The organism is Vibrio sp. QJM3NY_15 (genome assembly GCF_057785995.1).
In genome coordinates, this window is record NZ_CM173518.1 from 980,415 (window position 1) to 1,038,085 (window position 57,671).

Annotated in this window: 43 protein-coding genes and 1 pseudogene (2 of these 44 cut by a window edge); 14 read left to right on the forward strand and 30 right to left on the reverse strand. The window is 45.0% G+C overall.

From position 1 onward, the window contains the following. The 9 genes from AC3CKG_RS20800 to yiaK all read right to left on the reverse strand — a co-directional run. On the reverse strand, positions 1 to 264 hold the beginning of the coding sequence (locus AC3CKG_RS20800) for a 3-keto-L-gulonate-6-phosphate decarboxylase UlaD (protein WP_102279851.1). The gene continues 423 nt to the left of window position 1, outside the view; only the first 264 of its 687 coding nucleotides appear in the window; it begins with the start codon at positions 262 to 264; the stop codon falls past the left edge of the window. Continuing rightward, positions 257 to 1,750, reverse strand: coding sequence for an FGGY-family carbohydrate kinase (locus tag AC3CKG_RS20805; protein ID WP_488529262.1), 1,494 nt, complete (start codon positions 1,748 to 1,750; stop codon positions 257 to 259). Before AC3CKG_RS20805 ends, AC3CKG_RS20800 begins: the two co-directional genes overlap by 8 nt. Next, a complete protein-coding gene (locus tag AC3CKG_RS20810; protein ID WP_009845885.1) occupies positions 1,750 to 2,238 on the reverse strand; it encodes a NanQ anomerase/TabA/YiaL family protein in 489 nt (162 codons plus the stop codon). Before AC3CKG_RS20810 ends, AC3CKG_RS20805 begins: the two co-directional genes overlap by 1 nt. A gap of 48 nt (positions 2,239 to 2,286) precedes the next feature. Continuing rightward, positions 2,287 to 3,135, reverse strand: coding sequence for a Cof-type HAD-IIB family hydrolase (locus tag AC3CKG_RS20815; protein WP_488529263.1), 849 nt, complete (start codon positions 3,133 to 3,135; stop codon positions 2,287 to 2,289). A 10-nt stretch (positions 3,136 to 3,145) separates the two neighbouring features. Beyond that, entirely contained in the window at positions 3,146 to 3,856 is a 711-nt protein-coding gene (locus AC3CKG_RS20820) for an L-ribulose-5-phosphate 4-epimerase (RefSeq protein WP_017108909.1), read from the reverse strand. A 95-nt stretch (positions 3,857 to 3,951) separates the two neighbouring features. Beyond that, complete coding sequence (locus AC3CKG_RS20825) at positions 3,952 to 4,926, reverse strand: DctP family TRAP transporter solute-binding subunit (protein WP_488529264.1); 975 nt, start codon at positions 4,924 to 4,926, stop codon at positions 3,952 to 3,954. 21 nt (positions 4,927 to 4,947) lie between these two features. Further along, positions 4,948 to 6,228 (reverse strand): TRAP transporter large permease subunit, encoded by a 1,281-nt coding sequence (locus AC3CKG_RS20830; protein WP_017108910.1) that lies wholly within the window; start codon positions 6,226 to 6,228, stop codon positions 4,948 to 4,950. Next, on the reverse strand, positions 6,228 to 6,716 hold the full coding sequence (locus tag AC3CKG_RS20835; RefSeq protein ID WP_102299233.1) for a TRAP transporter small permease: 489 nt from the start codon (positions 6,714 to 6,716) through the stop codon (positions 6,228 to 6,230). The genes AC3CKG_RS20830 and AC3CKG_RS20835 overlap by 1 nt, the downstream gene beginning before the upstream one ends. A gap of 24 nt (positions 6,717 to 6,740) precedes the next feature. Continuing rightward, on the reverse strand, positions 6,741 to 7,742 hold the full coding sequence (gene yiaK / locus AC3CKG_RS20840; RefSeq protein WP_017108911.1) for a 3-dehydro-L-gulonate 2-dehydrogenase: 1,002 nt from the start codon (positions 7,740 to 7,742) through the stop codon (positions 6,741 to 6,743). A gap of 422 nt (positions 7,743 to 8,164) precedes the next feature. Between yiaK and AC3CKG_RS20845 the strand changes: the two genes are divergently transcribed. The 3 genes from AC3CKG_RS20845 to AC3CKG_RS20855 all read left to right on the forward strand — a co-directional run bounded on the left by AC3CKG_RS20845 (position 8,165) and on the right by AC3CKG_RS20855 (position 12,088). Beyond that, positions 8,165 to 9,334, forward strand: coding sequence for a glycerate kinase (locus AC3CKG_RS20845; RefSeq protein WP_488529265.1), 1,170 nt, complete (start codon positions 8,165 to 8,167; stop codon positions 9,332 to 9,334). Positions 9,335 to 9,534: 200 nt separating this feature from the next. After that, entirely contained in the window at positions 9,535 to 10,986 is a 1,452-nt protein-coding gene (gene katE2, locus AC3CKG_RS20850) for a catalase KatE2 (RefSeq protein ID WP_061022260.1), read from the forward strand. Positions 10,987 to 11,215: 229 nt separating this feature from the next. Further along, entirely contained in the window at positions 11,216 to 12,088 is an 873-nt protein-coding gene (locus AC3CKG_RS20855) for a patatin-like phospholipase family protein (protein ID WP_488529266.1), read from the forward strand. Positions 12,089 to 12,207: 119 nt separating this feature from the next. Here AC3CKG_RS20855 and AC3CKG_RS20860 read toward each other — a convergent pair whose 3' ends face one another. The 3 genes from AC3CKG_RS20860 to AC3CKG_RS20870 all read right to left on the reverse strand — a co-directional run bounded on the left by AC3CKG_RS20860 (position 12,208) and on the right by AC3CKG_RS20870 (position 14,618). Continuing rightward, positions 12,208 to 13,200 carry a 2-hydroxyacid dehydrogenase gene (locus AC3CKG_RS20860; RefSeq protein ID WP_017081793.1) on the reverse strand — a complete coding sequence of 331 codons (993 nt, stop codon included), beginning with the start codon at positions 13,198 to 13,200 and terminating at the stop codon, positions 12,208 to 12,210. Between the two features lie 225 nt (positions 13,201 to 13,425). Beyond that, positions 13,426 to 13,758, reverse strand: coding sequence for a TehB family protein (locus AC3CKG_RS20865; protein WP_102339970.1), 333 nt, complete (start codon positions 13,756 to 13,758; stop codon positions 13,426 to 13,428). A 56-nt stretch (positions 13,759 to 13,814) separates the two neighbouring features. Next, positions 13,815 to 14,618 carry a ferredoxin--NADP reductase gene (locus AC3CKG_RS20870; protein ID WP_032500333.1) on the reverse strand — a complete coding sequence of 268 codons (804 nt, stop codon included), beginning with the start codon at positions 14,616 to 14,618 and terminating at the stop codon, positions 13,815 to 13,817. Between the two features lie 355 nt (positions 14,619 to 14,973). Between AC3CKG_RS20870 and yihG the strand changes: the two genes are divergently transcribed. Beyond that, positions 14,974 to 15,918: a 1-acylglycerol-3-phosphate O-acyltransferase, YihG family gene (yihG, locus tag AC3CKG_RS20875; RefSeq protein WP_488529267.1), complete on the forward strand. Its 945-nt coding sequence runs from the start codon at positions 14,974 to 14,976 to the stop codon at positions 15,916 to 15,918. Positions 15,919 to 16,072: 154 nt separating this feature from the next. On the opposite strand, the gene AC3CKG_RS20880 is transcribed toward yihG, so the two are convergent. From AC3CKG_RS20880 to glgX, 3 genes are all read right to left on the reverse strand, one after another. Continuing rightward, on the reverse strand, positions 16,073 to 16,795 hold the full coding sequence (locus tag AC3CKG_RS20880) for a tRNA (adenine(22)-N(1))-methyltransferase (RefSeq protein WP_488529965.1): 723 nt from the start codon (positions 16,793 to 16,795) through the stop codon (positions 16,073 to 16,075). Between the two features lie 132 nt (positions 16,796 to 16,927). Then, complete coding sequence (locus AC3CKG_RS20885; RefSeq protein WP_488529966.1) at positions 16,928 to 18,670, reverse strand: diguanylate cyclase domain-containing protein; 1,743 nt, start codon at positions 18,668 to 18,670, stop codon at positions 16,928 to 16,930. A gap of 264 nt (positions 18,671 to 18,934) precedes the next feature. After that, the gene (glgX, locus tag AC3CKG_RS20890; protein WP_488529268.1) at positions 18,935 to 20,908 is read right to left on the reverse strand and encodes a glycogen debranching protein GlgX; all 1,974 of its coding nucleotides are present in this window, start codon (positions 20,906 to 20,908) and stop codon (positions 18,935 to 18,937) included. A gap of 434 nt (positions 20,909 to 21,342) precedes the next feature. Here glgX and lamB point away from each other — a divergent pair, with 434 nt between their 5' ends. Both lamB and AC3CKG_RS20900 read left to right on the forward strand, forming a co-directional pair. After that, the gene (gene lamB, locus AC3CKG_RS20895; RefSeq protein WP_102478861.1) at positions 21,343 to 22,551 is read left to right on the forward strand and encodes a maltoporin LamB; all 1,209 of its coding nucleotides are present in this window, start codon (positions 21,343 to 21,345) and stop codon (positions 22,549 to 22,551) included. Between the two features lie 163 nt (positions 22,552 to 22,714). After that, positions 22,715 to 23,542, forward strand: a complete 828-nt coding sequence (locus tag AC3CKG_RS20900; RefSeq protein WP_192853656.1) for a MalM family protein — start codon at positions 22,715 to 22,717, stop codon at positions 23,540 to 23,542. Positions 23,543 to 24,118: 576 nt separating this feature from the next. On the opposite strand, the gene pulA is transcribed toward AC3CKG_RS20900, so the two are convergent. Both pulA and AC3CKG_RS20910 read right to left on the reverse strand, forming a co-directional pair. Continuing rightward, positions 24,119 to 27,817, reverse strand: a complete 3,699-nt coding sequence (gene pulA / locus AC3CKG_RS20905; protein ID WP_488529269.1) for a pullulanase-type alpha-1,6-glucosidase — start codon at positions 27,815 to 27,817, stop codon at positions 24,119 to 24,121. Positions 27,818 to 28,169: 352 nt separating this feature from the next. Beyond that, positions 28,170 to 29,942 carry an alpha-amylase family protein gene (locus AC3CKG_RS20910; RefSeq protein ID WP_488529270.1) on the reverse strand — a complete coding sequence of 591 codons (1,773 nt, stop codon included), beginning with the start codon at positions 29,940 to 29,942 and terminating at the stop codon, positions 28,170 to 28,172. Between the two features lie 156 nt (positions 29,943 to 30,098). Between AC3CKG_RS20910 and AC3CKG_RS20915 the strand changes: the two genes are divergently transcribed. Beyond that, on the forward strand, positions 30,099 to 30,488 hold the full coding sequence (locus AC3CKG_RS20915) for a DUF1294 domain-containing protein (RefSeq protein ID WP_372247028.1): 390 nt from the start codon (positions 30,099 to 30,101) through the stop codon (positions 30,486 to 30,488). 52 nt (positions 30,489 to 30,540) lie between these two features. Here AC3CKG_RS20915 and AC3CKG_RS20920 read toward each other — a convergent pair whose 3' ends face one another. Beyond that, positions 30,541 to 31,125, reverse strand: a complete 585-nt coding sequence (locus AC3CKG_RS20920; RefSeq protein WP_102339964.1) for a LysE family translocator — start codon at positions 31,123 to 31,125, stop codon at positions 30,541 to 30,543. Between the two features lie 141 nt (positions 31,126 to 31,266). Between AC3CKG_RS20920 and AC3CKG_RS20925 the strand changes: the two genes are divergently transcribed. Then, a complete protein-coding gene (locus AC3CKG_RS20925; protein ID WP_102382803.1) occupies positions 31,267 to 31,707 on the forward strand; it encodes an Lrp/AsnC family transcriptional regulator in 441 nt (146 codons plus the stop codon). A gap of 26 nt (positions 31,708 to 31,733) precedes the next feature. Then, on the forward strand, positions 31,734 to 32,663 hold the full coding sequence (locus AC3CKG_RS20930; RefSeq protein ID WP_004732134.1) for a LysR family transcriptional regulator: 930 nt from the start codon (positions 31,734 to 31,736) through the stop codon (positions 32,661 to 32,663). 158 nt (positions 32,664 to 32,821) lie between these two features. Here AC3CKG_RS20930 and AC3CKG_RS20935 read toward each other — a convergent pair whose 3' ends face one another. The 5 genes from AC3CKG_RS20935 to dsrO all read right to left on the reverse strand — a co-directional run bounded on the left by AC3CKG_RS20935 (position 32,822) and on the right by dsrO (position 40,080). Further along, positions 32,822 to 33,883: a c-type cytochrome gene (locus AC3CKG_RS20935; RefSeq protein ID WP_372247030.1), complete on the reverse strand. Its 1,062-nt coding sequence runs from the start codon at positions 33,881 to 33,883 to the stop codon at positions 32,822 to 32,824. 9 nt (positions 33,884 to 33,892) lie between these two features. Beyond that, on the reverse strand, positions 33,893 to 34,534 hold the full coding sequence (locus tag AC3CKG_RS20940) for a c-type cytochrome (RefSeq protein ID WP_017106530.1): 642 nt from the start codon (positions 34,532 to 34,534) through the stop codon (positions 33,893 to 33,895). 457 nt (positions 34,535 to 34,991) lie between these two features. Then, positions 34,992 to 38,084 carry a molybdopterin-dependent oxidoreductase gene (locus AC3CKG_RS20945; RefSeq protein WP_372247031.1) on the reverse strand — a complete coding sequence of 1,031 codons (3,093 nt, stop codon included), beginning with the start codon at positions 38,082 to 38,084 and terminating at the stop codon, positions 34,992 to 34,994. Positions 38,085 to 38,098: 14 nt separating this feature from the next. Then, on the reverse strand, positions 38,099 to 39,247 hold the full coding sequence (gene nrfD, locus AC3CKG_RS20950) for an NrfD/PsrC family molybdoenzyme membrane anchor subunit (RefSeq protein WP_488529271.1): 1,149 nt from the start codon (positions 39,245 to 39,247) through the stop codon (positions 38,099 to 38,101). Next, positions 39,244 to 40,080 carry a sulfate reduction electron transfer complex DsrMKJOP subunit DsrO gene (gene dsrO / locus AC3CKG_RS20955; RefSeq protein ID WP_102279811.1) on the reverse strand — a complete coding sequence of 279 codons (837 nt, stop codon included), beginning with the start codon at positions 40,078 to 40,080 and terminating at the stop codon, positions 39,244 to 39,246. Before dsrO ends, nrfD begins: the two co-directional genes overlap by 4 nt. A gap of 270 nt (positions 40,081 to 40,350) precedes the next feature. Here dsrO and AC3CKG_RS20960 point away from each other — a divergent pair, with 270 nt between their 5' ends. The 3 genes from AC3CKG_RS20960 to AC3CKG_RS20970 all read left to right on the forward strand — a co-directional run bounded on the left by AC3CKG_RS20960 (position 40,351) and on the right by AC3CKG_RS20970 (position 44,451). Continuing rightward, the gene (locus tag AC3CKG_RS20960) at positions 40,351 to 42,246 is read left to right on the forward strand and encodes a sensor histidine kinase (protein WP_488529272.1); all 1,896 of its coding nucleotides are present in this window, start codon (positions 40,351 to 40,353) and stop codon (positions 42,244 to 42,246) included. Positions 42,247 to 42,257: 11 nt separating this feature from the next. After that, a complete protein-coding gene (locus AC3CKG_RS20965; RefSeq protein WP_488529273.1) occupies positions 42,258 to 42,860 on the forward strand; it encodes a response regulator transcription factor in 603 nt (200 codons plus the stop codon). 352 nt (positions 42,861 to 43,212) lie between these two features. Then, positions 43,213 to 44,451, forward strand: a complete 1,239-nt coding sequence (locus tag AC3CKG_RS20970) for a tetratricopeptide repeat protein (protein WP_488529967.1) — start codon at positions 43,213 to 43,215, stop codon at positions 44,449 to 44,451. Positions 44,452 to 44,681: 230 nt separating this feature from the next. Here AC3CKG_RS20970 and sstT read toward each other — a convergent pair. From sstT to malT, 7 genes and pseudogenes are all read right to left on the reverse strand, one after another. Next, positions 44,682 to 45,895 (reverse strand): annotated as a pseudogene (gene sstT / locus AC3CKG_RS20975) (serine/threonine transporter SstT). 416 nt (positions 45,896 to 46,311) lie between these two features. After that, positions 46,312 to 47,376, reverse strand: a complete 1,065-nt coding sequence (rsgA, locus tag AC3CKG_RS20980) for a ribosome small subunit-dependent GTPase A (protein ID WP_488529274.1) — start codon at positions 47,374 to 47,376, stop codon at positions 46,312 to 46,314. Positions 47,377 to 47,936: 560 nt separating this feature from the next. Next, entirely contained in the window at positions 47,937 to 48,395 is a 459-nt protein-coding gene (locus AC3CKG_RS20985) for a copper chaperone PCu(A)C (RefSeq protein ID WP_017108936.1), read from the reverse strand. A gap of 86 nt (positions 48,396 to 48,481) precedes the next feature. Continuing rightward, positions 48,482 to 49,078 carry an SCO family protein gene (locus AC3CKG_RS20990; protein WP_004732104.1) on the reverse strand — a complete coding sequence of 199 codons (597 nt, stop codon included), beginning with the start codon at positions 49,076 to 49,078 and terminating at the stop codon, positions 48,482 to 48,484. Next, positions 49,075 to 49,515, reverse strand: coding sequence for a hypothetical protein (locus tag AC3CKG_RS20995; protein WP_488529275.1), 441 nt, complete (start codon positions 49,513 to 49,515; stop codon positions 49,075 to 49,077). The genes AC3CKG_RS20990 and AC3CKG_RS20995 overlap by 4 nt, the downstream gene beginning before the upstream one ends. 204 nt (positions 49,516 to 49,719) lie before the next feature. After that, the gene (locus AC3CKG_RS21000; protein ID WP_488529276.1) at positions 49,720 to 50,640 is read right to left on the reverse strand and encodes a polyprenyl-phosphate transporter; all 921 of its coding nucleotides are present in this window, start codon (positions 50,638 to 50,640) and stop codon (positions 49,720 to 49,722) included. A 554-nt stretch (positions 50,641 to 51,194) separates the two neighbouring features. Next, positions 51,195 to 53,903, reverse strand: coding sequence for an HTH-type transcriptional regulator MalT (malT, locus tag AC3CKG_RS21005; RefSeq protein ID WP_099167012.1), 2,709 nt, complete (start codon positions 53,901 to 53,903; stop codon positions 51,195 to 51,197). 567 nt (positions 53,904 to 54,470) lie between these two features. On the opposite strand from malT, the gene AC3CKG_RS21010 reads away from it, so the two are divergent. Next, positions 54,471 to 56,924 (forward strand): glycogen/starch/alpha-glucan phosphorylase, encoded by a 2,454-nt coding sequence (locus tag AC3CKG_RS21010; protein WP_017108940.1) that lies wholly within the window; start codon positions 54,471 to 54,473, stop codon positions 56,922 to 56,924. Between the two features lie 178 nt (positions 56,925 to 57,102). After that, positions 57,103 to 57,671, forward strand: the 5' end (the start) of a protein-coding gene (gene malQ, locus AC3CKG_RS21015; protein ID WP_102279798.1) for a 4-alpha-glucanotransferase. It continues 1,612 nt past the right edge of the window; 569 of the gene's 2,181 nt are visible here — the first part of the coding sequence; it begins with the start codon at positions 57,103 to 57,105; the stop codon falls past the right edge of the window.

Genomic DNA, 57,671 nt, shown 5'->3' on the forward strand with positions numbered 1-57,671 from the left:
ACGCGTTAAAATGGCGCTGGCATCGGTGATTTTCATGTCACAGACAATGATGTGATTTGGGTATTTTTCTCGTAGGATTCTTACGCTGTCTACGCCATGAGCGAAGGCTAAAATCGTCCCGATTTCAATCACATCTAACTTATCTGCAACATGCTCTATTGAGGCTAATGCTGTGTCGATGTCTGTCGCATCAAGTGCCATTTGTAGCAACGGCTTCGGTGATTTGAACAGGGGCTTAGATGCTTTTAATACAGTGTTAGGCATGCATTTCATCCTCAAATTGTTTAAACAACTGCACCAGTCTTTGATAGTGCTTATATTTCTTTTGGTATATATCGTAGTGTTCAGGATTCGGTTCGACACGTGACGCAGAATTAGTGATGGTTTGAGTACATTCTGCTAATGAAGCGAATTCACCTGCGCCCACCATTGCTACCATTGCAGCGCCTAATGAACCGGTTTCATCCACATCTGATATTTCAACGGTCATGCCGGTAAGGTCAGCCAGCATTTGCATCCATACAGGGCTAGATGCAGGGCCGCCTGTCACTTTTAGTATGTTGGCTTTTGGAAAGCGCTGACGCATACGCTCTAGGTGAATGTTGTGACAGAATAAAATGCCTTCCCAAATGGCTTGAATTAGGTGCCCTTTAGTATGGTGCGATTGCAGACCATAGAAGCCTGACTTTAGGCCAAGCCCTTGGTTTGAACCGTAAAGGAATGGCACAAAGTAGATACTGCTTGACGCCGGATCTAATGCTTCAACTAACGCTTGATTTTGCTGGTGGTTAATCTGGCCATTTTCACCAAGATAGTCGGCGAACCATTCATAATTACCAGCAGAAGTTGGGCTCGCTTCGTGAATGATGTATTCGTTATCGACGGCGTAATGGCCGTAAACAAAATTGTGGCTTTCTTGCGTTACTTGCTTTGATATGCCAGACGTTACCGCCCATGTGCCCATCACGTAATTCAGAGTATCTTCAGAAGAGTTGATTCCAGAACAGATCGCTGTTGATACCACATCAAACAAACCGCCGAACACCGGCGTACCTATTGCTAGTCCGGTTTCATTAGCAACGGCCGCAGTGATTTTCCCTGCTTGCTGTTGAGGTTTGACTACTGGTGGTAGCGCATCCCAAACTTCTTCAATGCCAAAGGTTTCCAAAAGTGCTTTGTCATACTCACCAGTGATGGAGTTGAAAAAATTACTTTCTGAAATATTGGTCAGTTCTGCAGCCACTTCGCCCGTTAAGCGATAACGAAGGTAGTCGTGAGACATCATCACTGCGCCAATGTTGTTGTATCGTTCGGCATCGTTCTCTTTGATCCAGCGAATAATCGATACAGGGTGACCTGTCCACAGTGTTTGCAGTGTGGTTGGATAGATCTCTTTTGCTTTACCCTGTTCTAGCCACTCTTTAACGATAGGCAGGGAACGCGAGTCAGAAGACATAATGCCGTGGCCGAGGTTTTGTCCCTCTTTATCAAGAAGGTAAACGCCTTTGCCTTGGGCTGAAATGCTCAAGCCTTTGATAGAGGTCGGTTCTACTTTTGTGGTCTCTAAAAGCTGCTTAATGACATCGACAGCGTTACCCCATAGTGCGTTTAGGTCGCGTTCTACCCAACCTTGTTTTTCGTTGATGACGCTCGCCGATACGCGAGCAAGACCTTGTTGTTCACCTTTTGCGTTAAACAACGCGGCTTTCATAAAAGTGCCGCCAGAATCAATTCCAATGTAGTAATTCATTATTTGGCTTCCAGTAAATCGTTGTGAATCTTCACTACCAGTTTTCTTACCGGTTGGCTGTCATCATTTTCAATATTGGTGATGTGCACGATATTTGGCGTGAATAAATAAAATTGATTGCGTTTTGCATGAATGAAGCTGAGTTCAATCCCCGGGTATTCGTAAAACTGAAGGTCACGTTCTTGGTTATAAGGTTGTGCGTTGCTGTGTTCGCCAGTGTCTATAGCCCATGCCATGACTTCAGAACCTTCGAGAATGATCTGCAAGTCAGAATGGTATTTATGGACTTCAGGTTGGAAGTTTCCTAGAGGCTCTTTGTCATATTCCAATACAACAAACCATGCCTGTTTTGAATCAAAACCAGGGAGTTCATGGCGACCTAATGCGAGTTTTTCTTGGTCGAGACTGTTCAAGTACTCAAGCACGTTTTGAATAACGACAGGGTACGATTTGCTGATCTGCGTAGGTTGAGTATTTCCGACTAACATAAAAATTCTCTTTAAATATAAACAGCTTAATGAAGCCAATGCTTTAAATTAATGGGCGCTAAATAGGTCTTGTAAAAGCGTCGCTAACCCTGTCTTATCATCATTGTTTTTAGGCGTGATTAGGTTGGCTGAGCTTTTTACGGTGTCATCTGCGTTTTGCATTGCGATGCCAAGTCCTGCTGCTTTAAGCATCGAAATGTCATTGTGGTTATCACCAATCGCGACACACTGCTCTAGGCTGATACCGAGCGGCTCAATGTAGCGAGTCAATGCATTACCTTTGCTATTACCTGTTGCTGCGAAATCGACACGATCAATCCAAGATCGTTCGCCGTTGAAGTTCTCTTTCACAAAAGGCATCTCTGCGAATGTGTTTACTTCACCTTCAACGACAAACTTCCACACATACTCTGAAATTTGTGCTTCATGTTGGAAGTCGTCGACCTTTTGAATGTTTGGTCGCTGGCTTTCTGGAAAGGTTTGAGACCACGTCAGTAGCGCTTCCATGTATTCAATAGGGCGTGCTCTCGAGTAGAGCATTGCATCACGCACATACATCACCATCTTCAGATCATGAGCTTGAGATAGGGTGATAAACTCAGCCGCAATTTCTTTTTCTATGGCGTTTTCTTGAATGACCGTATCGTTCTGGTAATCAAAGATGTAAGTGCCATTGCAACAAATTATTGGAGTCGATAAACCAAGCTGATCGTAATAAGGTTTTGCCGCGACATGATGGCGGCCCGTAACGATAACCACATGAGTGTGTTGAGCGACTTGCTTGATGGCTTCGACTAACTCTTGGCTAATCGTGTGTTGCGAGTTGAGAACGGTACCATCGAGATCTAACGCCAGAAGCTTATGCTTATCCAATTTATGCGGTGATGACTTATGCATGTGCGAGGCCTTACTTCTGTCCGTAGTATGAGTTCTTGCCGTGTTTACGGTTGTAGTGTTTATCTAGCAGCTCAGGTTGGATCGCTACTTCTGGACTGATAGCGCGAGTGGCTGTTGCCATGGCTGCAATCTCTTCCATTACCACTGCATTGTGCACGGCATCTGAACCATCCTTGCCCCATGTAAATGGTGCGTGGCCTGCGATGATGACACCTGGCATTGCTTGCGGGTCGATATCACGTTGGTTGAATTCTTCGATGATCACTAAGCCAGTGTTCTTCTCGTAATCCGACTCAATCTCAGCTTTTGTTAGTAGGCGAGTACAAGGTACATCACCGTAGAAGTAATCGGCGTGTGTGGTTCCAAGCGCTGGAATGTCTCGGCCGGCTTGTGCCCAGATTGTTGCATTACGAGAGTGTGTGTGAACGATGCCGCCAATGGTTGGGAAGGCTTTGTAAAGCTCAATGTGCGTAGCCGTGTCGCTTGAAGGGTTCAGCTTGCCTTCAATGCGGTTGCCTTCTAAATCGAGAACAACGATGTCATCTGCCGTCATTACATCGTATTCAACACCTGACGGTTTGATTGCAATCACGCCACGTTCGCGGTCGATTTCAGAGACATTGCCCCAAGTGAAAGTCACTAAGCCATATTTAGGAAGTTGCAAGTTTGCTGCGAACACGCGTTCTTTTAATTCTTGGTATGTTTTTTGTTCTTGAGACATTGTGTTTGCCCATGTTGTATTGAGTGAATGACGAGCGGATTGCCTAGCTAAATTCCCCAGCTAAAAAGAGGGCTAGGCAATCGCACTCAATCGCGTTACTTAGCTGCTAGCTTGATCTTGTTGATCATCACATCGCCATTTTTCTCGATGTATGCGCTCCAAACAGGCTGGATAGCTTGTTGGAAAGCAGCACCATCAACGTCACGGTTTACTTGCATGCCGTTCGCTTCTAGTTGAGCAATCATCTTGTCTTCTTTTTCAATGCTTAGCTCACGTTGCATTGCAACCGCTTCAGCAGAAACTTCTTCAATGATTTTTTGCTCGTCTTCCGTTAGCTTGTCGAACTTACGTAGGTTCATTGTTAGAACGAGTGGTGAGTAAGCGTGTTGTGTAAGGCTTAGGTATTTTTGTACTTCGTCAAACTTGAAAGATAGCGTTACAGAAATTGGGTGGTCTTGAGAGTCAACAACGCCTGTTTCAAGTGCTGTGTAGAGTTCTGATACTGGAAGTTGTTGCGGGTTAGCACCTAGCTCGTTGAACATGTCGTTTAGAGCTTTAGAACCATTCACACGCATTTGTAGGCCTTCAACATCAGAAGGAATACGAATAGGTTTTTCGTTGTTAGTCATGTTGCGGTAACCATTTTCAGGGAACCCAAGACCTTTAAGACCGAATTTTTCAAAGTTAGCTAACACTTCTTTACCCGGTTCGCCGTCCAGTACTTTGTATGCTGTTTGACGATTTGGGAACATGAACGGCAGAGTGAAGGCCGCTGATTCAGGCATTAGGCCGTTGTAGTTGTTCAAGCCAACCATCGCTAAATCAACGATGCCAGCACGTGAACCATCAATCATCTGTTTATCACTGCCCAATTGACCTTGTGGGTAGACGTTTACTTTGATTTCGCCGTTTGAACGAGCTTCTACTTCTTTCTTAAAGAACAAAGATAGGTCTTGTTGCAAATCCGACTCTGGTGCAGCGTGCGCCAGTTTTAGAGTCGTAGCGGCAAAAGCGCTAGAGCTCATTGCGATAGTCGAAGCGAGTAAAGTAAGTTTTAGTAGGGTTTTCATTATTATTTTCTCCGTCGAGGATTAACCAATGACAAACGACATTGGCACAGTGATAATGCTTGGGAAGATGACAAACAGTGTGAGCAGAGCCATGTAAGCAGCGATGAAGGGCAATACACCTTTCACTGCGGTCGACATTGGTACTCTCGCTACACCACACACTACGTTTAGTACGGTGCCTACAGGAGGCGTGATCAAGCCAATTGAACAGTTAATAACGAACAGTAGGCCGAAGTACGTTGGGTCAATTCCAGCCATCTTGATGACAGGCATTAAAAGGGGTACAAGGATTAGAATCGTTGGGCTCAAGTCCATAACCATGCCGACACAAAGTACGAGCAACATAATTACTGCCATTAATAGGCGTGGGCTATCCACCAGTGGACCTAACATTTCTGCGAGTTGTTGAGGAAGCTGAGCAACAGTAATTAGCCACGCTGCAACCATTGCACAACCCACCAAGAACATAACCATTGCGGTCGAGCGACCAGCGTTCAGTACGATGTGATAGAACTTCTTAATCGAGAGCTCTTTGTACACAAACGTAGAGATGAAGATTGCGTAAGTTGCGGCTACTACAGCGGCTTCTGTTGGTGTAAAGATGCCGAAGCGAATACCAACAATGATGATGACTGGCAGCATTAAGGCCCATACACCATCTTTAAGTGCTGCGCGTTTTTCTGCTTTTGTCGCTTTTTCTGATGTCGCTAGGTTTTCTTTGCGAACTGTCCAGCGCCACACAAACATCAATGTCATACCCATTAACAGGCCAGGAACGATGCCGCCTAGGAATAGGTTTTTGATCGAGATACCGCCAGCAACACCTACAAGGATCAGAGGGATTGAAGGTGGAATAACGGGTGCGATGATACCGCCTGAAGCAAGTAAGCCCATTGAAGGTGCTTCTGGGTATTTCGCTGCTTTCATCATTGGGTAAAGAATACTGACCAAGGCTGCTGCATCTGCTACAGCTGAACCAGAAAGGCCGGCAAGCAGTACCGAAGTCATGATAGCAACGTAACCTAAGCCACCTTGACGGTGTCCTACGTAAGTGGTTGCTAGGCGAACAATACGCTGCGACAAACCACCCGATGCCATTACTTCACCCGCAATGAGGAAGAATGGAATGGCAAGCAGAGTGAAACTGTCGACACCATTAATTAAAGACTGCGCAAGAATGTCTGCACTAAAGAAGTCCATGTGAAGCATCAGCGCCATTGAAGACAATAACAGTGCAAACGCAACAGGAAGACCAAGTAAGATTGAGACAATCAATACCGATAAGAAAATGGCTAACGTCATTATTCTTTCTCCTCATCTAAGCTATCTAGCTGCCAGTCGGGCTTGAAGATTCGAACAAAGGCAATCACGCCCATTAACAAACCTGACACCACACCGGCTAAGTAAAATAATGCTGAAGGAAGCCCTGTAAGCTGAGAAATATCTGACCAATTAGACATCATTTGACGGTATGAACCGACGTAAAGCATGCCGACAGAAATCAGTACTATTACCCAGCAGATACGTCTTAATACGGGTACTGCTTTTGGGAAGAGTCGTTCAGAAAACTCCGCAACAGCGAGGTGTTCACCTCGGCGCAGCACAACGGCGGCACCGAGCATGACAACCCATACAAGACCAAGGCGAGATAGTTCTACAGAGGGACGAAGACCAGAAGAAAAGCCATAACGTAAAACTACGTTAGTAAATACGAGCGCAACCATACAAGTCAGAATGACCGCCATGATGACATCGATACTTTTCCAAATACTCTTTAATACACTTTGCATAACGCTTTCCCTACCTTTGGCTAATTACAGAGACGTAATTTGTTCCCAAATCCCATCGTTGATTTCAATGCCGCCAGCTGCTTCGTGTTTCTTGATGAAGTTTTCAATTTCAGAACCAGCAATCATCACTGAGCCACTTTCTGCAGGCTCTGACTCAAGTACATAATCACGGATGCGCTTCATCTCTTGTGCATAAGTGCTTTGATCCATTGTTTTGCTTAGGTCGATAGCGATAAGGAATTGAGATACACCAAACTCACCACCCATATCTTCAGTCAGCGCTGGTACTGAGTGGCCGCCAGTGATTGCCGTAAGCATCATGTCTAGTACGATGGCCATTGATGAACCTTTCCAGAAACCCATTGGAAGCAGGCGTTTGTTTTCCCAAAGTACATGCGGGTCTTTAGTGAGTTCACCTTCGTTGTCAAAGCCACCAACAACAGGGAGCTCTTTGTCAGCAAGCACGAAGTTTTGTAGCTGGCCGTAAGAAAATTGGCTCATTGAACAGTCAACAACCACCGGTGGATCGCCCGCAACCGCCATGATGAGAGGGTTCGAACCAACACGGTGATCTTTACCACCCCATGCTGGCATCACTGCGATTGAGTTGGTTGATGCAATTCCTGCAAAACCTTCGCGAGCCATTTTCAATACGTAAGCACCGCCACGCATCCAGTGGTTAGAATTACGCATACCGACCATGCCAATGCCGTAGTCACGAGCCAATTCCATAGCACGTTCTGCACAGATAAGACCGTTAAGAACGCCAGGGCCGTAGTTACAATCCCATTGCTCTAGTGCACCCATACTGTTAACGCATTCTGGTTCAGCATTTAATTTGATTTGACCTTTGTCTACTTGGTCAATGAACACTGGAAAACGGTTGATGCCATGCGAGTAAGTACCTTCGTTTGCCATCTCAACAAAACCAGCCGCAAGCTTGGTTGCCATTTCAGGTTTCATGTCGCGAGCCAAAAGGATTCGTTCGTATTCTTGTTGTAGTTTTTCAGTTGATACTAAAGGCATCTGTGTTCTCCGATAAGTTGAATTCCATAATACGGAATGAATTATTGTTGTTATTCCGAAAATATTCTGTGAGCAAAGTTACGAAATATTTCCTTATTAAGTTTTTCTCTAATAACTGTTAACTGGTTAAAAAGTGAAACAAAAAGACTGATAAATTCCGTAATGTGGAACAAATGGTGTGATCCATATTGGATTTCAATCAAATATCTGTGGTCAATTGATTGTTGGTTCGTGCCAACTTTGCAAAATGTGGAGATATTAAGGAACAGTAACTTTACGGATCTCGCTTTTACCGTCGTCAAAACTAAAAGGGACGTCACAACAAATGGCAGCTTTGGGGCGCACTAATTAGGGAGCTTTTATACTAATTGGTGTCATTTCTCTTTTTTAAGCTCGTCTACAACTCTCAACGGAACGGCATTATGAAAATTGTTATTGCACCAGACTCGTTTAAAGAATCTTTATCTGCTGTATCGGTGGCGGCGTGCATTGAAAAGGGCTTTCGTGAAATCTTCCCAGACGCTGACTATGTGACCTTACCTCTGGCTGATGGCGGTGAAGGTACGGTCGATGTGTTACTGCAAGGTTTAGCAGGACAAAAGCGAACAAATAAAGTTCAAGGGCCATTGGGTGAGTTGGTTAGTGCTGATTGGGCGATGTTAGAACCGTCAGCTCAGAGCTCCAAGAGAACGGCTTTGATAGAGATAGCTGCTGCGTCTGGTTTGGATTTGTTAGCGCCAGAACAGCGCGATCCTTTGGTTGCTTCGTCTTTTGGGACAGGGCAACTTATTTTAGAAGCGCTAGAGCAGGGTGCTCAAACCATCATTCTTGGATTGGGTGGCAGTGCGACCAACGATGGGGGTGCAGGTATTGTTCAAGCTCTAGGTGGGCGCTTACTCGATAGGAATGGACAAGAGCTTGGTAGAGGTGGTGCTGCACTTGCAGAACTCGCATTAATAGATCTTACCGACTTAGATTCGCGCTACACAGATGTTGAATTGATTGTGGCGTGTGATGTTGATAATTCATTGTGTGGTGATAACGGCGCCAGCCATATATTCGGCCCACAAAAAGGGGCGACACCTGAACAAGTCTTACTGCTTGATAAGGCGTTAGCGAATTTTGCTCAAATCGCAGAAAAGCAAGGTTGTGTTGGTGGTGATGACCCTGTTCACAAGCGCGTGGGTTATGGCGCAGCTGGTGGAACACCGATGGGGCTTGGTTTGCTATTTAACATGCAAATCAAACCTGGTATCGAGATGGTACTGGATGTTTTACAAGCCGATGACGTGTTGAAAGGTGCCGACCTTGTGATTACTGGCGAAGGGCAGATGGACAATCAGACTCTGCAAGGCAAAACACCTTACGGAATTGCTAAACGTGCGAGTTTACAAGGCATTCCAACCATAGGTATTGCAGGATCTTTAGGTACTGAAGTCGAAGCCTTATATGAAGAAATGAGCAGCTTGTTTGGGACGGTTCGTTCTCCCCAGTCACTGGACCAGGTTCTGCAGGAGGCGGAAAACAATCTGACAAGAACGGCTAGGAATATTGCAGCGACGCTTAAACTAGGAAGGAAAATACTCGATTAGTCAGTGCCTTAGAATATGATTCTTAAATCAGTCGTTTAATAGGTTTTATAGATTATAACGATAAATAGAAACGATTATATTTTATGCCATTAGAGGTCTATTCTATATCCATAGTATTTTAGGGGCTTTTGAAAGGAAGCCAGTATAAATATCAAGGTGCACTCACTATTGCTGCATCTTTGGACCTTAAGGAATAGATCATGAGTAAAAAACTAACTACAGCTGCGGGTTGTCCTGTTGCTCATAACCAGAATGTTCAAACTGCGGGTAAACGCGGTCCTCAACTTCTTCAAGATGTTTGGTTTTTAGAAAAGATGGCGCATTTTGACCGCGAAGTCATTCCAGAGCGTCGTATGCACGCGAAAGGTTCAGGCGCTTACGGTACATTTACTGTTACGCACGACATTACCAAATACACCAAGGCAAAACTGTTTTCTGAAATAGGCAAAAAGACCGACCTGTTTGCACGTTTTACAACGGTGGCGGGTGAGCGTGGCGCTGCCGATGCTGAGCGTGATATCCGTGGCTTTGCATTGAAGTTTTATACTGAAGAAGGTAACTGGGACATGGTGGGTAACAACACGCCAGTATTCTTCCTTCGTGATCCTCTCAAGTTCCCAGATCTAAACCATGCGGTTAAGCGTGACCCTCGCACCAACATGCGCAGTGCGAAAAACAACTGGGATTTCTGGACCTCTCTACCTGAAGCGCTTCACCAAATCACCATCGTAATGAGTGACCGTGGTATTCCTGCGACTTACCGTCATATGCATGGTTTTGGTAGCCATACATTCAGCTTTATTAATGCAGACAACGAACGTTTCTGGGTTAAGTTCCACTTCAAATCTCAGCAAGGTATTAAGAACTTATCTGATGCAGAAGCGGCACAAGTGATCGGTGACGATCGCGAAAGCCACCAACGTGATTTGCTAGACAGCATTGATAACCAAGACTTCCCGAAATGGACGTTGAAAGTACAAGTGATGCCAGAAGCGGATGCAGCGAAAGTGTCTTACAACCCGTTCGATTTGACTAAGATCTGGCCACACGCAGATTACCCATTGATTGAAGTGGGTGAGTTTGAGTTAAACCGTAACCCACAAAACTTCTTCGCTGAAGTGGAGCAGTCGGCATTCAACCCTGCCAACGTGGTTCCGGGTATCAGCTTCTCACCAGACAAGATGCTGCAAGGCCGTCTGTTTGCTTACGGTGATGCACAGCGCTACCGTTTGGGTGTTAACCATCAGCACATCCCAGTGAACGCACCTCGTTGTCCTGTCCACAGCTACCACCGTGATGGTGCGATGCGTGTCGATGGTAACTTTGGTAGCACACTTGGCTATGAGCCAAACAACGAAGGCCAATGGGCAGAGCAACCAGACTTTGCAGAACCGGCATTGAACCTAGATGGTGCTGCAGCGCATTGGGATCACCGCGAAGATGAAGATTACTTCTCACAACCGGGTGATCTGTTCCGCCTAATGACGCCAGAGAAACAAGCAATTTTGTTTGATAACACAGCGCGTAACCTAGGCGGCGTGCCTAAAGAGATTCAACTGCGTCACCTAAGACACTGTTACAAAGCCGATCCAGCTTACGGTGAAGGCATTGGTAAACTGCTTGAAATCGATGTAAGCGAATTTAAGTCGTAATCAGTAAGTTTGATTAGTTAAATGAAAGGCCGTTGAGTTAATCACTCAGCGGCCTTTTTTATCATTATATGTATTAGGTGAGTCATGTAAGTAGTACCAATTGCTTGAAAACTAGCACCATTTCGATTGATAGTTTTTGCCTATCGAATTGATAAACACATCCCATTATCTTTATAAAATAGACGGGATTATCCTACAGCTATCAGTTTATAAAGTAATAGAGTTTGAGATGAGTAAAAGCGCATTAATCGTTGAGGGTGGGGCTATGAGAGGCATCTTCGCTGCCGGAGTTTTGGACGCCTTTATGCAAGACGATTTCCGTCCCTATGATTTTGCCATTGGCGTGTCTGCAGGTGTGTCCAATCTGGTTGGCTACTTATCTCAAGCGCCTAAACGCAGCTATAACGTGATCACCACTATGGCGACCGATAAGACGTTCTTTAACCCTGCTCGCTTTGCTAAAGGTGGCAATTTGGTCGACGTCAAGTGGTTGTGGGATGAATCTAACCAACGTTACCCACTCGATTGTGATCAGCTGTTTTCAAGTGTTCCTTTAATTGCTGCTGTAACTAACGTCGATACTGGCAGTGCAGACTACTACCATATTAAGCCAGAAAACCTTTCTAATGTGGTGGAAGCGACCACCGCGTTACCTATTGCTTACCGCGAAACACCGTGCTTCTCTGGTGGGTGTTATACCGATGGTGGTGTCGCGGATTCGATTCCGGTTCGCGAAGCATACCGTCGTGGTGCGCGAGACATTACCGTGATTCTTTCTCATCCACTTAGCTACCGAATGAAACCGCAGAAGTATCAGTGGATGCTGAAAAAGCTGCTAAAGAAATTCCCTAATATTGCGGAGTCGATGGCGGTGCGAGCTGAAAACTATAACCAGTCTTTGGAGTTCATTCGTAATCCACCCAAAGATGCGACCATTAAGGTGATAGCGCCGCCAGAAGCGTTCGCGGTTAAGCGATTAACTATGGATCAAACTGTTCTGGACGCAGGTTATCATATGGGCGTGAAGGCAGGTGCAGAACATCTGGCCATTCGCAAAGGCGTTTATGGTTTGGATACCGAGGATTGTCACTTCTGCGTCTAGTATTTCTTTTCGATAATCGCATAAACGAAAAGCCATGCTGTTCATTAAGAATTAGCGTGGCTTTCTATTTTTAGATTGAGTCTATTACTAACTCAGTCTGCTATTTACTCAAGTTGTTGTTAAACCAGTTCGTTGCCGCTGGTGTTGCCTGTAAAGAAAGCATCAACGCTGGTTAGCGTCGTATTGGCAATGTTGAACAGAGCATCTTTGGTTAAGAAAGCTTGGTGACCTGTGAACAACACGTTGTGACAAGCTGATAGGCGACGGAATACGTCATCGACAATCACATCGTTAGATTTGTCTTGGAAGAACAGTTCTTTTTCGTTGTCGTAGACATCAAGGCCAAGCGCGCCGATCTTGCTCTGTTTCAACGCTTCAATTGCTGCAGTTGAATCAAGCAACTCACCACGACTGGTGTTGACGATCATCACGCCATCTTTCATTTTGCCAAATGCCGTTGCATCCAACAGATGGTAGTTCTCTTTACTCATTGGGCAATGCAGAGAAATCACGTCAGATTCTTGATAAAGCTCGTCGAGTTCTACGTATTTAGCGCCCAGTTCTTTTGCCAATGGGTTCGGGTACGGGTCGTAGCACAAGATGTTCATGCCTAAACCTTTCAGAATTCGCATAGTCGCTAGGCCAATTTTGCCAGAGCCGATCACACCAACAGTTTTACCGTGGAAGTTAAAGCCAACCAACCCCTCAAGAGAGAAGTTCGCATCACGAGTGCGTTGGTATGCTTTGTGTAGTTTACGGTTCAAACACATCATCATGCCGACCGTGTGTTCTGCTACCGATTCTGGTGAATAAGCAGGAACGCGAACTACTTGCAGACCAAACTCTTTGGCTGCGTCTAGGTCGACTTTATCAAAACCTGCACAGCGCATCGCAATCAGCTTAGTGCCGCCTTTCGCTAGAATCTCTAGCACATCTCGTGATAGGTCGTCGTTTACAAACGCACAAACCACTTCGTTGTCGTGCGCCATTTTTGCTGTTGTTGTAGTGAGTCGAAAATCATGAAAATGGAACTCGGCGTTGAGTTCGCCTTTTGCAAGTTCAAATGATTTTTCGTCGTATGATTTTGAGCTAAAAAAAGCAATGTTGAGCATGGCTTCCTCTCTTACCTAAAATATAAATAACCCGTCTGTTTTATTAATCTAAAATCGGGCTAAAACTAATAACTCTCTTCAGTGTGCTAGAGTTTTTTTCTCTTGTCTATCACCATTAGTCATTGTAATTACTATGGTTATTTGATCTTCTATCATCACTTTTTGAACATTGAAAATCACATTACGAAGTAGCTTGCTTATAAGTTCATCAATATTGAATGGATCTTACTTTCGGGTGTTGAACATCTTCTTGGTCTCTTTTTCTGACCAGAAGTTAATGTTGAATTGCGCGTCGTCACTCAGTTCCACTCGATGCCAATATTGAGGTGGACTGGTGGCAAATTGCCCAGCTCGGATTTTGGTAACACTTTCTGGTTCTGTTGCGTTGGCATCAGCAAAACCATAGAAGGTTACCGTCCCCTCCATTACGCAGATCTGGCCGAATACGCCTTCTGCGGTGTTGTGGTGATTAAGCAATGCAGCCGGTATGTTGTCTTTGGTGAAAAATGGCGTTGAACGTTGAATTTTCCAGTGTGACGGAATACGTAAGTGACTCATATAAAACCTCTTTTCGAACTGTATTTTTACTTATGTGTTGAAATTAGCAGTCAGGATTACCAATAGTTCTCGCTACTAAATTGACCTGGCTTCTTGCGTAAATGTTTTTGTAATCCCAATGATATTAGTGCTTCGCTCGTGTCTCGAACCATTTGGGGATTACCGCAAAGATAGAAGAAACTATGTCTTTGGTTGATAGTGATAGACGAGGCTCGTTCAAGGTCGCCTCCAAGTAACAAGCTTGGGATTCGTCCGCGCAAAGTTCCGGTGACCGATTCTCTAGAAATAATTGGCACATACTTAAGTTTCCCCTGAAAGTGTTCAACGAGTTGATTGATTCGATCTTGATACGTAAGGTCTTGCTCAGTTCTTACAGCGTGAACCAGCACAAGGTTGTTGAACGACGTTGTTTTGTTGAAATCTACTTTGCCTTGTTGTTCTATCAACAGGCTTTCGAGCATAGAGATAAAAGGGCCCACGGCCGTTCCGGTTGAAAGCATCCATAGATCATCTGCGATCTCTGGGATCTCCTCTAATGTCATGAACCCACTTGGGTCTTTACCGACAAAGATGTCGTCGCCAACTTTCAATTGATGAAGTTGAGGAGATAGCTGACCGTTTTGATCCTTAACAATTAAAAACTCAAGCGACTGATGACCGTGTTCGTGCTCTGGCGCATTCACCATTGAGTAAGCACGTCTAACAAACTCGCCTTCACTGTTACGTAATCCCAGCTTAGTGAACTGCCCCGCTTGGTAGGGCGAGACTGGCGCACTGACTTGAAGAGAGAACAGTTGCTCCGTCCATTCGGTCTTGTGTACGACTTTTCCGGTTACTAAGCCATGAGGAATATCTGTCATATCATCACCTTTATTTAGAGAAGTTATCTCATTAAGGATACTCAACTATCTTACTTTTTGGAGTTGCATGTACCATGCCAATAATGAGAATGCTTATCAATACTGTATTTGTAAAGGGAATTACTTTCAATAGAGTCAAAAGTACCCGTATCGATAAGTGTCTTAATGACTCTTTGTTGTCTTTTTGTTTTCATTTAAAGGTTGGGGCGTGGTGACTTGGTTATGGCTAGTTTTGAACTGAGCTTGATTAAACTCAATCAGTGGTTTGACCCTTGAACGATTCCACCAATAACTGAAGAGAATAATTTACAGATGAGTATAATGGCGGCTTTCGATCTCAATATAGCCTTGTTTTATGCTTGATAATCTTCGTATGGTCTTGAACGTTTTGTTCGTGACAATCAATACTGCCATGACGGCTTTTACCGTCAGTTTCTTTGGCCTCATCAAACTGATTCTCCCGATACATCCGGTTCAAAAAGTGTGTACTCGTTTAGCCAATTTCACGTTCTGGTGCTGGGCTTCTCTTAACTTATGGATGCTTAACGTTAATAACGATATTGAGTGGCAAGTTGAAGGCGGGGAAGATATCTCGACCAAGCAGTGGTATTTGATGATGTCGAATCATCTAAGCTGGGCGGATATTGTGATTTTGTCTTCTATTTTGAAAGACAAGATGCCGATGACTAAGTTCTTCCTTAAACACGAACTGTTGTATGTCCCTTTTGTCGGTTTGGCCTGCTGGGGTTTAGACATGCCTTTCATGAAACGCCATTCACGTGAGTTTTTATTGCGCAACCCAGAACGTCGTAATGATGATTTTGACGCGATTAATAAGGCGTGTACCAAGTTCAAACTTGCTCCGACAACATTGGTCAATTTTGTCGAAGGAACGCGTGCTAACCACGAGAAGTTATCGACAGTGAAGACACCTTATCGACACCTACTAAAACCGAAAACCGGCGGTGTGGCGTTTGCTCTGTCTGCAATGGGCCCAATATTAGATGGCATTGTCGACGTTACTTTGGCTTATCCAGAGAATCAGACTTCTCCGTTTGAAGACATGCTGAAAGGTAAGATGAAGAAGGTGGTTGTGCGTATTAAATTGCACCCAATGGATGAGAACGTCAACGGTAACTATTTTGAAGATAAAGCGTTTAAACGCCGTTTCCACAGTTGGTTGAATAACACGTGGAAAGAGAAAGATGACTATCTTGATACGGTTTATGGGGTTGATACGTCCTGTGAGGTTGAAACGACTGATGAGCCTGATGTGGTTCACAAGAAACAAGAGCAGTAAGCTCAAACCAAATTGATAGCATTAAAAAAGCCGATAGTTCATTGAACTATCGGCTTTTTTATTGAATCGGCTTTACCAGCAGTAAGCGATAAAGTTAGTACTTACTATAATCTAGTGGTATTAGAACCAATACTATATGCAGGACAGGTGAGGGCTAAATCGCTTGGTAAGCATCAATGATGTGCTTCACTTCGCTAGGCTTACCTTGCTTCTCTTGTCCTTGATGGGTGCGCAGATAGTGCTGCAATGTTTTGGCTTTGTATTGCTGTGATACCTTCATTTTTTCATCACTACTTGGTGTCCAGATCTTGTCACCGACGTTTGATATTTCGCTAACGTTTTGGCTTTTTTCTGCATCACCTTGGTTATTACTCACCAATAAAATCTCGTAGTAACGACGGTTTTCTTCAATCAACACTTCGTCAATAAGGCCGAACTTGAGCGCTTTTAAATGGCTTCTTAGTTCGAATTGCTGATGCACTGGGCAAAGCAAAAAATCAATATCTTTGTCTGGATGTTGGCGATGAATGTCGTCGACGAGCTTTTGAGTCAGATCGCCACCCACACCAGCAATAATAACGAGGTGTCTGCCAGTGTGCTTATCCAGCGGAATGGCTGCGACATCTAAACAATAGACTTTCCACTGACTCTGCTTATGTTGTTCAACGTTGTTATCTTGAGGAAAATAACGCGTTAACTTGCCTTCAAGTTCGTTCATCAGAGACGGGACAATATCGACAAAGTGAATCAGAGGCGCTTTGTTGTCTGACAACAGTTGAACACCCAAAAAGCCGTGATCACAGCAACAATCCCAAATGTGTTGGTAGTCATTACTGACAAGAGAGTGGAGAGTTTGCAGTCGGTTGCTAAGCTTCATAAGATTCGTGTCGTTAGAAAGTGATAGGGCGTTGTCGTATCGAAGGCGCATTGTAATGACTTTATACAAAAACAAAAGCACCTAGAGGTTAAATCCTAGGTGCTTTATGTGTACACGTGAATCTGCGGCGGATTATGAAGCTTGCGCGACAGCTCTAATATGGCCTTCCACTCTGTTCTTTCCTAGCTGTTGTGCAATCAATTTAGATTGTTCAGCCAAAGCTAAAGCGGCATCGACAGCCCCTTCAACCTGCGAAAACCCAATGCTCACGCTGAGTGAGAGTGTTATTTCAGGCGCTTCAATGTTCTTGTCTGCGATGCTTAATCGACACTGATCAAGCTGATGTTTCGCGTCTTGCGCACTATTGGCCTTGAATACGATCCCAAACTCTTTTTCGTTTAAGCGAGATAGACAGATCCCTTTGGGCTTCGGGAAATGGGAACGTAAGATTTCTGCGGTTAGCTTGATCATTTTGTCGCCAATCGACTCACTATAAGCTCGGTTTATGTGGTCGAAATTATCGATATCTAACAGAGCAACGTAGGTATCGGGTTCAGACGAATGTACCCGTAAAGCTTCATCAAAATGCGCTTTATTGTCGAGTTGGGTCATCAAGTCTTTACAGCTAACTTGTAGGTGAATCAGTAAATTAGATAACGATACTTCGGCGTAACTTCGGATCATACGCAGAATAGATTTATTGATCGGAAATCGACTGTTGATGTAAATCACCGCGATAAGCTGCTTACGGGCATGAAGTGGGATGCAATAGTGGCGTTGGTGGATCTTGAGTTTTCGCGCCAATACATCAGCGTACTTGCCATTTTGGTAGGTTAACTGTTCTGGAAAGAAGCTGTCTGCAAATGCTTGGTCTATGTGAACAATTGACTTATTGCCGTGATAGTCAATGGTGCAGAACGAGTGACACTCGGCTTGATACAGGCAAAACTGAATACCGTTGTGATAGGTAAAGCTATTGATTATCGATTTTAATTGCGCTTTAAAACTCACTAGATCGTTCACTCGATTAAGCGAGGATAGTGCAGAATTAAGTCGGTGAATCAGATAGCTGGCTACAACCCAAAGCAGCAAAAGCGATCCGATAACAATACCGGTCAACGTAAACTGGTGAGAGCTGGTGAGAATGTCTTTTCTATCCGTACCGGCAATGAATACCCAATTGAGGCTGTTGTCAGCGTCAAACACCGAGACTTTGAAATTATCTTGATAGTAGTACTCATGATTACCCTTTAGTTGACCTAAAGATAGTAAGTGACTGATCCCTGCATGATAGCTGATCGATTTGGAGCCCACGCGTTTCGGGTCTGGGTGGAATACGAGTCGCTCAGTGGTTCTATCAACAACAAACACGTAGCCGTTATCGAGTGTTTTTAAGTCTCTTAAGCCCTGTGTGGTATGCAGCAAATCAAATTCTATCCATATTTCTTCATTGAGCTTAGCCACGGTATGTTTGACTGCGAACACCCAGCGGTCATCAGGCTTTTGGTAAATAGAAGAGATATAGAAATCATCGACGACGGTATCTAAAGGTTGCCATTCAATCGCTGAAATTTGGCTTGCCGAGAGTGGGATGCCTCGAGTCGAGATGTAATGCTTAGATTGGGGTTGGTAACGAATAATATCGGCAAAATTAGGTGTTCTTTTTAGAATGTTTTCACTTAATTCAACAAATTTATCGCTGTTTACTGCCCCTGTTTTTATGTCACCAAGGCTAGTTTCTAAGAAATACAATTTGCCGAAGGTCGCTTCGATATTGGACTTGATAATTGAGGTGGCAATGCGGATGTTTGAAGATGATTGAGATTCTGCTGAGTTCTCTGCTTGGCTCAATTGCGTTGCTGCGAGATAGAGCATTCCTCCGGTTAATAAGAGTACGTAAGGTTTGAAAAGCCGAATAAGTGTTTTAGGTAAAGCCATGATATCCAAAGACGTTATAGATTCATTTTTATAGTACGGCCATACTAAACAGTTTTCGTAATCACATCAATGCAAATGATTCCATATGAAAGGATGATTTCTGTGATATTCAGCTAACAAAAAAGCCAGTTATAAATATAACTGGCTCCTATGGTTTTTGGTGTTTTATTAACCTGACTTAGCTTTTAATCTAAATCCAATCTAAATCAAATCAGTCTTGGCTGGTGAATAGTGCAAAATAGCCATTGAAGTCGGCGATAGCAGCATTTCACCTTCTGCATGACCTGGTTTTACGTTTCGTAAGTTGGTATCACAGATGGTTACCCAGTTTTGGTCACGATCACTTGGTAACGTAAAGCGAGCTGGTGCATTGGTTTGGTTGATCAAGTAAATCAACTCATCGCCATCTTTACCGATACCTAAATGCAACGCCACCGAGCTCAAACGGTTCCAATCATCATGTTCCATGAGTGTGCCATCAACACGGCTCCAGAAGATGCGGTTAGAGTTACGCTTTTCGCCACTGAATGCTTTAATAAATGGCACCATGTACTGTTGACGTGCCGCAATCATTTCCGACAACCAACTCTTGAAGTAGGTTTTACGCTCTGAGTCTTCCCAGTTTAACCAACTGGTTACACCATCTTGGCAGTAAGCGTTGTTGTTGCCTTTCTGAGAGTGAGACAGTACATCTGCGGTCAGAATATGTGGAATACCAAAGGCGAATAACAAGCTCGCCATAAAGTTGCGCTTTTGTTTTTCACGAGTCGCAATCACTAATAGGTTTTCAGTTTCCCCTTCAACGCCATAGTTGTCTGAGCGGTTGTCACCATGTCCATCACGATTGTTCTCACCATTCTCTTCATTATGCTTGTGCTTGTAAGAGACAAGGTCTTGCATGGTGAAGCCATCATGATACGTGATGTAGTTGACGGTGAGTTTGTACGGCCAATGCGCGGCGCTGTAGATGTCGCGAGATCCCATCAAGCGAGTTGCAAACTCTTTTAGGTAGCCTTGATCACCGCGCCAGAAGCTGCGAGTGATGTCTCTTAGCTTGTCGTTACACTCATTCCAGCCTAGTGGGAAATTACCCACTTGATAGCCATTAGGGCCGATATCCCATGGTTCTGCGATGAGCTTGGTTTCTTTGAGTACTGGATCTTGAGCAACGGCTTTGAAGAAAGCAGCTTCAGGGTTGTAGTTATCACCTTCGCGCCCCAGCGTTGCTGCCAAATCAAAACGGAAGCCGTCTATTTGGAACTCACTAACCCAGTAACGAAGCGTATCCATGACTAAGTTCAGTGCTGGCTGGTGAGTAAGGTCGACCGTATTACCGCAACCAGTGAAGTTCGCGTAATGACAACCATGCTTAATGTAGTAGCGGCTATCTAGAGCTTTTAGGTTGAATGTGGTACCACCTTCGCCGCCTTCAGCCGTGTGGTTGTAGACCACGTCGAGAATGACTTCAATACCATTACGGTGTAGCTCGCGAACCGCGGTCTTTAGCTCGGTCACAGCATCTTGCTCTGCATAGCGAGGGTCTGGCACCATGAACAGGTATGGGTTGTAACCCCAGTAGTTCACTTTCCCCATATCTAGAAGATGAGGTTCATGCATACACGCAGCAATCGGTAAAAGTTGTAGAGAGTTGATGTTTTGCTGTTTGTAGAACGCTAGCATTTCAGGGCTAACCAAGCCCATGTATCGACCTTTGGTATTGGTTGCTACCTCAGGGTGAAGTTGAGAGAGGCCTTTTACATGGGTTTCAAAAAGAACGGTATCTTCGCGGCTGATACGAGGCTTTTCTACGTCTTGCCAATCAAAGGTGTCATCAACAACAAGGCATTTTGCCATCGAAAAGCTCTTTTCATGGCTATATGGCGTGACGTAATCGAGTGGTTCGCTGATTGCTTTAGCGTAAGGGTCTGAAAGCAGGATCGGGCCTTCATCAGTTTCAGCAAGGAAACCGTATTTTTGTCCTGCTTTTATGCCTTCAACAAACACATATCTAATATCAGCGTATTCGTTATCTAGTTTATAAGTAACAAATTCGTCATTCTCATCGAATAATGCGAGGGAGAGGGATTTACAGTCAGGAGAATAAATAGAGAAGTTACAGCCAGTGTTACCTAGCGTTGCGCCTAGCGGATAAGGGCGAGCGAGCGTTCTAGTCATTGCTTGATTTCTTGTTCGTTTATCAACATCAGTGAACTATTAGTAAAAAGCTTTGTCACAGTAAGGTCAAGCAACTTCACATAATAATTACGATGAAAAAAATAATTCATCGATGAAGTTCAAATTATATATTTGAAGTAGATCTCACTTATGCTGAATAATTAGATCTGAGTGCTGCCTACTCCTCCTAGATTAAGTGATCTACCTCTTTAAAACACCATTCTGTATATTTTCTACTCCCCTCTAGTCCCCCTTAATTAAGTGAGGGGTGGAGGAAGTCAAACTTGTCATCCCCTCTTAATATTGACTCCGTTGAAACGAATCAGGGGAAACCCTAAACCTCTCTATCTTACGTCCGCCATTACTGCCTTTGGTTGCCGCAAGAGAGCAAAAATATAAAAACCTAAAATAAATCGTCCTTAATGGAGTTAAGAATGAAAAAAGTAAGTTTGATTGCTGCTGCAGTGGCAACTACATTAGCTGCTGGCTCTGCGTTCGCTGTTGACTTTAATGGTTACATGCGTGCTGGTACTGGTATTAGCGGAAATGATGGTGGTGACGTTTCATTCATGAAGAATGGTATTGGCCGTCTAGGTAATGAAAACGACAACTATTCTGAGTTTGGCTTGGCTGAAGAACTTAAAACTGGTGAGCAAACTTGGCGTTTAGAGTCAATGATTGCTTCTGGTGCTGATGGCGCAAATGGTTGGGAAGACGGTGACTTTAACGTTGCTCAGTTCGCTGTTAAAGCAACTGGCGTTTTATCTTTTGATGAAGAAGCGACTCTTTGGGCTGGTAAAACATACTACCAACGTAAAGATATTCACATCACTGACTTCTACTTCCTAAATACATCAGGTACTGGTGGTGGTATTGAAAATATTTCAGTTGGTAACCAAAAACTTTCTTTAGCAATTATTCAAGATGGCGAAGATGAGAACGGTGCTGGTTACATGGCTGATGCTCGCCTAGCGAATATCGGTTTATGGGAAGATGCTAGTTTAGAGCTTGGTGTCGTTTACAACTTCGGTACTGAAAACAAGAATGGCAAATACGATGGTGATGATGGTCTACTTGCAACAGGTATTATCCACCAAAACATGAGCAACGGTTTTAACCAAACAGTTGTTCAGCTAGGTACTGCTGGTTACGGCGTTCAAATGGCTAACTTCTGGGGCTCTGGTGCTTACTATGATCGCTCTGGTGCTCAAGATGATGGTTTTGGTTACCGTATTCTTAACTGGGGTGTAATGAACCTAGGCGAATCTTGGGAAATGGGTCACCAACTTGCATACCTAGCAGGTTCAGACCTAGGTGTTGATAAGCATGATTCAAGCCAATACTCTATCGTGGCTCGTCCAATGTATAAGTGGAACGACACAATGCGTACTATCTTCGAAGCTGGCTATAACGCTGGTGAAGTAGACAACGTTGACTTTGGTGGCGCTAAATTTACTGTTGCTCAAGCATGGGCAATGGGTGACAGCTTCTGGGCTCGTCCTGAAATCCGCGTATACGGTAGCTACCTAATGGATCTAGAAGGTGATTCATTCGGCGAAGTGAAAGATGCGAGCGGAGATGTAACAGCTAAAGGTGCTGACAACGACTTCGTTGTTGGTATCCAAGTTGAAGCTTGGTGGTAAGCCACTTAGCTTAAAATCCTAAACTGTCCTAATTCATAGCCGGCTTGCGTCGGCTATTTTTTTAAGGAATGTACGATTAGTAAAAAGGTTTCCTAGGTTAATTATTTTCGTTATGGTAATTAACTAAGTAAATTTCTTAAAAAAATAAAAATAAGGAAGAACTATGTATTTTCGCGCTCTAATGTTGAGTGGTTGTGTTGCGTTAGCTGGTTGCCAATCTGCGCAAGTAGTCGAGCAAGTTCAAGTGGCACAAGCAGAACAAGTGAATTCTATTGCTGGTCTTCAATTTGCCCCAATGAAGCTGCCAAGCTCGGCAATTTTTGATGTGACGCCAAATAGCCAAGTATTAAATTACCAAGGAATAAACAGCCCTGTAGTAGCGGTTGAACTGCCTGCAGATCGCGGTGAGTACTCGATTAATATCACGAGCATTATCGGTGACACAGCGTTTGTGCCAAATGCGGTCATCTATGACGAAAACGGTCGAGAGCTAGAGCGTTATGGTAAAGAGAGCTTCGAATACGCAAAACCAAGACTACACTTGGGAAACCGCCTCGTTGCTGAGAACGATTTTTACCCACCGACAACAGCAAAATCAGTTTATTTAGTTATCTATACAGATCAAGCTGATCTTGGTGGTTTTACTGATGTGATCCATCCAGCTCGCTTGGACGCGGAAGGCCGTGGTAACTATTTACCTGAAGTGAAAGATATCCCGATTCCAAATGCTAACGTTGGTAAGATAGAAGTAACAATCGATAAAGCGAGCTTCTTCTCAATTGGTTCATCAAACAGTGAATCTAATGCTAAACCAGCGGCTGCTAAGATAGATACCATTCAGCCAGAGACGCAAACTTACTACCATAATGCAATTCAAACGGCAGTAAGTGAAGACAATATTCCAAAAGCTCTGAGTCTATTAGATGAAGCAAAAGCACTAGGTATTGAAGGCGCGCAAGAAGTATTTGTAAAAGCCGTTAATAAAAAGTAGTCGACGAGTTTGTAAATACCGATTGATATAAAGAGAAGGGCTCCTAACTAGGGGCCTTTTTTATTGCCTGCAATAAGTAAAAAATAACATTTACAATCACTGAATACTTGGGGTTTAAATAACTACTGACGTACACATAATAATCAATGGCTAATATAAATGGATGTTCTTGGCTATTTATGGCCTTGATTTACTCACTGCTGATTAAAAACTCTCGTCTATTTTAATCCTCTCAAAAAGCTGAATACGAACTCTATTGACGAATCGCCATTTCATTTACCAACCTAAATCTAAACTCGGCTTCCTAAATTTCACACACACTTAAATTAGACGTTCACACGAAGTCGTTATGCTTTCTACTAAGAACTAAGAACTAAGAACTAAGAACTAAGAACTAAGAATTCAGGAGGTTCGTTACCTCTTAACATTGATGGTTTGGTCAATGAAGGTAAGGGAATGATGTGATTCACTGGGATTGGAGTTTATTGAGGACAAAAAAAGGGAGACTGACGTCTCCCAAAAGGCTAGCTTGCGCTGGTTTTATTATCTGTTTATTAGAATCATAAGCTTTAAGGCTTAATTCTTGGTTACTGAAACGACCGCTTTTTCTACATTGTCATCTAACTCGTGAATCGCATTCAGAGTGAATGTGTAGCTGCCAGCTTCAGTGACGCTAAGCTTACAGTTCCCATCATCTGCGGTCTCGAGGGCTATAGATCCAGATGCCAGTTCAACAGAGTTGCAGCCAAGGTTAGGTGTTCCCCAATCTGCATCCGAAAACTTGAAGCCATAGTTATTAGCCTCTAAGTTGCCTGTTACAGAATAAACACCATTAGCAACAAAGCTCATCGCCCAATCATCACTTGCGCCCCATCCATTCATATCACCACGAACATACACGGTTGTTTGGCCGTATGGTGGGATGCTAGACACATCCTTGTCTGAGTTATCAACCGGCAAGCCAGCACCTTGTGCATCGCCTTGAGCTTGTACAAATACAGCGGTGGTTAATGCAGGTACTGTGAAGGCTTCAGCGGCAAAGCTTGCGCCTTTCACTGTGTCATCAGCTGAACTTTGTTGAACTGTGTGCAGTGCGAAACCTGTAGCTCCTGTGATTTTGAATGATTGAGACTCGTTGGTTGAGTTTACAACAGCAACAATTGCATCGTTGGCTGGGTCAAGGTCTTTACCTGTTGAGATACCATCATCGATAGACATCACGATTAGGCCTTCGACTTGCTCCTCACCAACATTGCGGAAGTCGACACGCTTCATGACTTCGTCTGCTGTGTCTAAGCGGAACAGTTCGCTTGAGCTACGGATTTTCAATAGCTCTAGGAATTGTTGCTTAGTCAGCTCAATGTCGTCTGCGTCTGGTTTAGCAGTGCTGTCAGCAATGATGGTTTTGATCAAATCCCAGTTAGCACCATCTTTATCTTCACGTGGTAAGCCAACATTCCAGTTGTTGTCAGTGCCATTAAACATTACGCGGTTGTACCAGTCACCTGAATCGTAAGAATCGCGCTGCATAGACTTAGAGCGCAACAGTTCAGAACCCATATGGATGAATGGTATACCTTGGCCTAACATCACGGTAGAAAGCGATACAGACTGCATGCGAGCACGCTCTGCAGAACTAGTACCTGCAGCGATCTTGTAAGCGTTGTTGTCCCAAAGCGTTTGGTTATCGTGTTTCGACACATAAGAGATGTTCTCTGAAGGCATTTTGGTGTAGCCAGCGGGCGCACCGTTGTAATCGACGTTTTTACCCAGTTTGGTGTCGCCTTTGTAATCAATTAGCACGTATTCTGCGAGGTTACCTGCCATCCCTAAACGAACAAGATCTTGGTTGTGTAAGCGACCGTTGGTAGAGTCTTGGTCGGACTTTGTTTCTTCGTTGGCAATCGCTGCGTTACCAAAGCCTTGGTTAAAGCGAAGTGGGTGGTTGCCTTCTGAATCGACGCCACCATCAAACGGGCTACCGCCACGTACGGCGTCGCGCAAACGGTCTGAGAAGGTACCGATTTCTGTGCCTGCCATGTTGATTTGGTTTGCTTGATCGAAGCGTGCGTTATCCGCTACTTCGCCAAAGTCCCAACCTTCACCGTAGAACAGGGTATTCGGGTCGATTTTGCGCACTTCTTCCAATGCTTCGACCATTACGTCTTTTGGCTGGTGGCCCATTAAGTCAAAACGGAAACCATCCACTTTATAGTCGTCAGCCCACACCTTAAGTGAATCGACCATTAACTTACCCATCATTAGGTTTTCAGTCGCAGTGTTGTCACAACAAGTCGAGTTTTCGACGCCACCAGTGTTTACGTTAAGACGGTGATAGTACCCAGGGACAATCTTATCCAGTACTGATTTATCGTTCACACCAGACGCGTTGGTGTGGTTGTATACTACGTCCATGATCAGTTTAAGATCCATGTCGTGTGTCGCTTTTACCATTTGACGGAATTCGAGAATACGCTGAGAACCGTTTGGATCTGTCGCGTAACTTCCTTCAGGAACCGTGTAATGGAATGGGTCATAGCCCCAGTTGAAGCTGTCGAGCATACGCAGGTCGTTCATTAGCGCTTGCGCATCGCCTGTTGAAGGATCATAACTATCGAGTACATCTTCGATGACCTTATTTTCGTCTTCGTTTCCACACAAAGCGGCAGCAGGTTTTACATCACATAGCTTACCAACGGTGTCAGTAATATCGACACGGCTCGCTTCATCTTCATCGACGGTAGCGATATCAAATGCCGGTAAGATATGCAGCGTCGTTAAACCTGCATCTTTCAAAGCTTGTAGGTGCTTGACCGACTCACGGTCTGCTTCTGTGAGAGCGAGGTACTTGCCGTTTAGGCTTTTTGTGCCGAGCTTATCGCTGAAGCTAAAGTCACGCAGGTGTGATTCGTAGAGTACGTGATCTTCGTCTTTCTCTACCGTTGGGCGCTTATATCCAACCCAACCTTCAGGCATTAATGCAGCATCATTAAGGTCGATAACTTGAGAGTATGCAGAGTTTTTTGACAAACTGAGTGAGTAAGGGTCGGTTACTAGGCGAGTTTCAATGTTACCTGTGGTTGGATGGTAGACCTTTACTTGGTAACGGTAGTAACTGTTGACTGCATTAGACACAGCATCAGTCGCCCAAATACCTGTCTCAGTGCTCTCCGTCATTGGAAACACTTGTGAATTTTTCAGATCTTCGCTGTATAGGACGAGTTCTACATCTTGCGCTGTTGGTGCCCAAAGTTTGAAGGTAGCGGCACTGCCTTCAACAATCGCGCCTAGTTCTTCACCCATTGCATTACCAGCATCTTCGCTAGCAAATACCGCATCAAGCACACCTGGCTTTTGAACCTCAGTTGAAGAGATAACATCGCCATTGGCATTATAGGCAACAAAAATTATCTGAGATTTTAAGATGGTGCGTAATGTGTTGTCGTCAACGTCGATAGCAAGGGCGGGTAAGCTTGCAAGGTGGCGGAAACGCTCTTTCAATTCAGAAGACAATTCCCCATCTTTGCTTAGTTCAATTGCAGTACCGCCCACGATCTCTTTGTCGTCGTTCATTGTGATGCTGTTATCGAGTGCGTAGAACAGTTTCACCGAATCGGCGTTACCAGCGGCTTCCCAAGCGATTGTCTCTGCGTCCAACCAATGCGCTTTTTGGCCATCGATATTGACGGGACGCTCTGAAATTGGGTCGTAATACAACTCGCTGCTGCCATGGAACCCGAATACGCCCTGTGAATCGCCAAGCTTGGTTAGATCTATTTTAGAATTGGCACTACCAAACGCTTTTTCGTCGCCATTGTGTAAGATGAAATTCATGCATTTATGTGGGTCAGAAGCATCTGGATCGACTTTCAACACATAGTAAGCGCCGTAGGTATCACTGATACCATCAAATTCGTAAGGTGCTTCCCAGTTAGTACCCGTTTCGCTTAAACCCATGGCTACTAAGTCCGTGCTAGTACAGCCTTCGCCATTCCATAGGTGAAGCCCCCAGCCGTCGTAAGTAGAACCCGAAGTGCTTGCAGCTGCAACATCACGTTTGTAATACACAACGACTTCGTTTTCGCCTGCTTTGTATAAGCCACTGTTGCCAGCATCCGTGTCGCTGTTGTTATCGCTGCCACAGCCTGCGACAAGGGTGGCGGTGAAGAGAGGTAGAATCGCTTTGGCTAGCGTTGACCGTCTGAAGCTTCTCTTTTTTGTAAAGTCGAAGGTGCGTTGTAGAGTGATGTTCTTATTAATATTTATGTTGTTCACGTTTGATATCCATATTTCACTTTTTATGAAGATGAATATCCTAGTCCGAATGATGGCCAACTATTTGTGATGGCTATATGTAAAGTTATTTTTAATACGTAAAAATAGGAAACCTAGTGTCAGTATCACGCTTTGTATTTGGTTTAAGTGAAATTAATTGGATCAATAGCTCATATGTTCGATATTAATAACCTAAGGCGTAGAAGCTAGGAGTAGATAATAAGGATGAGAGCTCATCCTTATTAATGTGAGGAAGGTATCGAATTGAGAGGTTGTTAATTTAACTTGGGAATTAAGTTAATTATCAATTAGTAAGTTAATAGTTGTTCGGTAACTAATATTGATCGATAGGTTATTCATCTAACGATAATACCCAAACCAAAGATGCGAGCGGTTTTAATTCGATATTAAAATTGCCGATGCTATTTTCAACGTTGAATACTTGTTGGTGAACGCCCTCAATATGTTCATCTAGCAAGTAATGGCCATCCGTTATTTTAAGCTTTTGGATGACATCATTTGGGACCTTCAAGTGAATACTCTCAGTGGCGTGTCGGCTGAAATTTGCGGCAGAAATAGTGAGCTCTTGGTCATCATAGCGAAGGAATGCGTAGACTGAATCACTCAAGTTATTGCACTGGTGTAAGTCTCGGTATTCACCTGTCATTGAAGAATGCTCAAGCGAAAAGTTCATTACCTTTTGATAGAAGTGACGTAGTTGCTTTTCGTTTTCGTCTAATAATTCGCCATCGAAGGCACCATGATTCATCCATTTTTGATGTTGTGGGACTCCGATGTAATCGAATATAGAAGTGCGTGAGGGCTGTCCAAACCCTGCATTCTCTGCACCGGGTTCTCCGACTTCTTGCCCGAAGTAGATCATGGTTGGAGAACTGCTCAATAACGCGCTGACGAGCATTGCTGGTTTCGCGATATTCGGGTCACCTACAAACTCAGGAGACGCGATACGCTGTTCATCATGGTTATCCAAGAAGTGCAGCATGTGGTGTTCAATATCCATCATTTGATGCTGAATCTCAGGAATGATTGCTGTTGAAGCTTTGCCTTGCATGATAGCTTTGAGGCCGTCGTACAGGTCAACCTTGTCATAGAGGTAGTCCATTTTTCCTAAGCGGATATAGTCGCGATATAAGTTCGGTTGATAAACCTCTGCCATCAAAAAGGCACTGGGATTTTTCATCTTTATTGATGAGTTGAGGTAACTCCAAAACTCGACAGGAACCATTTCAGCCATGTCGTATCGGAACCCATCAACGCCTTTTTCTAACCAGAATAGTGCGATATCTCGGAACTTAATCCAAGAGCTAGGCACATCGACCGATTCCCAAAAATGATGATGCTCTCGGTAATCTCGTTGAGCATAGTCACTCGGTAGTTCAGGGAAGTCTTTTGAACCGTCTGGTTGCACGCCATAATTGATTTTCACCGTTTCATACCAATCATCGAAACTAGGCTTGGCTAAACGTGAGCCGTTACCCGTCCATTTGGCGGGCTTTTCGATAAACGGAGAACTTAGATTTGGGTGCTGCTCACCACCAAGTGGGGTAAATGCTGGCTCGATATCTGGCAGTTCAAAGGTACTGTTGGGGATGTAGTAGAAGTTATTGTCTCTGTGGTATTCCTGCGTTGTGTCATCTTGAGCACCAAAGTCACAGACGCCTTGTGGATTGTTTAAGCCTTTATAGTGACGCGCAACGTGATTCGGTACGATATCGATGATCACCTTCAAGCCGTTGTCGTGGCTTCTTTTAATTAACGCTTCAAACTCTTCTAACCGATGTTCAGGATTGTTGGCGAGGTCAGGATTGACTGAGTAGTAATCTTTAACCGCATAAGGCGAGCCTGCGCGTCCCTTAACTACGCTAGGGTGATCGTCTGAAATCCCGATGTGCTTGTAATCATTGATGACGGCGTGATGTGGCACCCCGGTATACCAAATGTGAGTCATTCCGATCTTTTGAATTTCAGACAGTGCTTTGTCGGTAAAATCACTGAACTTACCGACGCCATTTTGCTCGATTGTGCCCCATGGAACATGTTGGGTGTTTTTATTGCCAAATAAACGCGTAAAAACTTGGTAGATGGCGTACTTTTGGTTGTACATATTTATAATTCCTTTAACTTCCATCATGTTATGTAGGGATGAAAGGGCTGTTTATTCTTTGCAGGCTAACCGAATTACAATATGCCTTACTCATCCTTATCAAAATCTACAGGGCGTAATTGCTACAGTATGTGAGCTGTTACCCAAAAGGAGTTGATGTTGTCTTCATCTATTCAAATCGTTATCACTTATCTGGTTCTGGTGGCCGTGTCTGTGTTGTTTGTTGAAAGTTCTAAAGTGTTGTTGGCGTGGTATTTAGTTATTGGAGCAGCGACGTTTGTTGTATACGCGAAGGACAAGAGAGCGGCGATCAATGGCAATTGGCGCGTGCCAGAGAAAACTTTGCATATTTTTTCTGTTGCTGGTGGCTGGTTAGGGGCGTTGATCGCTCAAGATAAGCTACGCCACAAAACGCAAAAGCAGCCGTTTAGGGCGATTTATTGGCTGACTGTGGTAATCAATGTAGCAGCATTTTTATGGACGCTAACCCCGAGCGGGCAGGCGATATTTGGGCGTTGGCTTAGCGAGATTATTGGATACTTGTAATGAAATTGATGGCCAGTAATCACTTACTAACCATCATAGGGAAACTATCTGCTTACAACATCGGAATCGTTGAGGCTAGAAGTAAGCCCGCCATACCGTAGTTGAAGCTTTTGATGCGAATTGGCGTTGTTAGCCAGTGTTGCAGTTGCTTGCCTGCTGCTGTCCAGAATGTCACTGACGGCAAGTTGGCTAGCGTGAAGATCGCTGCGATGATCGCAAGTTCCCACCATGAACTGCCACTGCTATAAACTGAAATCGCAGTCAGCGCCATCGACCAACCTTTCGGGTTCACCCACTGAAAACTGGCAGCGCCGATGAAGGTCATTGGTTTAAAAGCCTCAGTACTTTTCGCTTTACCGCTCAATGCTATCTTAATCGCAAGGTACACGAGGTAGGCAAGACTCAGGTATTTCAAGATTTGGTGAGAGACCGGATAGGCGTTAAAAATCCCCATTAAGCCGAAGCCAACCAGTAGCAACATGGCTGCAAACCCCAGAGCAATGCCCAGCATGTGCGGAATAGTACGGGCAAAGCCAACATTTGCTCCTGATGTCATGAGCATGATGTTATTTGGACCTGGTGTGAAGGTCGAGACAAACGCAAACAAGGCAAGTGCGCTAAGTTGTTCTAAAGGCATTGTGATTCTCCAGCAGTAAAATGAACGAAGTGACTGACCGGTCATGACTTTCACGTGTTGAGAAACATAGTAGGTGGAAAGTGAGGCAATTATGTGCTTTTATTTCCTCTATTATCACTAAATGCACAATAATAAGTACTTATGGATAGATTTGACGAAAGGATATTGCAAGAGCTTAAATTGGACGGCAGAATCTCCAATATTGAGCTTTCTGAACGGATTGGTTTGTCGGCTTCAGCGACCTTAAGGCGAGTACAAGATCTCGAGCGTAAAGGAATCATTCAAGGTTACCGCGCGGTTCTGGATAATAGCCTGATGGGCGTTGGCTTTATTGCTTACGTTTCGATTGGTTTATCGAGCCACAGCAAAGCGGCTCAGCTAGAGTTTGAACAACACGTCAGCATGGAAAAAGAGGTGGTGGAGTGCCATAACATTACTGGTGCCAACGAGTACTTGCTAAGGGTAGAAACCAAAGATCTACCGGGCTATAAGAAGTTTCATGCAGATGTGCTTGGGGAATGTGCTCAGGTTCAATCCATTACGACCATGGTTGTGATGGATACACCCAAAGATGAACGTTAGTCGAGTTTTATTTCAGGAGAGGCGCAGTGCCAAATACTAATCAGTTGTTATTGTTCTTAGATGTGGTTCAACAAGGGTCGTTTACCAAAGCGGCAACCTTGCATGATATGGACAACTCATCACTCTCTAAACAGATAAAAAAACTCGAGCAAGATTTAGGTGTTCAGTTGCTCAACCGTTCTACGCGTTCGTTCTCGTTGACGTCGGCAGGGGAAGATATTCTCGCGCAAACCTATGTGCTGAAAGATACTATCAATCAGATCCAAGGCATTGCTGATTCATACCAGTCAGAACCCAAAGGCGTGCTGCGAATTACTTCACCGATCTACTTTGGTCAGCAATATCTGCAACCTATCATCACTCAGTTCATGAGAAAGTACCCTGATGTTCAGATTGTACTTTCACTAGATGATAAGATCGCCAACATCATTGCTGGGCAGTTTGATATCGCGTTTCGCTTCAGTAAGCTTGTCGAATCGAACTTGATTGCCAAGAAGATTGCCGACAGTAACTTTATGTTGGTCGCCTCGAACGACTTTGTGAAGCAGCATGGTGAGCCGAAGACACCACAAGATTTGCTCGCGTTACCCGCTGTAATTTATACCAATGGCGATATGACGGTCGATCATCTGCGTATCAGTGAAGAGCCGCATGGCAACACTTTCCAAAGCCTAACGATTCGTGGCAACTATAAGGTCAGTGATGTTCGTACTATGGTGTCTTGTGTGAAAGATGGTCTAGGTTATGGCTTCCTTGATCAATCAAACCTGTATGCCTCAATGAAAGAACTTGGCTTGGTCACTTTACTGCCGGATTATCCGATCTCTACGATTGATACCGCAATCTACGCTGTGTATCCGCACCGTAAGCAGACCAAACTGGTTAAAGAGTTCATTACTACGGTTCAAGACTATATTGGCTCTCCGACCATTTGGGAAAAGATGCAGCAAGGTTAGTTGTCTTTCTAAAAGTTTAAACACAAAAAAGGAGCCAGATCGTCACATGACCTGGCTCCTTTTTATTTTTCCGGCGAACACTGATTTACAATGTAAAGCTTAGCGATAGCTGGCGTGAGCGGTTCTTACTCTCGAAAAGAGAGGCTCATGATTCGAGATCAGTGCTCGTGAACCGCTTCCTTGCCACTTGGGTACGCTTTGGAACCCAACACATCACCGTCGACTTCTTTACCATAGTAACCTTGGTGGTTGTGGTAACGCTTAGCATTGCCTGCAATATCACCCTTGTATCGTGGGTCTTGTGGGCGTTCATGACTGTTCACAAAAGCGGCCACATCCCATGCATCCTGAATTGAAAGCTGTTGGCTCTTTCCAAGCGGCATGTTTTCATAGATGAAGTAGGCGGCGGTGTTCACGCGGTGCATACCTGCGCCCCAGTTGAATGAGTTTTCGCCCCAAAGTGGTGGTAGGTATGAGCGACCATCCGCCCCTTTAATGCCTTCGCCATTTTGACCATGACAGGTTTGGCAGCTGGTTTGATAAACCTTCTCACCACGCGCTATCGAAGGTTCTTGTTCAGGATTATCAATCTTAGGATAGCCACGGCCTGCCAACTTGCTGCGATCATCAATTGGGTATTTGCTTAGCAGCTCTTCAGGAAGAGGGAAGCTTTCCGCTTTACCGCCGACTTGTAAATCCGCATCGCTGATCTCAGGAACGGGTGTGTCTTGCATGCCGTTTTTATCTAAGATGCCACCCATCGCCAACCAGTATGAGTAGGCCGTGAGCGCGACCATCTCTTTTGAGCCTACTGCTGGTGGTAAGCCATTCATTGAATAGGTAAAACAACCTTGGATACGTTCCGCGTAGCTGTTTACCTTGTCGTTTTTCTTACGGTAAGCAGGGTAAGCCATGTACGCTCCCCAAAGAGGTGCTGCATTTGCCTTCATGCCCGCTTGCATGTGGCAGTTTACACAGTTTTGTTCATTGCCTACGAACGTCCCACGCATCTGCTGAGAATCGACAAACAGCGAGTAGCCCAGTTTGACTTTGTCACCAAATTCCCCGGCAGGGATATCAACCAAGCCTCGTGGCACCAGATATTTGTTATCTTGAGGTTTCTCAACTGCTGGCAGTTCGGTTTGACGATCAGGCAACTCTGCTTCGGCATAAGCGATTCCAGAGGCAAGGGTTGCGGTAATTAGAAGTAATGTTTTCATACGAGCCCTTTAGTATCGGAAAGATGCGAAGTAGTAAGACAGGTTTTTGATTTCATCGTCAGTTAACTTACCGGCGATATTTCCCATCATGTTCAAATCATCACCCTTACGAGTGCCGTTTTTCCAAGCGTTGAGCTGAGTTTGAATGTAGTCGGCATGTTGGCTTGCTAGGCGTGGGAATTTGTCTACGCCCATACCACTTGGGCCGTGGCAGGTTGCACACGCAGGAATGTTTCTGTCCCAATCGCCTTGGAATACAAGCTTACGGTAGGGGTTATCAATATCAGCCTGTGAGCCGCGCTGTTCTAAATCGCTGAATTCGTATGAAGGTAGTGAAGCAAAGTACTCTGCTACTTCACGACGAACGGTAGGATCAGACACACCATCCGCCATGCCCTTCATGATCGCGCTTTGACGCTCACCACTAGAGAATAGAACCAGTTGATGTTCAAGGTAGTCAGCATTGAGCCCTGCTAGCATAGGGGCAATGTTGGGCATGCCTTTACCGTCAGCTTGGTGGCAGCCACTACAGGTTTCTGCAGCTTCTGGCATTGGATTAGGCGCTGCTTGTGCAAAACCAGATAAAGAAAGGCTTCCTAGAGCAGCGATACAAAGCGTTAATGTTTGAGTTTTAATTTTCAGCTTAGTCATGAGGCGTCGCTATTGGTTGTAGTGCACGCATTTTCGACATAATTGATTGTTCGCGCTATTGTGGATTTCCACATTAATTCACTTTGAATTTGAGGTGGGTCTCACATTAATAACCTCAACCACCATAATGGTATTGATGTGAATTCCGTCAGGCTAATCCAATCGCTGTTTACGAAATGCAAGGGAACTGCCATGTTCGCCTCGGTGTAACTGCTTGTTAAGGCTCTTTTATGGCACCGATTGTATAAGCATAGCTGCTTTATAGATGCGGGCTTAAAAAGTTGTGGTGAAGAGAAGAAAAGAGAAGTGAGGAGTGTTTGTTGCGGGTTGGGTTGAATGTTGCGAATTGAATGCTGTCGATGTATTGGCTGCTAAAAAACAGAGCAACCTCGAATGGCGAAGTTGCTCTGTTGTGTCCCTATTCAGAAATGACTAGGGATATATGTTGGATCACTGATTAGACTTTGTAGATCTTAGCCGGAAGTGCTTGTCTTGCTGCTGCTCCCACAACCCAATCTAACATCACGCCTTTGCCTTCTCTCGTCGGGTCAATCAAGCCTATATCATTGATGTTAACGCCATCGTTCGACTTCATCTTCACTGGTTGTTGTGTGTCACCAATCCAGTGTGCACGTTCACCGAGCTCTTTGTGTCCAAAGCCGTGTTCAAAGCCCAATGTGCCTTGTTTGATGCCATCAATCACCATCGCCAACGCGTGTGTGGTTGAACTCGGTGTTTCAATGGCAAATACGTCGCCTGTTTTGATGCCAGCAGAAGAGGCGTCTTGCGGGTGAATGTAAACTGGGTTCACGCCTTTGATAGACTCCAAACGTGGTGACAAGTTAGATACTGCACTGTGAATGTTGGATTTAAAGTTGGTCAGAGTAAATGGCCACTCTTTGGTCGGGAACTGCTCTGCCAATGGCGTGCCGTCTGCCAATTTTTGTGGATACCATGTTGGGCAACCCATGTACTGCTCGCCGCTGATGGTGTTGCGAGAGGTACCCAGCTTTTCATTCCATATAGCCAAAGGTTTGGTCCATTTGTATTTCATGGTTTCATTGGTGTAGGCATTGGTTGCGTCTTCGAAACGACCGCCACGCGCAAAGATGTACGCCACTTTGAGCATCTCTTCTGGCTTAAGCGTTTTGTTCATCACAGGCACTAGGCGCTCTAGACCAGACCAAACGATATCTTCGGCGTTCACATTCGGCACGCCGCCTTTAACGAACGCTAGATTAGCCGCAGAGCGTAGGTAGAAATCTTCCGCACTATGGATGCCGTGCCAGTTACCTTGGTTGTCTCTAATTACGTTATCGCCAAAGCCGCCTAAGCCAAGTGTTTTCGCCACATCAATAAAGAAGTTCTCTAAGTTGATGGCGCGCCCATCTTGAGTGCGTGAGGTTTTAGGCTCAACAATCGGCCAGCGAGCAGTGATCGCTTTAGTTGCAACACCATGCCACGGTGTGGTCATGCCCCAACTTTCGTAGGTCACTGTGTCTGGCACGAGGTAATCCGATAATGCTGTTGTTTCATTGATGAAGGCATCGATAGAGACGATCAAGCCAAGCTGTTTTGGATCTTTAAGCTTCTCACCTAGCAAGTTATCTAAGCCTGGAACGCCATAAAGTGGATTTGCCATGTGGTTGATCCACGCTTTTGCGCGGTAAGGATAGCCATCAATGGCCGCTGATAAATGCTCGGTTAAAAGCGGCGCTGAGATTGGGTACCACGGCGCGCGTGTTGGGTAAGGTGATTCACCGGCCGCAACACGACGTTTGTATTCGCTGGTCTTGTGGTATGGGAATTTGCTGCGAGACAAGAACACACCTTGCGGCTTAGTCTTACCCTTGAACTTGGTAAAGTCGTAACGTGGACCTGCAACAGAAGTTGGGTAGCCGCCTGCTTTCGCCATCGCCCCGCCTTTTGCATTGATGTTACCGATCAGCGCGTTCAGCATTAGGATAGAGAACGAGTTGTAGAAGCCGTTGGTGTGCATGTTGCCACCGTGAGTATCAACAACTGCTTTCGTTCCGTAGCTGGTGAAGCGTTTCGCCAGTGCAATAATCTGGTCTTGTGGGATTTCACACTGTTCACTGTAGTAAGCAAGGTCATATTTGAAGGCTTCTTCCTTCAATCTTTGTAGAGAAGACTTAACACGAACGGTTTGACCATCGATTTCTACGTCTTGATCGACGAACAGAGCCGCTTCATTCACCTGAATATGTGATGATACCAGTGACGTTGTCACATCTAGTGCGATAAATCCATCATCGTCAGATAGTGGCTCACCCGTTTCTAGCAAACCCATATCCGATGCACGAAGCATGCGCCCGTTTTGTGGGTGTGTTTCGTCACTGATCACGAGGTGAGATGCATTACACCAGTGTGTGGTGCCTGCTTTCTTCATCGCTTGTGCGCTTGGGCGAGACAAGAAGTCGTGATTGTAGCGTTGGTTCTCGATGATCCATTGGATCATGCCCAATACTAATGCTGAATCGGTGCCCGGTTTGATCGGTAGCCAGTTGTTGCGATCGCCTGCTGCAAGGCTTGAAGATCCAGCAGGAAGACTTGGAGTCACTATGGTGTAGCTCAGTTTCCCATTGGTACGAGCTTCTGCTAGTTGCCTTGCTTGGCGCTTAAACGGGTTACCTGCTTGAGCTGGAGACATACCGATGAAAAGAATGAACTCTGCGTTGTTGAAGTCGGGCTTTAAGTGCGAGAATTTGTCTAGATCATTCATGATCGCACCTGAACCTGCGCGGAACGCGTAGCCACAGTAAGAACCGTGGTGACCAAAGTTACGAGTACCGTAGCTGTTAAATGCAAAGCGTTTCAAGATGTCGTCACGGCCTTCATTACCGGCATTGGTCACAAGCAGTTGGTTGGCTTTTGGTCCGTACTCAGGGTTACTCGGATCAAGTGGTGTTTCGATGTCGCGAATCGATCGTAAGCCTTCAACTTCACCTTCACCGAATAAGTCACCACCCTCGGTGATCTCAGAGATAAGTTGTTCGTAGCTGATTGGTTCCCACTTGCCTTCACCACGCTTACCAACGCGTTTGAGCGGTTGAGTGATTCGGTATGGGCTGTTTTGAATCTCCAACATGCCGTTACCACGGGCACAGGCTGTCGAGCGGTTATTGATACCGGATTCACCAGACAAGCCAATGTAGGCGTCTTTTACAGGTGTTTTGAACGGGATCTGTTGGTCGCTTGATAGCGGGTGGTAAGGGTTACCTGAGATACGCAAGATCTCGTCGTTGCGATTGTCGATACGTACACGCAAGCCACACAGTGTCCAGCAACCGAAACACATTGATGGCGCTACGCGCTGGTTTGGATTCGGCGAGATCTTCCCTTGCTCATCCACACTGTATTCCGTCTCGAGTGAGTTACCGTGATGGATGTGATTGGTTTTCTTACCTGCGGTGCCATCAATAGCACCGTGAACCATGTGTTTTGTGGTTGTCGCATAACCTGCAGCAAAAGCTCCAACACCACCGGCAGCAAGGCCTGTTTTCAAAAATTGACGACGTTTGTTATCCATGATGATTCCTCAGACTACAAGCTATGTGAGCGGTTAAGTGGTGACGGTTTGTTTTGGTTTGGCTTAGATGCTGTCTTTGTCGCAGAGCCAGTTGTTCTTGACGATCCAGTAGACACGATTTCCGAAGCGAACAACGCAAGCGCTAACCAAAGGCCGCACATACCAACGATGCCGAGTAGCCCAGCGCTCCCCATAGGCAGTTCATAAGGGAATGGGCCTACATCAAAACGTGGAATGGTTTGAACTTCCATCATGGTGACCCAACGTACCGCCCATGCTGAAATCATGGTCGCAAGTGCTACACAGATAATTCCTAGCTTGCTTTGCGATAAGCGTTGTAGGGGGAGAACTAAGATCATGCACAGCAAAATGCTGGTGGTCATGATGCCTAGATTGATTCCCCAAGCGTTGTTCTCATACAGATTGAAGTGACCATGGTTAGATGCCCAAATCGACGTAAGAATGATGGCAAGGCCACCTGTCAAGGTAATGGTTCTTTGTATCAGAGCTAGGTCTGTTGGTTTTAAGCTTGGCTTGCTTGAAGGCAGCAGAGCCCAAATCAACAGCGTTAAACCCGTTGCAGCAAAGAATGCGGTCGTGAACCAAAGTAGTGGAGAAGCCGGTTGATGCCAAAGCGGTCGGCTCGCCAAAATTGCTATCTCTGCGCCTGTATAAAGCGCGATGCTTAGGCCCGAAATAGCCGTCACAGCAGCGAGCGTAATCATCAGCTTTGACGATATTTGCCATTGACCTAGCGTCAGCCAAGCCAAACGTTTTAGAAGTGGGTTTTCACTTTCCTTAAGCTGTGCGATGTCATCACGCAGGTAAACCCAAGCTGTCGCAACAGCCAGACCAGAGAACAAAGGTAGGAATAGAGAGCCTAATGACATCCATGACCAAGGCGTGATGTGAGCGTAGAAGTGCCAAGCACGTCCCGGTTGGTGTAAATCACCGGTTAATGCTAATGGCCCAACAATCGCGCCGATGGCCATCACAAGCACAAGGGCAGAACGGAATTGATGGCTGATTGAGTTTTTGAATACAAGTGAAATCAAGAACAGAATAGCCGCTGCGTAAGCTGAACCAATGTAGAAGAAATATTGAACCGCCCACGGTAGCCAAGCGATCTCTTGATCGGGGACTAACACCTCAGTGATATTCATGCTGTCTCTCCTTGTTTGCCTTGTGTCGCGATTGCCAATTCTTGTTTGCTAGAGGATGAGTTATCGATGGCGGCTGGATCATAAATCGCAGGTTGGCCTTCAATGTGGCTAACGAATCGCTCGTTCATGCCGATATAGAAAACATGGGGGTTGGTATTCTGCTCAGGCTTAAGCACCTTGATGTCGTCTTGGTTTTCATTGAGCAGACGGTTGATCTCGCTGTTTGGATCTTTAAGGTCACCGATGACACGCGCGCCACCGACACAAGTTTCTACACAAGCGGGCAGCAACCCATCTTCAAGGCGGTGTGCACAGAAGGTACATTTGTCAGCGGTAAGCGTGTCGTTGTTAATAAAACGAGCATCGTAAGGACAAGCTTGAACACAGTAAGCACAGGCTACGCAGCGTTCGTTGTCGACCATCACTATCCCATCTTCACGCTGGAAGGTCGCTTGAACAGGACAAACCTTGATGCAGGGTGCGTTGTCACAGTGATTACATAGGCGAGGTAACATGAATGATTTCACGTCTTGTTGAGCAGTCGAACCATCATCAAGGGATACTTCATACTGTTTTACGGTGGTTCTGAACTGGCCGATTGGCGCTTGGTTTTCAACGCTGCAGCCAACAGTGCATGCCTGACAGCCAACGCACTTACGTAAATCAATCGCCATCGCGTAGCGTTTGCCTACTTCGCCTTTGCGGTCAGGCTGGTTGTTATTGCGAATGGCTGTGCTCGCGACTGCGGTGTTGATTCCGGTAATGGGAATGAGCGCAGCACCGGCGGAAACTTTGCCGAATTGGCTGAGAAACCGTCTTTTCAATGAGTCCATAGAGGTACCTATAAATGGGTATTCGATCTGTTAGGCTCATTGTCAGTTTTTGACCGCACACGGGGTATTGTGGATTTCCACATACCCAGATCAAAGTTGATCTAGAACAAATGTGGTTTTCGCTATCTAGCTGTTATGCTTTGTTTTAGAGGCTTATCTCAAGCGCTCTAAAGGGTGAGTTAAGCGTTGAACATGTCGTCAGCTTCAAGAAAAAGTGAAATGACTCGAGAATAAATTGAATAAACAATCTGCTTGGAGAAAGAGATTTCAGTGACCGTTCTAAACCTAATGACAGTCGTTAGCCTTTGCTGGTTAAGCCTAACCGCGGGTGCGTGTTTCGCGGCTCAATCTGAACAAGCGATAGCAGCCCCAAGCCTAAGCCCAAACCAAAACCAAAACACAAATGAACCCGATCAGATTATTGAGGTTGGCGTGTTGGCGACCCGAGGTAAACTTGCGGCGCAGCAGCGTTGGCAGCCTACGATGGATTGGCTGTCTGAGCGTATTCCGGGCAAGCAGTTTGTCCTCAAGCCTTTCAACTTGGAAGAGATGGCCGAAGCGGTGAAAGGGGTCACGGTCGATTTTGTTATTACTAACCCTGGTCAGGCGGTTCGCTTAGGACGACAGTATGCGCTCTCTTGGATGGCGACCATGACCAGTCATAACTTCGAAGAGCCAAGTTCTAACAATACCCGCAGCATTGGTTCTGCTTTAGTGGTAAGAAGAATGTCGCCCTATATCTCTTTCGAACAACTCAGTGGTAAGCCGATTGCAGCGGTCTCGGAAAATGCATTTGGTGGTTACTTAACAATGCGTTATCAAGTGATGCAAGAAGGGCTTAATCCCAACCACTTTTTTTCCAATACGCAGTTCTTAGGTTTCCCTATCGATGCCAGCTTGTACCAACTGCGAGAAGGGCACATTGAAGCGGCTGTGGTGCCAGCTTGTTTGGTCGAGAGCATGATCAGTGAAGGCTTGCTGGTGGCGGGTCAGTATCGCGTTATTGGTAATCAAGCGCCTGAAGGTTTTCGATGCCAAGTGTCTACGCCTCTGTATTCCAACTGGTCGTTTGCCAAAACAGAGCGAGCCTCTTCGGCATTAGCTAAGCAGATGAGTCAGGTGCTGTTTTCAATGCCAAAGAGTAGTGCACCAGCGATTGCAGCGAATGCCTCGGGTTGGACGTCACCGACAAGCTTGCTGTCAATCGACAAGCTTTATCAACAACTCGACATGCACCCACTGCAACAACCTTGGTGGAAGGAAGCGTTAATCTGGCTTAAATACAATCAACAGTGGGCTTGGGCGTTCTTTATTTTTGTCGTGTTACTGAATGCTTACCACTTCTGGTTAGAGTACAAATTCAGCCGCAGTAAAAAACAGTTAGAAGCGACGCTACATAAGCTGAAAAGCAAGAGTGAACAGCTGGAACATTCGCAACGTATCGCGGTGGTTGGTGAACTGGGAAGCAGCTTGGCACACGAGATCAATCAACCTTTGGCGGCCATTCGCAACTACAGCGAAGGCGGCTTATTACGGATTTCGAAGAACAAACCATTGACCGATATTGAACCTGTGTTTGAGAAGATTCAGTCTCAAGTGGATCGTGCTGATGCGATCATTCAACGCTTAAGAAACATGATAAAGAAACGCTCATCAGATAAGTCTCAGACGGACATCGAGCAGTTACTCACAGACACCATTGAGTTGCTGCAATTTCGATTACAGAAACACAAGATAACCATTGAGCGCCACGCTGTAGGTAAGCCAATCCAACTGCATGTCGATCCTGTGGGATTGCAGCAAGTGATTGTAAACCTGATCAACAATGCTACTGACGCGTGTAACGCACAACAACACCGCGAACAAAGCGCTGCGTCTGATATTGATAACAAAAACAGCGAGCCACCAACAATTAAAGTGATTACCGAGTATCAACCGGATAAAATGATGCTGTCGGTTATCGATAACGGCACGGGTTTAGATTTCACCGAACAACAAGTCACTCAAGCCTTTGTGAGTAGCAAAGAAAATGGCTTGGGTTTAGGGCTTGCGATTTGCCAAGACGTGATTGAAGACCACAGTGGCCAAATGGCCATCAAATCATTGACTCCTCATGGCTGTCACGCTGCAGTGACGTTACCTTTTTCTCTTTCAAATGATTCATAAGGAATCTTGTTATGTCTGAACTTCATCAAACGTTACCGGTCTATGTGGTTGATGACGATGAGTCGATGCGTGACTCATTGGTGTTCCTATTGGAAGAGCATGATTTCACGGTGTCGGCCTATGACGATGGCCCAAGCTTTCTGGATTCAGTGGATTTGAGTGCTGCTGGGTGCGTGGTGTTAGACAGCCGAATGCCTGAAATGAGAGGGCAACAAGTTCATGAATTGATGGTGAAAGCGCAGAGCCCATTGTCGGTGATTTATCTGACGGGTCACGGCGATGTGCCAATGGCGGTAGAAGCCTTACAAGCGGGCGCAGTGAACTTCTTTCAAAAACCGGTTAAAGGCAGCGAATTGGCTACGGCAATCAAGCAAGGGCTAGAGGCTTCTGAAAAGCACTTACATATGAATGTGTATCGCCAAGCGTATGCGTCGTTAACTGAACGTGAAATAGACATACTAAAGCAGATCATAGATGGCAAACGTAATCAGAAAATTGCCGATGAATTATGTATTGCCATGAGAACGGTGGAAGTACACCGAGCGAGCTTGATGAAGAAGTTTTCGGCGAAGACGGTTGCCGAGTTGGCTTACATATACGGTCAATTGACCTAGGTATAAAGCTATTTCTGTATGCCATTTGAACTAGAGCTGTACGAAACTATTGATGGAAAAACATCAAGTGCGTCACCAAGCTTTAGGGCTTTTCTGATGAAAAGCAGTCTTCATAATTTATCTATATTGAAGCAAGATCACATCGTCTATGGACTGCATACGGATTGAACCCCCTAGGCTTCTTATCGCAATGTAATCCTGAGATACTGAACTAAGTTCATTTTAAGGCGGAACGTGTAAGTAACTGCACTTTTCCCTGTAATTCGAAACATAACATTCACTATGGGTAGAACACACTCTCAACGTCGAGTCTTGTATCTGCCGAGTTAGGTTAAAATATTTTATGAGTACAATGGGAATCGCAATTGGTGCGACGGCTCTTTCGTTAATACTTGTGGCCGTATGGCTGGTTTCTTTGTCGTTAAGAAAGCAGCGAGTGGAACAAGAACGTAAAGCTCGTGCTGTCGCTTACCGAAAGGCGATTGAAAAAGCACGCATCCAAGAGCAAAAAGAGCGTAACTTCAAAGCCGAAACTGGACATGTTCCATCGATTCTATATTTGGCGAAAGAGGCTGAACGTAACAATATTAAAGAAGCCCTATATTGGTACGACAAAGCCGCGCATTTAGATAATGTCACCGGTATGTACGGCATTGTACGCATGAGTATGAAGCGCAAAGAAGACCTAATTTTAAGAGAAAAAGCCAACTTTTGGCAGCTCGCTATCTCCGCTTTAGATAATGATATGGGCGCGAAGTTTGAGATGGGTAAAGCGCTCGTTTTTGGCCGCGGAACCGATAAGAACATTCCCAAGGGTTATACCTACATTGAAGAGTCAGCGACGGGCGGAAATACCGAAGCGATGCTGTTTATGGGTGAGTGGTGTCTAGACAAAGAAAACCCAGATTACTCAGCCGAAAGCTCATTCGAGTGGTACCAAAAGGCCGCAGATAAAAACAACTTAGACGGAAAAATCAAACTAGGTTTGAGTTATTTGAATGGTGTGGGTGTGGAGCCCAATCATGGTGAGGCTGTTTACTGTTTTGAGACTGCCGCGGAAAAGAACAGTGCAGAAGCCATGTTTAGAGCCGGTGAAGCTTGGATTGACCATGGTGAACACGGTAATGCGATTGCCTATATTTGGTTGTTTTTGTCCGCTCATTTTGGTTATTCAGAAGCAAAACAGTTGAGGGATAAAGTTGGGGGTGAACTTGGGGTTGATGCTGTCGTAGGGCTGCAGGCTCTCACTAAACCAATCATGACCAAATTGACTCAAGAAGCCGTCACCAAACACTCGGTTATTAAGGCGTTGAATAAACTCTACAAACGTAACATCCCGATCCCTAAAAAGGTGAAAGAGGTTACTGAAGAAGAGGAAATTGACGAGTCGAATGTACAAGGCAGCGATGTTGAAATGAGTTTCGAGATGAAAGCCCCGAACTCCAACCCAGAGCACAACCAACAATATTCTCCAGAGCAACACGCAGCGTCCCAAACGGGTACGGCTCAAAGCTCAGATAGTGCATCGTCACCAGCGCCTAGCGGTGTGTCTTTAGACTTTAGCCAAACCAATTGGAGCAACAAAAATTAGGTCACTAGCTTGATGAGGTGAGCGCTTGAATTAATCGAACTCATTTAGGTCAGCTCTGCTTATTTTAGTAACACTCCATTGGAGGCGAGACACTCTGAGTTAGGAATGACAGGATCAAAAAAGGGAAGCTGATGCTTCCCTTTTTATTTATGTGCTATTTGCTGTTAGAGCTTAGAGCTTAGAGCTTAGAGCTTAGAGCCAAAGGCTAAAGCTAATACCTAAGAGCTTAATTAAGCTTTGTTTTGCTCAGCTTTACATACAGCCGCAGTGAACACGACGTCTGTTGAGCTGTTAAGCGCTGTTTCAGCTGAATCTTGAATCACACCGATAATGAAACCAACCGCTACAACCTGCATCGCTACATCGTTTGAGATACCGAATAGGCCACATGCTAGTGGGATAAGCAGTAGTGAACCGCCTGCAACACCTGATGCGCCACATGCAGATACAGCAGCAACAAGGCTTAGTAGGATTGCAGTGAAGATATCAATCTCAATACCCATTGTGTGTACAGCAGCAAGTGTTAACACAGTGATGGTGATTGCAGCACCCGCCATGTTGATCGTTGCGCCGAGAGGGATTGATACAGAGTAAGTATCTTCATCTAGTTCTAGCTTCTTACAAAGGTTCATGTTCACTGGGATGTTTGCAGCGCTTGAACGAGTGAAGAATGCCGTTACACCAGACTCACGAATACATTGTAGTACAAGTGGGTATGGGTTCTGTTTTGTTTTCACAAAGACAAGCAGAGGGTTAACCACAAGTGCGATGATCAGCATTGAGCTTAGAGAACTGCTAGCAGTTGACCGTAGCTTGCCAGTGCATCGAAGCCTGTTGTTGCGAACGTAGTCGAAACAAGACCGAAGATACCGAATGGTGCAAGACGGATAATGAAGCGAACAATGTGTGAAACACTGTGGCTTAGGTCTTCGAAAACCGCTTTGGTTGTTGCAGATGCGTGGTGCAGTGCAAGGCCAAGACCGATTGCCCAAGCAAGAATACCGATGTAGTTCGCGTTCATTAGCGCGCTAACTGGGTTATCGACAAGCTTGAATAGAAGGGTATGAAGAACTTCAGCAATACCTTGAGGAGGGTTCGCACCTTCAGCACCAGCAACCAGAGTCAACGTGGTTGGGAACATGAAGCTCAATACTACTGCTGTTAGTGCAGCAGAGAACGTACCAATCAGGTAAAGCACAATGATTGGACGCATATGAGTATGCTGACCTTTCTTTTGGTTTGCGATAGAAGCTGCTACAAGAATGAAGACTAAAATTGGGGCTACAGCTTTCAGCGCACCAACAAACAGACTACCTAGTAGACCTGCATCTTGAGCAGCTGATGGAGAAACCATGGCGAGAACGACACCGAAAACAATACCAGCAAGGATCTGTAGAACGAGATTTCCACGAGCGATGCGGGCGAACATGTTGTGATTTTGCATAAAATACCTGCAATTGTTAATTTATTATAGTGATGTATCTTTTTATAAAGTTGTACCAAATCCAACTATACACTAGTGGAATGGGCGGTCATATTAGCGGGATCCTACGGAGTGTCTAGGAATAGTTTAGATTTAGGGTGATTGTTTGCGCTACGTGGTGTTTTTAGAGCTAAATGTTAATTTTTTGTGCTCTGATTGAGATATAAATCTGCGTGATAATACTCATTCGGGTCAATGTTCTGGTGAGAGTGGTGTCAGTGTCCATTCACGAGATCATTGTGTGCAGAAATGATCCCATCGAGTTCCTGTTAATACAAAGAAGCCCCAAGCCTAATGCATTAATAAGCTAGATAAGCTAAGGCGCGATAGGGACATGGGGCTTAATTATGTGCTGTAAAACCTAATCTAAGAAACGGTTATTTAGACGATTTCTTGATATTACGGCTCTCCGATTGCACGGTTTTGTACATTTTAGAAAGCTGTTTACTGCTCGCTCTCTGTTCTGCCAATGACGCTCCATTTCTTGCTTGCTCTCTGAGTAGCTTCTCATAGTTAGAGAATCGTCTTTCAGAAAGCTCACCGCTTTCAATGGCTTTGCGTATTGCGCATCCTGGTTCTGACTCATGGCTGCAATCAGAGAAGCGACAATGCATCGCTAACTCTTCCACATCGGAAAACGTTTCACTTACACCCTCGGCACAATCGGCGAGTTGTAGCTCACGCATTCCCGGTGTATCTAACAACAAGCCTCCAGATGACAATAAATGCAATGATCGTGATGTTGTCGTGTGGCGACCTTTACTGTCGTCTTCTCGAATGCCACCAGTAGCTTGCTGAAAGTCACCAAGCAATGAGTTGACCAAGGTCGATTTACCTACACCGGATGAACCCATTAAAGCAACGGTCTTGCCTGTTTTACACCAAGGCGACAATACTTGAGTCGAGTCTTGGTCTAGGCTGTTCACCGCCTCGATCATCAACATCGAATCTAAGCTTTGCACTTGTTGTACTTTGTCTTCGTAGTCGTCACACAAGTCTTTCTTGGTGAGGACGATAACCGCTTCAACCTGCGCTTCGTTGGCGAGCGCTAGATAGCGTTCGATGCGGCTCAGATTAAAGTCATTGTTTAACGAGACCACGATAAACACGGTATCGATATTGGCTGAAATGTACTGTTCTGCTACGCGACTGCCCGCCGCTTTACGGCTGAAGATCGACTGACGTTCTAGCAAGCGGTCAAATTGTAGCTCAGCGTTTAATATCACCCAGTCGCCAACTGTCATTGCAGGTTGGTTTTGATGAACGGGTAGAACGATTTCGCCTTGTTCTGACGCAAGAGTATAGCCACTGCGATGGTGCGCGGTAATACGAGCAATGACGGATTGGTCATAGTCTTCGAGTGTCAGTTGTTGCTGGAATACAGGTTGCCATCCAAGCTGTTGAAGTGGCATTGGATGAGAAAATGCTGTTTGTGAATTCATGTTTATTTACCCAGACGTGCGAGCTTTCTTTTCTTGTTAGAGCATTAAAGTCTTATGAGAGCATTAACTTCTTGTGAGATCTCTTATTTGTTGATGAGATCAAAAGAGTTAATGAGACCAAAAAGAGTTGCTGAAATTAAAAAGCGTCGAGACGCCAAAAATGTTTTGAGCTTGGGTCGAATTCAAATAGATAGGACCCCGGATTTAGTCATGCGCTATTGGCATGAGGGACTGATCTCTTAAGGATCAATAGTAAACCGGGTAAAAGTGTACGGTCGTCACGGGTGACGAGATGTTGGTCGATCGATATTTAAGTTGGATTAACCAAACAAATTAACGCGTTACTTTTACTGCCAGTTTTAGTGTTTTGATTACAATCATCTTCTATTCTCCTTGGGTTATTAATGGGTTCAGGCTTCAAATAGAAAGCGAACTCAGTTTAACAAAAAGCCACGATGGCGAGAAGTCATCGTGGCTTAATTTTGTCTAATTTTGTCTAATTTTGTCTGATATTCACTTCTACTTATAATCAGTATCGTTGAACATCAAGTGGTGCCAAATTAGTGATGATCGTGATCCATCTTTTTCATGCCACTCATTACTTTCTTCACTGGTGCATCGAATGTCTGAGTTTCACCGTTTGCGTAAGTCAGTGTCATTTCGATTTTCTCGCCTTCTTTTAAGCTGCTTGCTAGATCGAATAACATGATGTGTAGGCTGCCCGGTTTAAGTACCGCTTCACCATTTGCAGGGATCGTGATCTGCTGAACTTGGCGCATTTTCATTACATCGCCATCCATGATGACATCATGAAGTTCTACTTTACCTGCTGCAGGTGTCGTTGCCGCTACGATAGAGCGTTCTTTATCGCTGTGGTTCATTAGGGTGGTGAAAACAGCGCTGTTGACCGCTGAAGGTGGTGTTGCGCGAGCGTAAGCGTCGTGAACCATAATGTCACCTTTAGCATGAGCAAGAGGTGCAAGCAGTAAGCCTGCTAGAGCAAGAGCTTTTAACTTCATGTTGTTGTCCTTAGTTTTTATGTTTTGGTCTGGGACCTGACTTTTTTAGTTCGAACTTTATTGAGTAAGTTCTTTATTTTTACGTTTTACTGCGTCAATTTGTTGATGGCCTCAACAATTGGCGCTGGCGTTAACGTATGCGGCACTTTGGTAATCAGTGTGCCGTCGGGCTTTAAAAAATAAAAATATGAGCTGTGGTCGAGGGTGTATTCCAACTCTGAACCTTCAAGCTTTGTTTTTCTGAAAATAACACCGTAGTTATGCGCAAGCGTTGTTGTCACATCTAACGGGCCACTTAACCCTTCCATCATTGGATGGAAGTATTGCGCGTATTCGTAAGAGGCTTCTGCTGCATCACGTTCAGGATCAAGCGAAACAAACATCGGGCGAATTTTCGCTTTTGCTTCGTCAGAGACTTGGTTAAGTGCTCCGGCTAACATCGCCAAAGAAGTAGGGCAGACATCTGGGCAACGTGTGAAACCGAAGTAAACGATGCGAATTCTGTCATCGGTTTGGTCAAAGATTTCCGTTGGCTGGTTGTCCTTGCCGAAAAGAGTCGTTGCGGAGAACTCTTGTTTTGCTGCGTGTTGTTCTTGAACTTCGTTTTGTCCATCAAGATAGCTTTTGACACCAAAGCCAAGTACAAAAGCGACAACCAATGCTAACGACCAATTTCTACTCATCTTGCCATCCTTATTGCAGGGTTTACAGTATCGACACCATCAGTGAGCTCACCGACCCATGTCATTTTATCTAAAGTACATACAGGTAAAATTACATCACCTTCATAGGTATTATTGCCAATGCTCTTTAATTGAAAACGCGCAGATCCCATTTCCATTTCTAAGCCAATAAGTGACAGCATTAATGTGTCAGAAGCTGCGCCTTCCCAAACTACTTTGATTTTGCTTGGAACGAGTGGCTGAGCCGTTTCACTATCGAGTGTCATGGCAACCGCATTTTGCTCACACGATGTGGTTGAAAGCATGCAATAATCATCTAAGTTAACGTCAGCAGAGGTTTGCTCCATCGCTGATTTAAATTGCTGAATTGCTTGCGGCCCATAAAAGCCTGCCACGAGAGCGATCCCAAGAGCAGCAACCTTTAATGCAGAGTGCATGTCGTGTTCTCATCTAATTTTATAAGAGCGGCGATGTTATCACACCCCTCAATACGTGCTTGTATCAAAAAGCAATTTTGTGCGTATGGTAGAACTAAAAAAGCGAAGCCATAGGCTTCGCTTTTATTTAAATAATAGGGATGTTGAACTCAGTATTTACGGGACTCATCCATGTAACACGTTTCCCATTTGTTTTCTGAATAGCTAGTCCGCGTTGCGCTCTGCAAATTTCTCTAACCCAAGGACCAGAGCAATCGCTACAAGCATCATCACAATTGCCAACACCAACTGAGAAGGCTGAGAGGTCACTGCTTCAAAGTCGAACGGGGATAGGTTTTCTTGAATCAGAGGAACTTGCTCACCTTTAGAGTTTGTACGCCAGCTGATCGTTTCTTTCCACGGCCAAATCTTCGGCAGCGTACCGATCATCAAACCAGTCAAGAATACCAATGTGAAGTCGCGGAATGAGCGCAATAACCAAGAAAGTACGTGAGAGAAAGTCAGTAGCCCAAGCACACAGCCACTAAGAAATAGCGCAAGCACATCGATTTGGAACTCTTTTACGGCACCTAATACAGGGCTGTACATGCCTATCAGTAATAGAATAAAGCTGCCGGAGATACCAGGTAAGATCATGGCACATATCGCAATCGCGCCCGCAATTAGCAAGTTAATGCTGGTTGGCTCCATTTGCAGAGGCTTAAGCACAGTAATGCTATAAGCGAAGGCAACACCAAGCAGCAAAAATACGAATCGAATCATATCGCGTTTTTCTACTTGCTTAAGAATATGGAAAACCGACACCAAGATAAGGCCAAAGAAGAACGACCACAAAGGAACCGGGTGCGTGACCAATAACCAAGAAATCAGTTTTGCGAATGTCGCAATACTGGTGAAAACGCCAGCGAACAGTGAAATCAGGAAAAATCCGTTGATGTGGTTAAACGCAGCTTTGAAGCCTTCGCGTTTCCATAAGCTAAGAACGCTAGGGTTAATTCTGCGAATGCTTTCTAGCAGGGTATCGTAAATACCAGTGATGAATGCGATGGTTCCGCCCGACACGCCAGGGACAACGTCGGCTGCGCCCATTGCCATGCCTTTGAAAAAAGTACTTAAGTAGTTCATTGCTTCATAGAGTTGAGGGTGATTTTGTGCAGTATACAAACTTTAGTGTAAAAAAAGTATGAATATGCCTTTAGCGAGGCGCTTTTATTACCTTCTTAATTGTAAGGCAATAAGTTGAACTGAACATTTGCCTAATATTTAAAATACAAGCACTTAGTGATTTGTCATTAAGGATAGCGATGAAACTGGTCTCTTATCGATATTGCATCATGGTTGCATTATGCAAATGCACTTTGCAATTCGCATGTTAAATTCGAGGGTTTTATGCGATGCAGAGCTTATAAAACGCCAAATTAAAGTTGGCACGCTAACTGCATTGTATAGATTGACCCTTCTTAAGCCGAGGGTCACCTAGCCAACTGACGTTGTTAGTGAACTTTTGATTTGTTCACATATATATAGAGCCAATCGCGATTATTGCGGTTGGCTATTTTTTTGCCTGTCATTTGGTTCTCTGCGCTCTGTTGTCTGCTATTTCCTGAATGTCCAAGCGAAAAAAAAGCCAGCCACCATTAGTGACTAGCTTCTGCTTTCTCACGAATCTCGAATCCGTTTTAGTATCCCATCAACTGCAACAAGTTTTCTGCTGTGCTGATCGCTTCTTTACGGTTGGCAATGTTTAGCTTTTGGTAAAGGTTACGGATGTGAGTCTTGATAGTGGTACCTGCTACGTCAAGTTCTTGAGCGATCTGCTCATTACTGAATCCAGAGTAGATCAGACCAAGCACCTGCCATTCCCGTTGGGTGAGTGGGCTAGTGCGCACAAGTTCTGGAATATTCGGGTGATTAACCAGATTTTCCACAAAGTCTTCATCGAAGTGAACCGAACGGCTACGTTGAGTTGTTGAGATATCTTTCATGATCTGCTGAGCACGGTGACGTTCTAAATCGCCAAGGCCTGGCTTGCTACTCAACTTATCCAAGATGTGCCCGATAGTGCCACCGTCGACCAAAAAGTTACCTACCATTCCGGTTTGATTGGTCATATGAAGCGCTTCTTCAAGCAATACACGAGCGCTATCTTCATCGTTGATCTGTGTGCGCAGCACGGCTTCAACAATCAAGTTTCTATTGGTATCCGTGATCAGGTGTGAACGCTGTGCTTCGCTTTTCAGGAAGGTCAGTGCTTCTTCCGCTTCTTCATATTGCTCAAGAATGATGTGAGATCTTACGATATTTCGCCACTGAAGCTGACAGAAGTGGTTACTCGCCGATTCAGGTCGAACTGCAACACTTAGCCAGTCACGGATGGCGTCTTTATCACCTTTTACCTGCCAGAATAAGATCAATGAAAGCGATGCATTCGCTGTCCAATCCACGTGATAAGTTGATTGGCGTAACAAGTGCTGAATTTGGTCGATAAACTTAGATGCTTTATCAATTTCACCACGGCTAAGCGAGATACGAGCCAGCATAGAGTAGCTGTGCAGGTGCTTACTTGGTGAGTGGTGGCCAAGGATGTCTAAGCCCTTATAACAACACTCTTCTGCTTCATCTAATCGGTTCCAACACCAGAAAATTTGAGCTCGAACACGCAGTAAGAACTCATGCAGGGGCACGTATTGCAGCTGGTGTTCTTCAATCAATTTGAACGCGCTGTCTTGTAGCTCAAAGGCCGCTTGAACATAGCCTTGGGCAATCAGGATTTCGCTTTGTTGCAGAATTGCCCACAGTGCTTGATGGTAAACCTGATACTGGCGAGCCAGTTTTTCCGTTTGTTGCATCATCGGCAGAGCACGGCTCAGGTTACCCATTACGTGGTTCACTTCACCAACAACAGAGGTCGCAACAATACGGCTACGATAAACGGTCGTGTTCAACTGGCTTAGTGAAAGCTCGGCTAATTCCAATGCTTTTTCAGGCTCATTGCTGTTAATAGCAACTTGCGCACGCAGGGCGTTGTATTGACCTTGCTGCTGAGTATCCAGTTCGATGTTTCGAGCTTGATACTGAGTTTCCGCTTCTTCTAAAAGAGTGCCCACTTGATCATAGCGATGCTGACTTTGTGCCAGCCAAGCGCGTAGCATAGATAGCTTCGGCTCACTGTATAGCTGATCCGTGGTTAGCTGTTTGATCGCCATCTCTAACGAAGATAACTCACCCTGGTTGAACATCGGCCAACCGTGTTCCGTCAGAATTTGAATGATCAGCTCTGGATCTTCTGCACGTTGTGCATGTCGCAGTGCTTGGTGAGGCGTTTTCTGTTTGATCCACGCTTTAGCGGCACTTCTGTGCAACTCGGCTTCTTGTTGTGGAATTCGAGCTTGGCGCTCGTGGGCAAGGAATTCACCGAACAGATTGTGGAATCGGTACCAGTTCTTCTCGCCTTCAAGAGGGTAGATAAATAGACCAAATCGGTTGAGTGATTCGATCATACCGAGCGCGTCTTCACGCTGTGTAAGCGCGCAGACTAATTCGTCATTGAAATGGTCAAGCACTGAACACTGCATCAAGAATTGTCGGGTTTCTTTATCCAGTAGGTCGAATACTTCTTCAACCAAGTAATCCCAAAGGTGGGCATGGTTAAAGTGAGAGAAAGATTCTGCCGATTGCGCCAGCGTGCGTTTTTGATGTTGAGCTTGAAGGGCAATAAGTTGTAACGCCGAAGGCCACCCCTCAACATAAGTACAGATACTGCCAGCGGTGGTGTCATCTACGCCATCAGCGACACGTTGATTGAAGAAACGCGTCGTCTCTTCAGTATCAAAAGCCAGAGAGTCGTTGCCAATTTCAATCATCAAATCACGAACGCGAAGGTTTGCGGTACCAAGTGGTGGTGTCCCACGGCTAGTCACAACAAGCGTTAGATTGTCGGGCATGTGCTTGAGGAAAAAGCGCATCGCCTCGTGAATGTCATCGTTATTAACTAAGTGGTAGTCATCCAGCACAAGGAAACATTCCTGGTGGAATTCAGACATTTCGGCGAACACTTCGCTTAACAAAGAATGCAGTGATGAAAACTGTCGCTTTTCTGCCAGTTTTTGGGCATTAGGACAGGCATTTTGAGTCGCTTTGTTAAGTGATTGAAGTAAGTAGTTGATATAGCGAAAGGCATCATTGTCACTATCGTCAATGCTGTACCAACCCACATTGGGTTTATCTACCAGCCATTGCGCAGCCATAGTGGTCTTGCCATAACCCGCAGGAGAGCGGAACAGTACGAGCTTGTAGCAATCTGCATTCTGAAGCAGATCGAGAACTCTAGGTCGCAGGATTGCATTGTGTAAGCGGCCGGGACGAGTCAGTTTCGAAGGGATCCACATGTCGAAGTTTTACACCTATTCCGTGGCTATGTTCTGGAATATCTCAATCTATCGTTGAGTACAGTCCTATGATATTAGCCTGATTACTTAAGTCTTTACTCATATTACGTGAAGCAAAACGTTACCGACTATGATCCTCCTCAGAAACCTTGCACTCCTGCATGTTTTTAGTGTTCTACGCCCTTTATTTGTGACTTTGCTCACCTTGCGGGGTGGTTTGTGAATGTGACTTTGTCCTTACCTACACATGTTTCTCTGCAAAAGATGAGAGGCAGAAAATATTTTCGTGATCTGAAACTCAGATTTGGCAATGACTTCAAATGGGTTAAATAAAAGTCACATCATTTGAAGTTAAGTTATCGAACGGGAGCTTGTGATCCCAGTCACTCCAAGTTTTTGTTCTCATTCAGAACATGAGAGTCAGATCACTAACCCTATGTCGGTACGCCCCCTACGCCCTCTCATCTACTCCTAGTTAGTCGTACGGGCGGGAGGATGTTTAGTTAATGGTGACCATGCACGATATGTCACAGATGAATTAGAACTATTAAAAGCGAGATTTCTGAAATGAAACCAACTCAGCAAAAAACTTTCGATAAAGTGTCGTTCCAAGAAAGCGTTAAGAAGCATTTATCTGCAACCTACGCAACAACGATTGAAAACGCGGATAGCCGCGCATGGTACCTAGCAATGGGTCGCGCATTAGCAGAACTCACAACATTCGACCTGCTAGAAACTGAAAACGATGAAAAAATTAAAAACGCGAAAAGCGTTAACTACCTTTCATTAGAGTTTTTGATTGGTCGTCTTACAGGTAACAACCTAATCAGCATGGGTCTATACGAAGAGATCACTCATGCAATGGAAGAGCTAGGTCAAAACCTAACAGACCTTCTAGAAGAAGAACGCGACCCATCACTAGGTAATGGTGGTCTTGGTCGTCTTGCTGCTTGTTTCATGGATTCTTGTGCCGCTCAAGAATACCCAACAGTAGGTTACGGTCTTCACTACGAATACGGTCTATTCAAACAGTCTTTCCAAGACGGTCGCCAACAAGAAGCACCAGACGCGTGGCGCGGTGTTGAGGGTTACCCATGGGAAGTTGCTCGTCCAGAACTAGCACAACACATTGGTTTTTACGGTCATGTAGAAGTTGAATACATCGACGGTAAAGAAGTTCGTACTTGGGTTCCAGGTATGGAAGTAAAAGCAATGCCTTGGGATCTACCAATCGTAGGTTACGAGTCAAACACGGTTTATCCGCTGCGTCTTTGGGAATGTCAGGCAATTGCACCATTCTCACTAGCAAGCTTCAACAACGGTGATTACTTTGAAGCGCAACACTCGCTAATCGATGCAGGTAACATCACTAAAGTACTTTACCCGAATGACAACCACGAGAAAGGTAAGACACTGCGCCTAATGCAGCAGTACTTCCACTCAGCAGCGTCTGTTCGCGATATTCTACGTCGTCACGAGGCAGCAGGTTTCTCTCTAGAAGATCTGCCTAAACAAGAAACGATTCAGCTTAACGATACGCACCCAACGATTGCGATTCCTGAGCTAATGCGCATCTTAATCGACGAGAAAGGTCTATCTTGGGATCAAGCATGGGAAATCAGTGCTCATACGTTCGCATACACGAACCACACGCTACTTCCTGAAGCACTAGAGACTTGGTCTGAATCTTTGATCAACCGTCTTCTTCCACGTCACATGGAAATCATTTTTGAAATCAACCACCGCTTCATGCAAGAAGTTCGCAAGATGTGGCCTGGTGACGGTGAGAAGCAAGCTAAGCTTTCTATCATCCAAGAAGGTTTCCACCGTATGGTTCGCATGGCAAACCTATGTGTGATTGGTTCTTACAAAGTAAACGGTGTAGCTGCACTTCACTCTCAACTGGTTAAGAAAGACTTGTTCCCTGAGTTCAACGAAATCTTCCCAGGCAAATTGACTAACGTAACGAACGGCATCACGCCACGTCGTTGGTTGAAGTTCTGTAACCCAGGTCTATCTACGCTAATCACTGGCAAGATCGGTACTGAGTGGCCAGCAAAACTTGAGCAGCTTGAAGGCATCGCTAAGTTTGCAACAGACGCGAAATTCCAAAAAGAATTCATGGCTGTTAAGAAAGAAAACAAACAGCGCCTTGCTGATTGGGTTCAAGAGAACATGGGTATCGAGCTAGATACGAACGCTATCTTCGACGTGCAAATCAAGCGTCTACACGAATACAAGCGTCAACACCTAGATTTGCTACACATTCTATCTCTGTACCACCGTATTCTTAATGAACCTGGTTTCGAGTGTGAGCCACGCGTATGTTTCTTCGCAGCGAAAGCAGCACCGGGTTACCACCTAGCAAAAGAAATCATCTTCGCGGTTAACAAGATTGCAGAGAAGATCAACAACGACCCTCGCATCGGTAACAAGCTGAAAGTGGTATTCATCCCTGACTACCGTGTAAGCATGGCTGAAATCATCATCCCTGCAGCAGACGTTTCTCAGCAAATCTCACTGGCTGGTAAAGAAGCATCGGGTACGGGCAACATGAAGATGGCTCTAAACGGCGCTCTAACTATCGGTACGATGGATGGTGCAAACGTTGAGATTCGTGAAGAAGTTGGTGATGAAAACATCTACATCTTCGGCCTAGACGTTGACGGTGTTGTTGCATTGAAAGCTCAGGGTTACAACCCATACGACTACTACAATGCAGACCCACTACTGAAAGCTTCTCTGGACCTATTGACTGGCGATGAGTTCTCTCCAGGTCAACCAGGCCTTCTACGTGCAACATTTGATAGCCTACTAGACGGCGGTGACCCTTACCTATGTCTAGCTGACTTCGCATCTTATGTGAAAGCACACGAAGACATGGGCACGCAATACAAAGACCAAGCAGGTTGGGCTAAGAAAGCGATTCTTAACACAGCATTGGTTGGTAAGTTCACATCAGATCGCTCAATCCGCGACTACGTGAACAACATCTGGAAACTAGAAGCCGTTAAACGTTAATAGTTCTAAAAGTAGCCAAGGCAGTTTCTGCCTTGGCTCAATTAGCTTGTGAGCAAACAGACGGCTTATTCAGATAGCGATGCTTACAAACTGATTGTCACAAGCTAATTGATTAGTAAAAAATTAAATAGACAACCCTACAAAAATTGAAAGCGTTAGAACGTTTTCGGAGAGAGCGATGAAAGAACAGACCGTATTAAAACAAGTCGCAGAAATGGCAAATATTGCCGACAGTTACGTTAGTGCGTGGGGCGATGAAGCACAGGTATCAGACGAAACGATTACGTCTCTATTGGCTTCATTGGGCTACGATACAAGCAGCGATGATGCACTGCTTAAATCAGCAGAAAGAAAACACAAAAAAGATGTACTAGACCCAGTTCTTGTCTTGCGTGATGGTGAGCCAGTAGAAGTGGCGTTGAATTTAGGTGTTAGTGCTCGTGAAAGCGAGTTCAGCTGGCGCTTAGAGACCGAGCAAGGAGAGGTACTTGAAGGCTATCTTCAATCTCAAGTCGTTCGTGATGAGCGTGCCGAGGGTGGCCCTTTAGTGTTTGCACTGCCAAGTGATTTGGCATGGGGTTATCACAAGCTCATCGTGAGTCGTAAGCGCCGTAAAAAGCCTTACGAGATGACACTGATTATTACACCAAAAGCGTGTTTTAAGCAGGCGCCAATCGAGCAAGGTAAAAAGCTTTGGGGTCCAAGTGTTCAGCTTTACACGCTAAGAACTCAGCACAACTGGGGTAT

Bases quoted from the DNA above. Each gene is read 5' to 3' on its own strand.
- AC3CKG_RS20805 (WP_488529262.1), bottom strand. From the start codon at position 1,750: ATGAATTACTACATTGGAATTGATTCTGGCGGCACTTTTATGAAAGCC.
- AC3CKG_RS20810 (WP_009845885.1), bottom strand. From the start codon at position 2,238: ATGTTAGTCGGAAATACTCAACCTACGCAGATCAGCAAATCGTACCCT.
- AC3CKG_RS20815 (WP_488529263.1), bottom strand. From the start codon at position 3,135: ATGCATAAGTCATCACCGCATAAATTGGATAAGCATAAGCTTCTGGCG.
- AC3CKG_RS20820 (WP_017108909.1), bottom strand. From the start codon at position 3,856: ATGTCTCAAGAACAAAAAACATACCAAGAATTAAAAGAACGCGTGTTC.
- AC3CKG_RS20825 (WP_488529264.1), bottom strand. From the start codon at position 4,926: ATGAAAACCCTACTAAAACTTACTTTACTCGCTTCGACTATCGCAATG.
- AC3CKG_RS20830 (WP_017108910.1), bottom strand. From the start codon at position 6,228: ATGACGTTAGCCATTTTCTTATCGGTATTGATTGTCTCAATCTTACTT.
- AC3CKG_RS20835 (WP_102299233.1), bottom strand. From the start codon at position 6,716: ATGCAAAGTGTATTAAAGAGTATTTGGAAAAGTATCGATGTCATCATG.
- yiaK (WP_017108911.1), bottom strand. From the start codon at position 7,742: ATGCCTTTAGTATCAACTGAAAAACTACAACAAGAATACGAACGAATC.
- AC3CKG_RS20845 (WP_488529265.1), top strand. From the start codon at position 8,165: ATGAAAATTGTTATTGCACCAGACTCGTTTAAAGAATCTTTATCTGCT.
- katE2 (WP_061022260.1), top strand. From the start codon at position 9,535: ATGAGTAAAAAACTAACTACAGCTGCGGGTTGTCCTGTTGCTCATAAC.
- AC3CKG_RS20855 (WP_488529266.1), top strand. From the start codon at position 11,216: ATGAGTAAAAGCGCATTAATCGTTGAGGGTGGGGCTATGAGAGGCATC.
- AC3CKG_RS20860 (WP_017081793.1), bottom strand. From the start codon at position 13,200: ATGCTCAACATTGCTTTTTTTAGCTCAAAATCATACGACGAAAAATCA.
- AC3CKG_RS20865 (WP_102339970.1), bottom strand. From the start codon at position 13,758: ATGAGTCACTTACGTATTCCGTCACACTGGAAAATTCAACGTTCAACG.
- AC3CKG_RS20870 (WP_032500333.1), bottom strand. From the start codon at position 14,618: ATGACAGATATTCCTCATGGCTTAGTAACCGGAAAAGTCGTACACAAG.
- yihG (WP_488529267.1), top strand. From the start codon at position 14,974: ATGCTTGATAATCTTCGTATGGTCTTGAACGTTTTGTTCGTGACAATC.
- AC3CKG_RS20880 (WP_488529965.1), bottom strand. From the start codon at position 16,795: ATGAAGCTTAGCAACCGACTGCAAACTCTCCACTCTCTTGTCAGTAAT.
- AC3CKG_RS20885 (WP_488529966.1), bottom strand. From the start codon at position 18,670: ATGCTCTATCTCGCAGCAACGCAATTGAGCCAAGCAGAGAACTCAGCA.
- glgX (WP_488529268.1), bottom strand. From the start codon at position 20,908: ATGACTAGAACGCTCGCTCGCCCTTATCCGCTAGGCGCAACGCTAGGT.
- lamB (WP_102478861.1), top strand. From the start codon at position 21,343: ATGAAAAAAGTAAGTTTGATTGCTGCTGCAGTGGCAACTACATTAGCT.
- AC3CKG_RS20900 (WP_192853656.1), top strand. From the start codon at position 22,715: ATGTATTTTCGCGCTCTAATGTTGAGTGGTTGTGTTGCGTTAGCTGGT.
- AC3CKG_RS20910 (WP_488529270.1), bottom strand. From the start codon at position 29,942: ATGTACAACCAAAAGTACGCCATCTACCAAGTTTTTACGCGTTTATTT.
- AC3CKG_RS20915 (WP_372247028.1), top strand. From the start codon at position 30,099: ATGTTGTCTTCATCTATTCAAATCGTTATCACTTATCTGGTTCTGGTG.
- AC3CKG_RS20920 (WP_102339964.1), bottom strand. From the start codon at position 31,125: ATGCCTTTAGAACAACTTAGCGCACTTGCCTTGTTTGCGTTTGTCTCG.
- AC3CKG_RS20925 (WP_102382803.1), top strand. From the start codon at position 31,267: ATGGATAGATTTGACGAAAGGATATTGCAAGAGCTTAAATTGGACGGC.
- AC3CKG_RS20935 (WP_372247030.1), bottom strand. From the start codon at position 33,883: ATGAAAACATTACTTCTAATTACCGCAACCCTTGCCTCTGGAATCGCT.
- AC3CKG_RS20940 (WP_017106530.1), bottom strand. From the start codon at position 34,534: ATGACTAAGCTGAAAATTAAAACTCAAACATTAACGCTTTGTATCGCT.
- AC3CKG_RS20945 (WP_372247031.1), bottom strand. From the start codon at position 38,084: ATGGATAACAAACGTCGTCAATTTTTGAAAACAGGCCTTGCTGCCGGT.
- nrfD (WP_488529271.1), bottom strand. From the start codon at position 39,247: ATGAATATCACTGAGGTGTTAGTCCCCGATCAAGAGATCGCTTGGCTA.
- dsrO (WP_102279811.1), bottom strand. From the start codon at position 40,080: ATGGACTCATTGAAAAGACGGTTTCTCAGCCAATTCGGCAAAGTTTCC.
- AC3CKG_RS20965 (WP_488529273.1), top strand. From the start codon at position 42,258: ATGTCTGAACTTCATCAAACGTTACCGGTCTATGTGGTTGATGACGAT.
- AC3CKG_RS20970 (WP_488529967.1), top strand. From the start codon at position 43,213: ATGGGAATCGCAATTGGTGCGACGGCTCTTTCGTTAATACTTGTGGCC.
- rsgA (WP_488529274.1), bottom strand. From the start codon at position 47,376: ATGAATTCACAAACAGCATTTTCTCATCCAATGCCACTTCAACAGCTT.
- AC3CKG_RS20985 (WP_017108936.1), bottom strand. From the start codon at position 48,395: ATGAAGTTAAAAGCTCTTGCTCTAGCAGGCTTACTGCTTGCACCTCTT.
- AC3CKG_RS20990 (WP_004732104.1), bottom strand. From the start codon at position 49,078: ATGAGTAGAAATTGGTCGTTAGCATTGGTTGTCGCTTTTGTACTTGGC.
- AC3CKG_RS20995 (WP_488529275.1), bottom strand. From the start codon at position 49,515: ATGCACTCTGCATTAAAGGTTGCTGCTCTTGGGATCGCTCTCGTGGCA.
- AC3CKG_RS21000 (WP_488529276.1), bottom strand. From the start codon at position 50,640: ATGAACTACTTAAGTACTTTTTTCAAAGGCATGGCAATGGGCGCAGCC.
- malT (WP_099167012.1), bottom strand. From the start codon at position 53,903: ATGTGGATCCCTTCGAAACTGACTCGTCCCGGCCGCTTACACAATGCA.
- AC3CKG_RS21010 (WP_017108940.1), top strand. From the start codon at position 54,471: ATGAAACCAACTCAGCAAAAAACTTTCGATAAAGTGTCGTTCCAAGAA.